The organism is Gillisella terrae (assembly GCF_004801395.1).
GTDB classification, from domain to species: domain Bacteria; phylum Pseudomonadota; class Alphaproteobacteria; order Rhizobiales; family Rhizobiaceae; genus Allorhizobium; species Allorhizobium terrae.
In genome coordinates, this window is the sequence record NZ_SSOA01000006.1 from 1 (window position 1) to 57,671 (window position 57,671).

The window sequence follows — 57,671 nt, forward strand, 5'->3', positions numbered from 1 at the left end:
ATTCCCTATCAGAGCCGTGGAAGACGACCACGTTGATAGGACGGGTGTGGAAGTGCAGCAATGCATGAAGCTTACCGTTACTAATAGCTCGATCGGCTTAATTGTTCTCATTGATTATGCTCATCAAAAATGAGCCATCTCTTCTGAAAACATCCAGAAGACAAAACGTGTTACAAAATCCAGCTTCTCATCAACATTGCCCTTAGCCGACCTGGTGGTCATGGCGGGGCGGCTGCACCCGTTCCCATTCCGAACACGGCCGTGAAACGCCCCTGCGCCAATGGTACTTCGTCTTAAGACGCGGGAGAGTAGGTCGCTGCCAGGTCTGCTAAAGGCAATGTTGATATCAAATCAATCAATCCTTCTCACACAAACATTGGCCTCGCCGAAAACTCAATGGGTCGCTCAAGCGGCCCTTTTGCATTCAAGCATAACGCGGGGTGGAGCAGCCCCGTCCGATCACAGGAAGCATCGCTTCCGAGAACGGACAAAACAAATAAACGACCGGGCTTCCGCCCAACGTCAGATAACAATAACGCGGGGTGGAGCAGCCCGGTAGCTCGTCAGGCTCATAACCTGAAGGCCGCAGGTTCAAATCCTGCCCCCGCAACCAAATATCACAAAAAACCCCGTAGCCAACCCTGCGGGGTTTTTCGATTCTTGGGCGACGGTACATACAGGCGGAGCGGCTTCGCACCGCAATACAACGCGAACGTGCACAATACAGCAATCCGACACGTCTTGAGCGAAGTCAAAACTGGATAAAACCTGCGGGCAAGGTCATGCCGAAGCATCATCTCAATCGGATGAAGGGTATGGGCGAATGAGTGCTTGTCAGTAAGCGTCGGTATTATCCGCAGATTCAGAGTGTTACAGCACCTTTTGTGCGCCATATTTGGTGAGAGACGCTTTAACATTGCCTGTATTTGTCACGTCGGCAGGACTGTCATCCAACCCGCCTGATCCTCACACATGCCACGTTGCACATCGCGAATATATTGGGAGAGACGGCCGGCCAGAGTTTGTCTGAAAGGCTCCTGCGGCAATACATACTCTGTTCCACGCCAGGAGAGGCTGGCCACAGGGGCGATGTGGGTGGCGGTTCCAGTCATAAACACCTCTGCAATGTCATCTTTTTCAATTGCTTTCACCAACGCTGAAATTGAGATTTCCTGCTCTTCAATATCCAACTTCCAGAGGCGGGCTTGCTGAAGCACAGCGTCGCGTGTGACCCCCGCAAGGATTCGGCCATTCAGCGGTGGCGTCAATAATGTTCCGGCTCGGGTCAGCACAAAAAAATTGGTAATTCCAGCCTCCTCAATCCAGTCCTGATGTACGGGATCGAGCCATAGAACATTATCGAAGCCAGCGGCGCGGGCTGCATCGAGAGCAAGGATGGTTCGGGCGTAATTACCAGCCGTTTTGGCGTCGCCTCCGCCTCGTTGAGAACTTCTGGAAAAATCCTCCGTCACGGTGAGGCGCATTCCCGGATTTCCGGGCTGGTAAAGATCATCCACCGGTGTGGCAATGGTGAAGAATAGATAGCTTGCCGAACGCCTGACACCGAAGGCAGCCTCATCACCGATCAGCACCGGACGGAGATAAAGGGAGCCCGTTTCGCTTTGCGGAATCAGATGCTTCTCCTTGAGGACAAGCTGGCTTATTGCATCGAGAAAAAGCGTGCACGGCATTTGGGCCATGGCCATGCGTGCCGCTGATGTGCGAAATCGCTCCGCGTTTTTCTCCGGTCGGAAAAGGCCAATCGAGCCATCTTTCCGGGCAAAAGCCTTCATACCTTCATAGATAGATTGCCCATAATGCAGCACGAGCGCGCAAGGGTCGAGTTGGAAGCTCTGATAGGGAATGATCTCTGGCGTGTCCCAACCATGCTCTGCATTGTAGCGGCACACAGCCATGTGGCCCGCGATATATTTTCCGAACCCGAGCGGAGCTGAAAGGCGAGGGTTCTGTTGACTGTCGAGGATGTTTATCATCAGGCGTTTTCCTCCACCTATGTCGTTTGAATGCTGTGCTCCGGTTCGCTCAAAAGCGTTTCAAGCAGGTCATCGACCAGGATTTTCGCGTCCTGTAACTGTGTTGAAGGCCGTCCGGGGCGTGGCAAAGCGTGGGTGTGGAAGCGCGCTCCCTCCGTGACATAGCCGATAGCCCAGGCATTCGGGCTTGGTGTGCCATTCTGTCTGAGCAGACGCAGACTTCTATTCACATCCAGTCCGTAGGGTTGATAATCGCCATTGCGAAAGGGCCGAGCGAGATCATGGGCGATCAGGCTGCGGGAGAAACCGCGTTTATCCTGCATGGGTCGGTGGCCCGATACACGGGCGATGATCAGCACATCTGCTTTTGTGCGCGTCAAACCTTTAGAAAATGGCGTGGAAATGGTGAAGCATCCGTGGGTTTCATCAAGCTCCACTTTGGCTCCGGGACCGCCAGCCCAATCGATAATACCGGCATCAATCAAGGCCAGCAGTTCGGCATTGCGGATCAGCGGAGGCCCAAAGGTGACACGATTGGTCATGGCAATGAATTGCTCGACCAGATAGGCGTGAGAATGTGGCAGCAATCCACCGAATTCGATTGCAGCACTCAGGCCAGCCCGTAGATCTCGGATGGTGTCCGTTGCCGCCTTGAGCGGCGACGACAGATTGCCTTTCAGCGCTTCCTTCAGATCCTCACGCATATGGGCGATGATGTCGCGGCGAAAGCTGGCAAGATCAGGTTTTTCCAGCAGATGTCGAGGAAACAGGATGCGGTCTATAATCGCATTTTCCTCATCTGTGGGCTGAAATCCATCCACGTCTGGCTCCATGCCAAGCTTTGCAGAACGGTAGCCGAAGGCCATATCCTTGCGCAGCAGCGGCATGATGTCCTGTTCGAAATCCAGCCTGGAATCTCCTGTTTCATTGCGCCGTTTATGCCGGGCGACCTCCACAGCTTGTTTGGTCAGGAACCGTGCCACATGGCCACCATCAACGCCCTTCTGGTTGATGCCGCGAGCATTGTAAGGCAGCGATTGCCGAGAAAAGAGCCGGATCTTGGGCTCCTGTCCGCAAGGGTGATAACGAAGGTCCGCTGCCGTTCCGGTGAAACGGCCGCCGCGCCCTAATGTCAGTTCCGTAATGACGTCATAGGCCGTCAGGCCAAGTCCCTGAAGGGCAACCGTTGTGCCGGGATCAATGGTGGCAAGCTGGCCTGTCGGGTAAACGCAGGGGAAATAGGCAAGTCTTGGATTTTTGTCGCGCTGCGTGTTCACAAAATCCAGACGCTTTTGATCCTCAATCCCCGGCATTGTCTCGCAATGGCCGGTGGCAACGATCAGACCATCGAAGGCAAGCTGGCTGCCATTTTCCAAAACAACGGCTTTGCCCCCCTTGGCGATCTCCATGGCCAGTTGCCGATGCTCCACCACTTTCAGTCTTGCAGGAGCCTGCTCGACAATCCGGCGAAAGGAGAACGCCAGATACTCTCCGAGCATGGCGCGTGGCAGATAATCCAGATCGCCTATGGGATCTCCTTCATCGGGGCCCGCCTTCTCATAGGACATGCCCATGCGGCGATAGCCTTGCGCCCGCGCCCATTCGGTAAAGGATGGGCCTGATGGGCCGGAGCGCGGATCCTCTGGATTGATGCTGGAAAAGCTGGTGACTTGCGATGCGAGCGTATTGGTCAGCAGCAACCGGGACTGGTCCGGCGGATGCGCGCCCGCCCCTGCCACGCCGGGATCAACAAGATGGACTGTGATTGCGGGCAGATGTGGATTTTCTTTGATTTTCCAGCAGAGACGCTCAATGACGTTAAGCGCGCGTGGCCCGGCACCAATGATGACGATGGACAGATTTCTCATGCACCCATTCCTAACAGAGGTTGGCCCATCAGAGGCTGGCTCTGGCCGTGCATGTCCGAGGCGGCGTCCGTCAGTTTTCGATAGTCTTCGTGAAAAAAGAACTCGTTTTCCGAGCCGGAAGGCTGGAGGTCATCCAACCAGCGGGCATTTTGCGAATATTTCGCCAGAAACGGGCGGTTGAGCCATTCCTTTTTGCGGGCCTGAAGGAAGGAAAGGACAAAGTGCTCGCTCCCGCCATGGGTCAGCCTGCCCAGCACATGCACCTTGCCGGGGCCAGCACTCATCACCGGGCCGCGGGCCGTTCTGCAAATGCCCGATACGGCGGCGTGAGCCTCCTGATAGATGGACAGGGCGCGATCAACGTCAATGCCGAAATAGTGGTGAGCGCCGGTATCGCGCTCCATGAAGGCGTAATAGGGAATGATGCCCATGGCCACTTGATCCTTCCACATCCGGCTCCAGATTGCGGCGTCATCATTGATATGGCGAAGAATGGGGCTTTGGCTGCGCAGAACAGCACCGGCCTTGCGCAATGCGGCAATGGCCTGCTGCACCGGCTCTGGCTGCAATTCCCGCCAATGATTGACATGAACCATAATCGCCACATGCTTGCCAGCGTTGGTGAGGCGCGTGATCAGGTCCAGCAGGGCAGGGGCGTCTTTGTCGTGCAGGAAACGATGCGGATGATAGGTCAGCGCCTTGGTTCCCAGCCGGATATTACGGATATGATCAAATTCAGGCGCAAGGAGCGGTTCCAGATAGACGCTCAGGCGTCGCGTGGTCATCACCATGGGGTCACCACCGGTCATCAGGATGTCGCTGATTTCGGGTTTGGCCCGCAGGTAGCTCAACATCTGGGCTGCCTCATCCGCTTCGAATTTCTCAGCACCTGTCTGCACGAATTGCGGCCAGCGGAAGCAAAAGGTGCAATAGGAATGACAGGTCTGACCCTGCTTGGCAAAAAACAGCGCGGTTTCGTGATATTTATGCTGGACCCCCTCCACATGCTGCCCCTCAAACATCGGAATATTGATGAGCTGGTTTGAGCTGTGCGGGTTCATGCTGTTGCGGATGCGCAGAACTTCAGCAGCTATGGCATCATCGTCGCCGCTGTTTTGCAAGCGGGTCAGGATAGCCAGATCATCCGGCAGCAACATGTCTGGATGGGGAAAAACCAGCCGGAACATCGGGTCGTTCTCGGCATTGTCCCAATCGATGAGGTGCTCCAGCACATAGCTATTGACCTTGAAAGGAAAAACCAGCGCGGCAAGACGAATGCCTGCCACCAGTTCCGGCGCAAGCCGTTCGAGTTGCGGTACATGATCGAGGCGGTGATTGGCGTAGTAGATGATTTTTCCGGCATCGCCAGCGCTTTTGATCGGCAGGGTCGGGGCTGCTGCAATTGGATTGCGGGCTGTGGTGTCCATGCTCGTCGCCTTTCATGATAAGGGTCGCCAGGCCCGATACGGCCAGCAACAGAATTTTTGAAACAGGATGGAATTGCGGTATTATATTACCGTATTTCTCGCATGAGCCCTTCTGCTGCCAGTTGCTCGGCCACAGAGTGAGCAAGGGCGAGGCAGCAGGTCATGCCGGGGCTTTCGATCCCAAAGAGATTGACCAATCCCTCCAGGCCATGGGTTGCCGCCGTCTGGATGATCCAGTCTTGCGGGTCGCCGGGCTTGCCGATCTTGCAACGAATGCCAGAATAAGCAGGCATCAGACGTCCCTCCTTCAGTCCGGGCCAGAATGTGCGAATGGAGGAGTAGAAGGCATCTGCCCGCTGGGGATCGACATCGTAGGAAATGCGATCCACCATTTCGACATCCGGGCCAAACTTGGCTTGGCCATCCAGATCCAGCGTCAGATGAACACCGAGGCCGATGGGTCCGGGCAGCGGATAGATCAGATGCGAGAATGGCGTGCCGCCCTGGCAGGTGAAGAAATTGCCCCGCGCCAGATAGCTTTCCGGGATCAGATTTGAGGGCATATCCTCAATCCGCGCCGCGAGTTGAGGTGCTTCGATGCCGGCGCTATTGATCAGCACGCGGCAGCCAAGGCGCGTCAGGCTTCCGCCGCTGTCCACCGTCAGCGACCAATGCCCCTTGTGTCTGGAAAGGTTAAGAACCCGGCTGGACAAGGCAAAGGTTGCACCATGCGAGGCGGCGTCAAGTTCCAGCGCCTGAAGCAGGGCCATCACATCAATGACACCCGTGGAGGGTGACCAGAGGCCTGCCGCACCGGTCAGCTCTGGCTCCATCCGGCGCAGTTCTGCTCCGGTGAGCATGTCAACATCCGTGATGCCGCAGGCCTGCGCGCGTGCCTGCATGGTTTGCAGTTTTGCTGTTTCACGGTCTTCGGTGGCGACAACGATCTTGCCGACGCGCTTGTGTGGAATATTGCGCTGCTCGGCAAAACGATAGAGTTGCTGCTTGCCCTCGTGGCATAGTTTGGCCTTGAGACTGTTTTCCGAATAATAGAAACCGGCATGTATCACACCGCTGTTGCGGCTGGATTGATGCTGTCCCGCTGCCTTTTCCTGATCCAGTACCAGCACATCAAGGCCCCGGCTGGCCAGTTCGCGGGCAATCGCCACGCCGATAACGCCAGCACCGACAATGACGGTGTCGATGAAATAATCGTCTCCGCTCATGCTGGAACCTTTCTCGCCGCAAATTGCTGGCGGATCAGCACAGCCGGATCGATGAGAGGTTCTTGGTGCAGCAGCGCAATACTCTCAAAATCGGCATGGGCTGGAAAAACCGACATGATCAATGGGTCATGTCCCGGAATGACATGGGCGAGGGATCCGCCCGCAAGCCGGTGGATGATATCGAAGGCCTCCAGCGCTTGCGGAAAGCTGTCGAGGATCGGAAACGGGCTTTTGTTTGCAAAATTTGCATAAAAATGGGCTGCATCCGAGGCCAAAACAATCTGGCCCCGTTGGGTGTTGATATTCACCGTCATGCTGCCGGGCGTATGTCCGCCCACCTTGCTGACGCTGATGCCGGGAAACAGGATGGCATCGCCCTTCAGCAAAGCCACGCGCCCTTCGAAAAGCGGCACCAGAAAGGCCTGAACATCTTCGCGGTTGTAGATTTTGCTCACGCCGCGGTGAAGCATGGCACGTCCCGTGCAAAAGGCCAATTCATCCGCCTGCACATGAAAGCGGGCATTGGGAAAAAGCCCGATATTGCCGGCATGATCCCAATGAAGATGGGTCATGATAACATCGGTTACATCTTCGGCCGCAATGCCAAGATCAGCCAGATGACGCTCCACAGGACGCAGCATCCTTCGGCCCCGACGCTCAGACGCCTCTTGATTGAAACAGGTATCCACCACGATAAGGCGGCCATTTCCCTCGATGATCCAGAAAATATAATCCTGAGGCATGGGCAGGTCCGCATCCGCGGGCATACTGTCAAAGAAAAAATTCGTGCCGACTGTGCGTTGCGGATCGGCTGCAACCCGCAACGAAAGCACCCTGTATTGAGGAGCGATCATATCCATCAAGCAATCCAGTAACGGGTGAGATGGCGGGCGGAATCGGCATAGTCACCGCGACCGTGGATCAGGCGGTGGTTGTTCCACACCATCATGCAACCATCGGGGATCAGCACCGGAGTGAGGTTGTTGGCAAACCACGCTTCGCCCTGCTCGGCGATGCGGGCAAGCGGTGCATCCTTGAGGCGATCGGCATTGGCCACATCCGTTGCGCTCGGATTGACGTTGCCGTAGCGGAAAAGATTGTAGCTGAACCTCATAACCGCCTGGCCGTTTTGCTCCTCCCGGATCTTGGCCGAAAACGTCTTGTGATCGCCCTCGCCAGGCTTTGAAGCCGCTACGAATTGAATCTGGTTTTCATCTGCCCAGATGCGCAGATCGGCATCGAGAACATGATCATAAAATCTAACGCCATCGGCCAGCAGGGTCTGCCCCTTGCCGCAGCGTGCCTGACGGTGGCAATAAAGGGCGAGATATTTCGGCGGAGGCTGGTAACCGGGAGCCTCCGTATGCGCACCCAAACCATTCATGCTCTGGCTGTAGGGGGCGTCATCAAAACCCGCCTTGTAGGTCACATCAAAGGTGAGCTGGCCATTATATTGCGGCAAAAGCTTTCCAAGTCGGCTCAACGTATCGGCAGGATCGTTGGCGATGGCATCTGGACGAAGGATGGACCAGCCACGCTCCTCCAACTCTGGAAGGAATGTCTCAAACGAGCGGATTTCAAAGTTCTGTTCAGCAATATTTGACATTTTTTCCCCGAAGCAAAGGCATGCGCAGCAAAGCGGATGGCGCGTTGCAATCACGACATGCGAAAAAAGATTGAGCCGGGATGAATTACAGCGATCACTCCCGGCAAATGATCGAGTGCGGTGTCTTTTACAAAACAAACAACCGGAAAGTGAAGATTTAATATTTTGAAATACTTGAATATATATTAGAAAATATATTATTTTTTCTTGTTTAATGTTATGAAGTACTTAAATTAACTTAAGGTGTTATGTTTGCAGAATAATTCTGGTTGCTCTTGGCGTGGCGCCCTCAGATCATGCCGAAGTGCTGGTTGCACCGCTTGTGATTTTGTGATGTCTTGCATCAGATTTATCTGAAAATCGGTTCCCACCTTCCGGTCCGATGCTCTAACACTATGGAAAAAGACGATAATCTTGACCGGTCGATAGGGGGCGGCTTGAGTGTCGCCACCTTGTTTGATGCATTTGAGATATTTGCAATGTCTTCAAGGTGAGGATGCTCTCGCATCTTCGAGCCTTGGTATTAGAAGCCGCAACAACACCTCTCAATATGCAGACTGGTCAATTTAAATACTGGAGATAATTGATGAGCCGTTTTGAAAACCTGACCCTTTGGTATTGGCCAACTGCCTGTTCGTTGGCTTGCCATATTGTGCTTGAAGAAACCGGCCTGCCCTATAAGGAAATCAAGGTGGACTTTGCCTCTGGTGCCCAGCGTCAGCCCGACTACCTCAGCATAAATCCAAAAGGGCGGGTTCCCGCATTACAGGTTGCTGACGGTATCCTCACTGAGACACCAGCCATTTTGACCTATCTGGCACCGGCTTTTCGCGCAGCTCTTGGTCAGGCCGAATCTGACGCTCTGCAATCCGCCCGCGAACTGGAGTTCATGTGCTGGCTCGCTTCCACCGTGCATGTCGCCTTTGCGCATATCAGCCGTGCAGAGCGATATGCGACATCTCCCGAGGCGCAGGCGGATGTGAAACGAAAAGGGGCTGAAAGTTGCAGGCCGCTTTGGCAAGAGATCGAGGCGAAATTGCAAGGTCGTGAGTGGGCCATGGGCGAGCGCTACAGCGTTCTCGATCCCTATTTGCAAGTGTTCTGGAACTGGGGCAAAGGCGAGCGGCTCGGCTATGACATGGAGGCAGACTTTCCGGTCTGGACTGCCCATGCGCGCCGCCTTTGCAGCCGCCCTGCCGTCAGCAGGGTCTATGCACGCGCAGGGCTTGTTGCCCCCTGATCCGCTGGCCTCTCTTTTGAGAGTTTGTCAGGGAAAAGTGGAATCCGGTTTTCCCGAATAGACCAACAAAAACAAGGGAATCTAGGGAAAAGCTGGTTTCTGGTGTGCGGCCACCGTGCTTAGACCCGCCGAATGCGGGAATGGCGACGGATTGGCCCCCGCCATAACCAGTTTCAACTGCATCTGGTGGATAAGCTCCGGTAGCCGGGCTTGCAAAGCTTCGTGTTGTTGCTGCAAGCGCAGGCTCGCTTCATCTCTGTCACCTTTCTGAAGGCATGAGCGAAGGTCAGCCAGAGATTTCGTCCATTCCGTGCGCCGTGCAGCATTTTCAAGATCGATTGATCGGATGCACCGCGTAAGGTCAAGATGGCGCGTAATCTCCGGCACCAGCAATATGTTGTGTGACATGGCGGCAATCGACAGATAGAGGCAATTGGCCTCAATCGTTATCGGATGGCAGGCCCTATCGTTTTGCGGTGCAGGGCCAGGCTCTTTCCAGCTCTGCGCACGAGGAGAGCTTTGCAAGGCGTGTTGCAGCAGCAGAAAAAGAAGGTCCAGCCTGCACCGAACTTCATCGACCGTGACATGCCGTGCGAAATACCCGCGGTTGGGAATATTATCGATCAGCCCTTCGCCCGCCAGCCGCGCCAACACTTCCCGTACTGGTGTGGTGCTGGCCGAAAAGCGTGTTGCTATCTCTTCTATGTTGAGTTGCTGAAAGGGCCAGAACCGATAAGTGAGGCACATTTCTCGCAGCGAGGGATATAATTTTTCACGTTTTTCAATGGGTCGGGCAAAAGTCAGAGACACTGGATCCTCTTGAAATTCATAGAGATAAAATCATGGGCGCGCATGGCGTGTCGGTGCGCCAAACATGACGCACAAAGGAGGCTGTAGCGCTTTAAATCGGCTGCATAATTCCCCAGATACATGCTGATTTAAGGACTTATGCAGGAGAGCCTGGTTCCACATTCAGTTCTTTTGCGTTCATTGTTAGCAGTGCTGATGGCGCTAATTCCTCCAGTTTTACTCAGTTAAGGGCTGAAGAAAAATCAAGTTGAATTTCAGTAAGTGCAAATTTTACTGCTTTCGTGCCGTATAATTTTTCTCATTTTTTAATTTATATTTTTATTGTTTGAATAAAAATTAAAAAATAATACTTTCTGTGATTTTAAAATTTCATAAAAATAAATATTTTATAACCATTTATAATTTTTATTATTAAATATAGTCATTATTCTTGGAATTATTTCGGAATCGGCAATATGTTTTTTCATCTCACAGATGACATGTCGGTGAGATTGGATTTCGGATATGCTACAGCAGGAGACAATGGGCTCTGTTCAATCGCCCAACACGCTGACGGCGGATTTGATGATATCCAATCCCTGACGGGCGCGATGGGATCCGATCTGTGAGAAAAGAACGATGTCGCGCTCAGGAAGCGCTGGCAATCCGAGGCTCTCGCCGACCTCGGTGAGATCCTCTTGCGTGGCACTGAAGCTGAGGGCCGCCACCCCAAAGCCGGCAAGAATAGCGGAGCGCAAACTGGCCGCAGAGACACCAATGAAAGATTCTCGCCAGGCAATATTGGCCTCATCCAGCGCCGCAATCGCCATGGCTCGCATGTTGCAGCCGGGTGGATGGGTAACAAGTGGAACTGGGCCGTCCGTGAGGCGTCGTAATTTCACATCACCAAACCAACCAAACCGTGCAGTGCCAATCGTCTCTCCATGGCGCCGTGTGGCGCTGTGCCGAAGCAGGAAAACGGCATCCAGGTCGCCTTCATCATAACGTGCCATCAGGCCTTGTGAGCCATCAATGCTAAGGCTTACGAGAAGTTCCGGGTCCTTGTGCGTGAGATGGCAGAGGATGTGTGAAACGTCCGGTCCGACCAGATGATGGCTGATGCCGACCTTCACATGGGGACGTTCCACTGAAAATACGGCTGTTGCCTTGTGGTGTGCCTCCAGAAAGTCGCGGGCGGGCTGTAGAAAAGCCTCTCCCGCCGATGACAACTTGATTGATCGGGTGGAGCGCTCAATCAACCGCGTTCCCAATTGCTCCTCCAATCTGCGAAGACGGGCACTGACCGCCGATTGGGTGCTGTTCAGAATGTAGGCAGCCTTCGTAAAACTCTTCTGTTCGCTAACAAGAACGAAGGTGAGGACTGCCTCGGTATCGAGAATGAGCATTGCCGTTTATTCCTGAATGACATCACTGAAATCAGCTGCAGCTGGTTTGCAAACCTCCGGCCACGTTGCAAGAAATACATATGTAACACAAGAGACGCTGACTTCCAGTACGGGCGAGGTCGGCAGAAGGCAGCACGTGACTGAAATTCTCAAAACCACACCTCTTCCTCAGGTTGGCGAATACGGTGCCAGCCGTAACATTCATCTGGTTGTTATTCGCGTCATCACCGCTGTCACATTGTTTGCGGTTCTGGGCGAGGCCAATGTCTGGCTCGACACGACAACCAACACAATTCTGGCTCTGGGCTATCGTTTCGGACTGGTCCTCTTGCCTCTTACCATGTCGCTTGTCGGTGCACGGTCGCTGGTTGTGGCGCTTGCCTTTATGGCGGCGGGTGCGGGCCTCTTGTCAACCAGCGGAGGTCTGGCCTCCTCAATCGCGGCCGCTTGCCTGTTTTCCTATGGCGCAGCGGTTAGTGGCTATCTTATCAAGAATGTTGCTGCCCAGTCAAAGAGGGGCGCTGCCAATAACCGAGTTGCCATGAATGTCGGATCGCTGGTCGCAGGCGTCGTGGTCATGCTGCCGTTTCTCACATCTGTCAGCTTCTTCTGGGGCGCGGCTGGGCTGGTGGCTATCTGTATGATGATTGCCGTGCCGCGCCCGGTGGACACCAGCACGGTCCATGTGAAGATTTTTCAAGGCCAGCATCCTGCTACACTCCTGGCCTGGGTTCTGGTGGGGACGGCGATGGGCATGATGCTGTTCAGCATTTTTTCTGTGCTGCCGCAAACCATCCTGAAGTCCGGGCAGGCGCTGCCCGCCTGGTACGGCTCAATGATCATTCTCAACAGTGTGGTTGTGGTGCTGATGCAGGTTCCAAGCCTCAAACTGATCGAAATGTTGGGACGTTATCGTATGCCCGGTATTTTTGCTTTCATTCTCATGGGCTTTACGCTGCTGGCATTTCCCGATCTTTTCTATGTGCATACAGTGATTGGAGCCACGATCTGGGTTGTGCTGGTGTCAATTGCGGAATGTGCCTTCGGCCATATTGATTATTATTCCGTGAAGCAGAAAACCATGTTCATCAAGGAAATCTGCATCGGCCTTGGAGCTGGCTTGACTGTTGTGCTCATGCGTACTGTTCCGTTCCCTTACAGCGCCATGGTTGTCGGTGCACTGGGAATTTCCTTCACTCTTTCGTGGTGGCTGCTGACCCATCGTCATCTGCGAGAATTCGATTGAGCGCGCCCATGAAAGTCTTCGTCGTTGTTGGATATAACAATACCCGCGTCTATGATGTGATACGTTTGCGCGACTTGGCAAGGCGTCACTATCAGGCGGGTCTGTTGCTGGTCGCGGAAGCGGCGAGCGCTCTGGACTCACAGGCGGCTGATGACATAATCATCACATCGCTGGCTGAAAGCATGTTGAATCAGAGCTTTCAACTGGTGACGGAACGTCTTTATCTCAAAAATTTCCATCCCATCGGGATATTGCCCTTTTCCGACCGAGGCATTCTTCTGGGTGCGCGTCTGGCCAACGCCTATGGATTGCCCGGTCCTTCGCCGAGGGAAGCGCGAATTGGCGTGGACAAAGAAGTCTTCCGCACGATCGATCGAATTGCCGAACATTCCTCCAATTATCGCTCCATCGGATTTCGCCGCATCAAGACCTATGACGAGTTTCTTGCTTGCACAGAGGAAATGGGAGGAAAGGCTTTCGTCAAGCCAGCAGGCGAAGGTGCCAGCCGAGGCTGCTTCGTTGTGGAGGATTTAGCCCATTGTGCGGAAATCTGGCCGCAAATCCAGCGCTATGCAAAGGATGGTCTGATTGTCGAGGAGCTGGTTCAGGACGCAAGAGAATATAGCTGGGACTATGTTGCCGGAACCTCATGGATTACCGAGAAAGAGACGACTCAAGATATTTATCGCGCAGAAATTCAGCAAATCGTGCCTGCCCGCCTTGATGCTGCGCAAGAAAAGGCAATCCATGAGGCGGGCTGCCACATGCGGCGGCTATCCGCCACCAATCACGGCGCGTTTCATAATGAGGTATTTCTTCGACAAGATGGCACAACAGCGGCCGTTGAGGTCAATATGCGACCTGGGGGCATGCATATCTGGGACTTGGCCTGTTTGTCCTTCGCCAGTTTCGACCCTTGGATTCTATGGCTGGAGTGGGCAAGTGGGAAACGCTGGATGGAGACAGAAGCCTGCACGCGCAAGCTCTACAGCGGAATCCGTATGCTCAAGGCTCCCAAAAGTGGAAAGGTTAGCGCGCTACCTGACATCAATCATTGTTTTGGTACAAGCACCGTCCACGAAATCTCTTTCTCCATCCAGGAAGGCTCAACTGTGAGCCACCATATCACCGATAATCACGCTTTTATCGGCCATATGATCTTCAGCAATTCCGATTATGACAGCCTCAAAACTGATCTGCGCGCGGCTGCGCAATATTTTGAAGACAAAATTGAGTTTGAAAAACAACAATCCTTTTCTCCGGAAAATGCTTGAGAGTGAGCCATGAACTATATTGATGGAACTGTGAGTAGCTACACGGCGATGAAAGTCAGCCTGACAAATATCATGCAGAAGTCGCCCAAGGTCTGGAGCGCTGACAGGCTTAATGTGCTGAAAGAAAACCTTCGTCATACCTCGGAAGATGCATTGGGCCTGACGCATGGATCAGCCAGTCATGATTCAGAGCTCTTCAATGGTATGGCGCTGGAATATCAATGGATTCGCAGTCGTGAAAGCATGGACATGCATTCACATGCCTGGTGGCACCTGTTCTTCGTGATTTCCGGTCAGGTCTTTCTTTTGCTCGAAAAAGAAGTCGAAAAGCTCTTGGGACCAGGAGATACCGCCTTCATTCCGCCAGGAGCGGCTCATGGATTTCGCAACGAGGACCCTGACAGCGATGTGGTGATGTATAGCCTGACCAACAAGGCCGAGCTGGCGCAGATAGGTCAATTTATAACGCCGAAAACGGTGACTGTGGAATGAGCCTTGCCCAGCGACAAACCTGCAATCGAGCACCTGTGAATAGCCGTAAGCCATACCAGCAACGCTTTGTGAAAAATGATAAAACCCGAAAATCATTGGAGGTCTTTATGATTTTCGCTGCGACAACAAATAGGCGGCCAAGCTTGGTTATGAGTGCGCCGACGCCATCAGTTGGATCGATGCACGATTGCGCCTCTCACCGTGTACCGCACAAAAAAACGGGCTGTAGATCGATAACTATGGTGCAATTTTCTAAAAGCCGATTCCGAGTTCAGAGAAAACGCCAAGGTTGAGTCATCACAAAAATGTATGTTGTTAATTGTGTAAATCCATGCTTAAATATATCTAGAGAATTAATATAGTAAATTATAAATATTGAATACGTATATCGACGTTGTGTAACGATTTAAATTACCTAGTTGTGTTGTATTTATATATAAACTGTTTCTATGACGTAATTATATTATTTTAATTTAAATTGTTTATATTTTATATGGAGAATCTTGCGCGGAGTATGAGATGCATCACGAAATTTTTGTAAAAGATGTTGTTGACAGATTTACAGCCAGAACTCTTGAATCGTCTACATTGTCTGATCTGAAAGAGATCCTTAATGATGTGATGGTCTCCTTGGGGTATCGCTTTTTTGGTTATTGTATTGTTGAACACACTGCCCTTTGCGGCGGGGCTGTCAAACAGCCTGCTCATGCTATCTGTAACTTTCCGACAGAGTGGTTAGAACAATATTACAGCAATAACTATTTTAAGGATGACAAGGTGTTTGAGCTTTGTCGTTCCAGAAAGACTCCATTTCATTGGCGTGCGGAACTTAAACGCTCAGAAATGACTGCGATACAACAACGTATCATGGATCATGCAACGCGTTCTGGACTCGTGGATGGATACACCATGCCACTCATTTCCCGAGATGGTGAGATTGCCATTATGACGGGGATTCCCGACCCTAAGAGGTATGATCCGGAGAGGCAAAGGTACAATGAAAGCCTATTGTACATTTTGGCCCATTTTTTTCATGCTCACGCGTTGCGTCTGGTGATGGAGGCGGAGTTGGCCAGCACGGTGGTTGGCCGTCGGCGCGCGTTTCTATCGGGCCGGGAGCGAGAGTCTGTCTTTTGGATTTCGCGCGGAAAATCCTCTTGGGAAGTTGCACAGATCTTGGGAATATCTGAAAAATCCGTCGAATGTTATATGGATTCCGTCAAGCGAAAGCTTGAGGCTTCGAACAGAACCCAAGCCGTCGTCAAAGCGCTTCTTTTGGGTCTGATTGATAGCAATCATGAAACATCGGGCTGTCATGAGCAAGGCGGTCCTTCCGTGGATATGCGTATGGAGTCTGCCGTTATTTCTTGATTGTCTTACGCGGGAAAATATTTTGACACGAGATCGACTGTATAATTCCTTAAATCGGCATCGGTTTAAGGAATTATACAGTGGCTTGCGATCCATAAATGGCCGGGATCGTTTCGTTTCCTTGCGCATTACACAGTATTGGGTCGAAAGCAGAATTGGTGTTCGACAGGACATTCTGCAAATGCCTCAACGGCTCCATAAAAATGAGCCTTCTTCACATTTTTCCGTAAGCTGATGCAGTAGATTTCGGCATAATTCCTTAAATCTGAATCGATTTGAGGAATTATGCAGCAGATTTAAAGTGCTACAGCGTCCTTTGTTCGCGATATTTGGTGAGAGGTGCCGCAGAGACTGTCTTTGCAAAAAGACGGACTCCAAACTTACCGTTTTGGTTGTGTTCAAGCTTATGACAATATTAGGCTGTATTAATAATTCGGTATTTCCCCTAGGTTGTATTTTTGAATGGTTCCCGCAAGATCGTCTCCAACGACTGAGCAGGGTTTGACCGGATAAATCGGTCTTGCCTGCATCGCGGCACAAGCGCCCTAAACGTGTATCGAGACAAAGGAGGTCCTTTTGAGGATCGTTGCCTTAAGCGAAGTTTTGCCCGGAGAGCCGGTGACCAATCGCGATCTTGCAGAGAAGTTTGGCCTGCACGAACAGTGGCTTGACAGTATGACTGGCAACAGAAGCCGCTATTTTTGCCGTCTGGATACGGCCCGGGATGTGCCGAAAAGCACGGGCGATCTGGCCTATGAGGCAGCACGAAAGGCAATGGCCGATGCAGGCGTTGAACCCGAGGATATCGAGTTTTTGATCCTGACCACGGCATCGCCGGATCACCTCATGCCCGCCACGGTCAACCTTGTTGCTGACCGGCTGGGCATCAACAATATCCCGACCTTACAATTGACTTCCGGTTGTGCCGGTGCCCTTCAAGGGCTGTTCACGGCAAAGGCATTGTTGGCAAGCGGTTATCGGCAGGGGCTGGTGATTGGTGCTGATACCTGCCTGAAAATGTGGCCCTCTGCCAAGGATTCACGGCAGATGAAGCCTGCCGAAATGGTGAATTTTGCCTTGTTTGGCGATGGCGGCGGCGCAGCTGTGGTCTCCGCCGACAAAGACGGCCCCGGACTTGTTGTCGAGCATCTGTTTTTGCGCGGCATCGGGCTTGGGCGCAAGCCTGCACAAATTGTCAAATGGTTCGGTGCCGAAGGAGCTATCGGCGGCGAAGCCATGGGTGAGGAGGATTACAAGGCGATCGAGCGCCATGTTCCAGACATCGCCCGTCAGATCCTTGATGAACTCGTCAAAACCCAAGCCTGGGAGCTGGCTGAGGTCGAACATGTCCTGACACCGCAGCTGAACGGTGTGATGACCGAAAAAATCCGTGAAGGCCTCGGCGTTCGCCCTGATCAGGCGGTCAATTGTGTGGCTGAGACAGGCAATAACGGCAATGCCTTGCCCTTCATTCAGCTCCGTCGACTGATGGAAAAGATCAAGGCCGGTTCCGGTCAAAAGGGCCGGGTGCTGGTCGCAACCGTTGAGTCATCGAAATGGATCATGGCCGGAATGGCATTGAGGCACGCATGACAAACGCAGCTGAAAAAACCATATACCGCAGTCCCATGGCTGAGCTGCGCGCTCTGAAGCGGCAGGACTTGGCAGGATCAATCGGCAGGGTGCGCGCCATTCTCGCGGGCTTTTCCGATCCTCTGGACCTTGATGCTGCTGGTGCGTTGCTGTCCGGGCAGCAGGAGCAGTCCACGCTGGCAGGCATTGCGGGTCTTCGCAGTCAGAGATTGGCGGTTTTGGGCAGTTCTACGCTCGATACCTTACCCAACCTCTTGGCAGCCCTGCTGCTACGGGATGGCGTCGTGGCGCAAACGCGCCTTGCGGGCTTCAACCAGTGGCGGTTCGAGGTCTTGTCGGGCGGAGCGCTTTTGCGCGATCACAAACCGCAAGTGACCCTCTGCCTTCTCGACGATGAAGCAGTGTTTGCCGATATTGGCGATGCCCTTGATATGAGTGAGGTTGAGGCGCGGCTTGCACGTTTTGCCGGCGAGCTGCGTGACTGGGCTTCGGCTTGCCGCTCTCTGAGCGGTGGCCGGGTGGTTTTAACCACCATTCCGCTGTCGCCCCTTCGTCTTGCACGGCTGATCGACTACCGTAACCGGGCGCGGCTGGCATCGGCATGGAGTGCGATGAATGCAGCCATTCTGGCGCTGTCTGCTGAGGAGGATGGGCCACTTGTGCTCTCATTGGCCGAAACGGTGTCGGTTGCGGGGGCAAGCCCATTCGCCAGTCACCGCCTGCATCATGTGGCAGGTCAGGCCTATTGCGCTGACTTTTTGAAATGTGTTGCGCAAGAGCTGGCAACCGTTGTGAAAGCCAATCTGGGGCTTGCCAAAAAGTGCCTTGTGCTTGATCTCGATAACACCCTGTGGGGCGGTGTCGTTGGCGATGTCGGCACCGCAGGTCTGGAGATTGGCGGCTCCTATCCCGGATCGGCGCATCTTGAGCTGCAAGCGCTGGCGCGGGACTATATGCGGCAGGGCGTATTGCTAACCGTTTGTTCGAAAAACGATGATGCCAACGCCCGTGATGCTTTGGCCAACCACCCAGAAATGCTGTTGCGACCAGATGATTTTACCGTCGTGACCGCCAATTGGCAGCCGAAGGCCGAAAACATCCGCACTCAGGCCAAGACCATCAACATCGGGCTCGATGCCATGGTGTTTGTCGATGATCACCCGCTCGAGCGCGATGCCGTTCAATCCTTCTTGCCTGACGTGACTGTGGTCGATGTGCCTGACGATCCGGCAGGCTATGCGGCCACACTTGCCGCTGGCAACTATTTCAATCTGCTGGAACTGACAGAAGAAGATCGGCAACGGGTGGCCATGTATCGCGCAGAAGCCGCGCGCACGGAGCTGCAATCCGAGAGCCTGTCCATGGACAGCTATCTCGCTGGCTTGCAGTCGCGATTGACGATTGAACCCCTGAATGAGCTGAACAAAGGCCGCATCGTTCAGCTGTTTGCCAAAACCAACCAGTTCAACCTGACGGGCCGACGCTTTACCGCTGATGACATTATTGCCGCAGAACTCTCTGTGTTCGCAGCAAGACTGTCGGATCGGTTTGGAGACAGCGGGCTGATTGCGGCGCTGGCAATTTCCAAGGCTGAGGACGGCAGCGCCATCGTTGAAAACGCCGTCATGAGCTGCCGGGTTTTTTCACGCGGGGTTGAGACGCTGCTCTTCGCCCTGCTTTTGAAAGCGGCGCGGGCCCAAGGCCTGCCTTCTGTGACCGGGCGCTTCGTCAAAACCGCGAAGAACAGCCAATTTGCCGAATTCTATTCAAACCTGGGTTTCACAGCAGAGGGCGAGGACGGCTTCCGTCATTTGCTCCAGAGCCTGCCGGAGACACCAGACTATCTTGAAATCACCGAAGGTGCGGAGGTGTTCCATGGCATATGAAGCCGTAGTTGTCGGCGTTATCGCCGAATTGCTGGATCTGGATGAGGATCAACTGGGGCCAGACACGGTGCTTGCGGGGGTCGAGGGCTGGGATTCCGTCAATGCCCTGCGGGTGTTGGTTTTTTTGGAGCGCGAAACCGCTCAGCCTGTTGATTATCAACTGTTCATGGCCGCTGAAAAGGTTGCGGACATCGTGAAGGCCATCAAAACGCCAGCGGTGACATGATGAATGCAATCATCCATCATTTCCCCAAAGAACGCGGGCACACTTACGCCTTCCTCAAGGACGCGCGAAACACCGCCCATATCTACCTTCTGGCGGATGTGGATGCCAGCGCAATAAAAGCCGCCCGGCTGGCTATAGACGGCGTGAATGGTAGCAAAATCAGCTACGTCAGCTTTATCATCAAGGCCGCAGCGCAGGTGATTGCCACCACAAAAGAAGCGCGCATGGTGCTGAAGGACGGACTTTCTCCAAAGCTTGTGACCACGCCAAATGTCACCGCCAAGGTCTTGTTCGACAAACACATCGGTCACACCCGATGCGTGGTTTCAGGCACGGTCAATGATCCCGATCTTGCCAGTTTGCGCGAAATTCAGGCCTCCGTTGATCTTCATAAGGCCGCCTCGGTGGGACCATCAGGGCCATTTGCTGCCCTGTCCAAACTGCATCGGCTGCCATTGCCGCTGATGCGGCTGGCCTACAATCTCGTGCTTGGCAAGCCGCTGAAACGGGCAGCACTTCAAGGCAATTTCTCTGTGACCTCGGTGGGGCAGGAAGAGGTGAGCGCCATCCTGCCGATGATTGCCGGCACGATCGGCCTGGGTGTCGGACGGATTACTGAGAAGCCGGTTGTTGTTGATGGCCAAATCGTTGTGCGGCCTCAGTTCACACTGTCACTGACCTTTGATCACAGGGTGCTTGATGGCGCTCTGGCCGCCGAAATTCTCGGAAGCATCAAGAAACGTCTTGAAAACTGGGAGATAGAACAATGAGCGATAGATATGAAACCGATGTTCTCGTGGTGGGGTCGGGGCCAGCCGGTGCGTTGATTGCCAATCTTCTGGTGCGGCGTGGTGTGAATGTTCTGCTGGCCGAAAAGGGCAGCGATATCGAGCGTAACTTTCGTGGCGAAACCATTGCCGCCCGTTCGGTGTTGACCTTGAGGGAGTTGGGCTTTGGGCCGAAGCTTGCCAGCCACGGCTTTGTCGAGCTGGAAGGAATTTCCTTCTGGGAAAAGGGCAAGAACATCATGTCGATGGATTATCGCAGATTTCCGATCGATGCCTTGCCCATTGATATCCCGCAGCCCGCCATGATTGGCGCGTTCAATGACAGTTCTGCGGCCTACCCCAATTTCAAACTGTTGATGGGATATCAGTTCACGTCCCTGATTGAAGAGGGTGACGCGATCAAGGGCGCAAGACTGGAAGGTCCGGATGGTCAGATCCTTGAGGTTCGCTCGCGGTTGGTGATTGCGGCGGATGGCCGGTTTTCATTGGTGCGAAAAGCCTCTGGCCTCAAGGTGAAAATCACCCCGATGGAGCGGGATTTCGTCTGGTTCAAGTTTCCGCGCCCGTCCGGCTGGGCGCATGAATCGCAGCTTGTGGTCAAGAAGGACCGCCATCTTGTGATTCTGCCGACCTTCCCCGATCTTTTGCGCATTGGCTATAATTTGCCCAAGAAGGGCTTTGGCGATGCGCGCAAACAGGGGATCGCAGCCTTCCGGGACAGTATTTCTGATCTGGATCCGCGCCTCAAGGATCTTGTCAATCAACATATCCAGTCGTGGAATGATACTTCGTTTCTGGAAATCTTCACCGCCGAGGTTGATCAATGGTCACGCGATGGCTTGCTGCTGATTGGTGATGCCTCTCACACGGCCACACCCATTCTCGGGCAGGGGGTCAATCTTGCCCTTCAGGATACCATCTATTTTGCGCCAGTTATCGAGGAGGCGTTGAAAAACAGCACAGGTCCGCTTCCCTCCACGGCGCTGGAGCCGACCGCAAATGTGCGGCGTGCCCATAAGGCCATGGTGACCAAATTCCAGCGGCTTCAGGAGGCCAATCTTGCTCAGAGCTCGGCCCTTGGCACGATGATGCGCCGGGCGCGGATGCGGCTTCTCAATCTGAACCCCGCAAAATATCGGTTGATGGATAAGGTCATGAATGCCCCTCACAACATGCCAATGGAGGCCCTCCATGGCAGAGTTGCCTGAAGCCAAACAGTTTGTTGGTCTGCACGCCCGGCATATGGGCTTTACGCCAGCCTTTATCGATGATGTGCTTGGGCGCATCAAGACCCTGGATGGGGAAGGCGCTGGATCATGGGTCGATGAATGGTCGGCCAAGGCGAAGGCCGAGGCTGATGCGGGCGAGCACCTCAAGGCGGCCAACCTCTATAATCTCGCCCGGTTTCCGGCTGCTGATAATGATGCCAAGCGCCTGGCTGGCAAAGCGTGCAGCGAAAATTTTGCGGTCTGGATGAAAGCTGCAAATGTCGGCGAGCGCCGCAAGATCAACGTTGGCAATGCCGCCCTGACAATTCTGTTTTCCCCCGCAAAGAAAAAGCAGGCACCTCTGGTGATCCTGATGGGCGGAATTGTTTCGCTCAAGGAGCAGTGGGGCAGCTTTCTCAAACTTGGCCGTAAAATCGGGGCCGCCGTTGCCATCGCGGATTTTCCCGGCATGGGCGAAAATACCCTCACCTATGATCGATCCGCAGCCGATCTCTATGGGGCCATCATGGCGGCGGTTGCGGGTGAATGCGATATTTCGCGCACGCTGGTGGTGGCACCAAGCTTTGGTGGCTATCTGGCGGTATTACACAGTCTGAAGAACCCACGCATTCAGGGTGTTGTTACGGTTGGCGCGCCGCTGCGCAGTTTCTTTCTCGATCCGGTGGCAAAGGCAGGTATGCCCGCCATTTCACGGTTTGCTCTGTCCATCGCTCTCGGCTGTGAGAAAGAGAAGGTCGATGATGCCTTGTCGGCACTGGCCTTGAGCACCGGCGAATTGAAGTCGGTTTCTGTTCCGCTGCACTACGTTGCGGCCCTTGAAGATGAAATTATCCCATCGTCCGAGTGGACCGATGCGCAGCAACTGGTTCCGCAATTTCATCTGCATGCTTTCAAGGATGTGCATGGCGCGCCCAATCATTTGATCGAGACCCGTCTTCTCATCCTGTCCATCCTGCTCCAGCACACGGGGCGGGCGATTTTAAGCCGTTTCATCACACAGATTTTGCGGTTCCGGTTGCGCTTTGCCGCCCCCCGCCTTCGTCCTTCCTGAGGTCTATCATGAAACAGTCTGCTTCCTCTTCAAACAATGCCCGCCAAGTACAACCCCGTCTGGCCGTTGTTGGCATGTCTGGCCGGTTTCCCGGTGCACCCAGCATGGATGACCTCTGGCAGCTGATGCTGCAACGGCGTGATGCGATCCGCCCGGTCCCTGCCGAAAAATGGGACGCAAACCAACAGCTTGATCCGCAAAAAAGCGTGCAGGCCGTGGGTGGTTTTCTCGAAGGCGTCGATCAGTTTGACCCAACCTTTTTTGGTATTTCGCCCAGAGAAGCCGAGGATATGGACCCCCAGCAGCGTTTGATGCTGGAAGCAAGCTGGACGGCCCTTGAAGATGGCGGACAACGACCCGAAGTGCTGGCTGGAAAGCGCATCGGGGTTTATGTCGGCGCGTCCTGGCATGATTATGAAATTCTGCGCAAAGAAAATGGCGCACCAACAACCCAGCACAGCATTGTCGGCAACGCGCTGGATGTGGTTTCTGCGCGTGTCTCCTATTTCTATGGTTTCAAGGGACCGAGCCTCACGGTTGAAACCGGCTGTTCATCGGGCATGGTTGCCCTGCACATCGCCGCGCAGGCGCTTGCCTCCGGCGAAATTGAAGGCGCACTTGTTGGCGGCGTGAATTTGGTGATGGCACCGGATGTCTCCATCGGGCTTACGCATTTTGGTGGTTTATCGGCTGTTGGTCGTTGTCAGGCCTTTTCGGCCAGTGCCGATGGCTTTGTGCGCGGCGAGGGCATTGTTGCCTTTTATCTCAAACGTCTTGACGATGCCGTGGCCGATGGCGACCGCATCCATGCGGTGATTGTGGCGTCTGCCGTCAACAATGATGGTGGCGGCGATAGCTTGGTCACGCCAAGCCCTGCCGGACAGGAAGATCTTCTCTCCACTATTTACAGCAAAGCCGGAATTCCGCTGGAAGATGTTCTGTACATCGAAGCCCACGGAACGGGCACTGCGGTTGGTGATCCGATTGAAGCGGGGGCCATTGGCCGCGTTCTTGGTCGCAAGCGCGCAGAAAAGGGATTGGAGCCGATCATTCTCGGTTCGGTCAAAACCAACATTGGCCATCTTGAAGCGGCGGCTGGCCTTGCGGGCCTGTCCAAGGCCATCATGGCGGTTGAAAAACGTCAGGTGCCTGCAAACCTGCATAGTGACGTGCTCAATCCATCGATTGATTTTGCCGCATTGGGCCTGAAGGTCGCAAAAGAGCCAACACCGCTTCCAGCCGACAAGCCTTTCTATGTTGGCGTCAACTCCTTCGGCTGGGGTGGCACAAACGCCCATATTGTTTTGACTCAAGCCCCTGAGCGCAAGGTCGAGGCCGCGCAAACCACGGATGCGCCTGTGCTTCTTGCCCTGTCTGGCCATAGCGAGGCGGCGCTGAAAGAAAGAGCGCGGCAGTTGATGGATGTGTTGGCAAGTGGTCAGCAAGACCTGCGTGACATTGCTGGCACGCTGGCGTGGCGGCGCGGCCATCTGATGCGGCGCGTGGCCTTGGTGGGCAATGATGCGGCCACATTGGCGGCTGATCTTGAGCAGTGGTTGGCAACCAATGACGAGGCGGAGTTTACCGTGAATGGGACTGCGCGCAAATCTGGAAAGGTTGCCTTCGTGTTTCCCGGCCAGGGGTCGCAATGGGCTGACATGGGTGTTCACCTCTTAAAGGAAAGCCCGGCTTTTGCCTCGACAATGGAGCACTGTGCTGCGGCTTTGAAACCGCTTGTGGATTGGGATCTGATTGAGGTGATCTCCGGTGCGGCCGGAACCGATTGGCTTGATCGTGTCGATATCGTCCAGCCAGTGCTTTGGGCCATGATGGTGTCTTTGGCGGCGCTGTGGCGTGAGGCTGGCATTGTGCCGGATGTGGTGGTTGGTCACAGTCAGGGTGAAGTGGCGGCGGCCACGGTTGCCGGTATCTTGAGTTTCGAAGATGCGGCGCGTGTTGTGTCCAAGCGCTCATCCATCATTCGTGGCAAGGCTGGCCGGGGTCTGATGCTGGCCGTGGACCTTGATCTTGCTGGTGCCAGGGCCGCGCTGGAAGGATTTGAAGATCAGATTTCCATCGCCGTCAGCAATGGGCCGCGCTCCACGGTGTTGTCCGGTGACGCCGAGGCCGTGATGACGCTCAAGGAATTGCTGGATGCGGAAGAGACCTTCAACCGCCTGATCAAGGTCGATTATGCCTCGCATAGTCACCACATGGATGAATTCAAGGAAGAGTTGCACGCAGCCCTCACGGATATCCAGCCTATGGCGGGTGATATTCGGCTGGTTTCGACCGTGGATATCCGGGACATGCAGGGCGCGGAACTCGATGCCACCTATTGGGTGCGCAACCTGCGTGAGCCTGTGATGTTTGCCGACGTGATGACCGGGTTGTTTGCCGAGGGCGTGACCCACGTTATCGAGGTTGCACCGCATAAGGGCCTCGCTCCGGCCATCGAACAATTGGCCGCGGATCAGCCTGATCCGCCCATTGCACTCTCAACCATGCTGCGTGACATGGGTTCCCTCAAGGATGTGGTGCTGTTTCATGCGCGGGCCTATGCCGCCGGGCTTTCGCCCTTCGGCCTGTTGCCAAAAGCCGATGTTGCGCTGCCCGCCTATCCTTGGCAACGCAGCCGTTATTGGATCGGTGCGCCGCGTCGTAAAGGCTCTGGCCGCAGCGGGCTTGAGGTTGAACTCTTGCCATCCTCGAAGGAACCGGATGCTTGGGAAGGCGTGCTGGAGATTGGCGTAGAGGATAATCCATGGCTGGTGGATCACAAGGTCCATGAAGCTGTGGTCTTTCCCGGCGCTGGCATGATGGCGCTGGCGCTGGCGGCTGCACGTGCGCGCACCGGCGTCATGCCTGCCCAATTGAGCGCCGTGAAATTCATGGGTGATCTGACCATTGCCGATGAGCCGGTCCGCGCCAGCCTGACCGTGCAGGACACCATCACCGATGGTGGCACTGTGACCCTGCGGTCCCTGCCAAGGGGAAGCAGTACATGGACCGACAATGCCACAGCCCGCTTTCACAATCGCTTGTCGCCGACCGAGACACGCCCGTTCCCCGAGTATCTGTTAGGCGCAGAAGCCCTCTCCATTGAAGACTTCTACAGCAAGACAGCGGCGCGCGGCATCCATTATGGACCGGCGTTCCAGGGAATACGGCAGCTTTTCCAAAACGAGGCCGACGTGCTTGCCGAGATTGCCTTGCCAAAGGTGGCGCGGGCCAGTGCCCGCCCTCATGGCCTGCATCCGGCGCTTTGGGATGCGGCTTTGCAAAGCGCGCTGGCGCTGTTTCCGGGCGATGCCACGGTGGTGCCGGTTGCGGTTGCCAAAGTGGCCTTCTTCACGGACCCGCAGGAGCCAGTGACCGAGGTTTATGCCCATGCGACCGTCCGAAATACCGATAGCGACACGCAACACTATGACATTTTCCTCTACAATGGCGACAAGAGCATTCTCGCCAGCATGGAAGGCATAGCACTGCATGTGCTTGACCAGCGTCATGACGATGGTGAGGAAGCAGGCCGGAGTTTCAGACTAAGCTTTGTTCCGGCACCGCGTCAGAAGCAGGCCTCTCCTGCCAGCTGGATCATCTATGGTCGTGACGAAGACGGAGCCGATGCGCTTGCCGATGCGCTGACCCATGCAGGCGGCAAGGCCCTGCGCGTGCAATCCGGGCCGCTGCCAGACAAGACCGATGCCGCTGGCGTGGTTTATATGGCACCTTGCGCACGTTCCGGTATTGAGGCCCAGAAGCGCGGATTGTTTGAGCTGTCCCAATTGGTCAAAGCCGCAGGTTCTTTGCCCTCGCTTCCGCAGCTCGCCATTGTCACGGCAAACGCTCGCACTGTCGAAGGGGATAGTCTGGCAGATGCAGGTGCCGGGTTATATTGGGGCTTCCTGCGCGTCTTGCGGCGAGAACATCCCGAATTACAGGGCATTGTCCTTGATATTGATCCCTCGGCACCCTCATGGGCCGATGAGAGCGCGGCAGAACTTCTCTCCCAAACCGGAGAGGATCAGGTTGTGCTGCGTCAGGAAAAGCGCTGGGTAGGACGCCTAAGCCAGACCAAGCCGCAGGAAGAGCCTGCGAGCACGGCATGGAAGACTCCGGCGCAACCTTTCCGTTTGGTGTCGGCACGGCCCGGTTTCTGGGACGGTCTGGAGTACCGACCGCTGGCGCGCACCGCGCCCGGCAAGGGAGAGGTTGAGGTTGCCGTCAAGGCCGCAGCACTCAATTTCATCGATGTGATGAAAGCCATGGGAACCTATCCGGGTCTTGATGAAAAATCCTCTCGGCTTGGCGGTGAATGCGCGGGCGAAGTGGTTGCCCTTGGCGAAGGTGTCACCGAATTTGCGGTGGGGGATCGTGTGGTGGCCTGCACCTTCGGCTCATTCGCGTCCCATGTGACAGTGGATGTGCGCCATGCCCGGCGCATTCCGGCCCATGTGTCGGATGCCGATGCAGCCGCTCTGCCACTGGTGATGGCGACCGCCTGGTATGGACTGATTGACCTTGCCGATCTGGAAGCGGGCGAAACCGTTCTGATCCACTCGGCCACCGGCGGGCTTGGTCTGGCGGCCATTCAGATTGCCCGTATGCGCGGGGCGCAGGTGATTGCCACCGCAGGCAGTGAGGACAAGCGGCAGATTCTGCGGGACATGGGAATTGACCATGTGTTTGACTCCCGCAGCCTTGATTGGGTCGATGCCGTTAAATCCGTCACCGAGGGCAGGGGGGTTGATGTTGTTTTGAACTCCCTGACCGGTGCCGCCATTCCGCTGGGGCTTGAAAGTCTGGCGGAGGACGGTCGCTTTATCGAAGTCGGCAAAAAAGACATTTACGGCGGTCGCTCGATCAACCTTGGGGTCTTCAAGGGTCGCATATCGATCTCAGCCGTCGACCTCGCGGGCCTGATGGAGCGCCGCCCCAAGCGGTTCGCACGCCTGATGCATGATGTCTGGCAGGCCGTGGATGCTGGAAAGCTGAGCGTGCTGCCGGTGATGACTTACAGTTTTGCGGATGCCGCAGAAGCCTTGCGCACCATGGCAAAGGGCAATCACGTTGGCAAATTCGTACTGACCACACCGGAATCGGTTGCCCACGTTGCGCCAGAGCCTTTGCGGGCTGGCCGATACCGCAGCGATGCCACCTATGTGCTGAGTGGCGGTCTCGGCGCGCTGGGCCTGTCTCTGGCAAGCCATCTGGTTGAGCATGGCGCGGGTGCCATCGCCTTGCTCGGGCGCTCTGCTCCCACCATCGATGCTTCTTCGGCCATAGAAGCGCTGCGGGCCAAGGGGGCGGATGTCCGAAGTTTTGCCGTTGATGTGGGCGACGCAGTGGGGCTGGAGAGCGTGCTGCACTCTATCCGCACCGATATGAAGCCAATTCGTGGTGTTGTTCATGCAGCGGGCCTGCTGGATGATGCATTGATTGTCAATCTGACCCCGGAACAGGTGGAGCGGGTTCTGCGCCCTAAAGTGGATGGTGCCATCCACCTTGATCGACTGACGCGCACTGATCCGCTTGATCTGTTTGTACTTTTCTCCTCGGCCGCATCGCTGTTTGGCAATGCCGGTCAGGCGGTCTATGCCTCTGGCAACGCCTTTCTCGATACGCTTGCGGAAGTCCGACGCCTTGAAGGGTTGCCAGCCCTTGCCGTGCAATGGGGGCCATTTGCCGAAATTGGCCTTGCCGCAAAGGATGACATTCGCGGTGCCCGTCTGGAAGAACGCGGGATGGGCAGTTTTACCGCACAAGAAGGCTGGAATGCGCTGACACGCTATCTTCTGGAGGGTGAGGTGCAGGTGGGCTATGTGCCGCTCAATCTGCGTCAGTGGTTTGAAGCCTATCCCGATACGGCGGCCCAGAGCAGTTGGCAGCTTTTGCTGGAGGCTTCCAAGAGCGGAGGTCAGGCAACCACCGGGCAGGACTTCAAACTGCATCTGGAGGCAGCCCCGGAAGGCGAAAGACTGAGCCTTGCGGAAGACAAGGTGCGAGAGCTTGCAGGCCGGGTCCTGCGGCTTGATCCAGCAAGCTTTGATTCCGATGTGCCGTTCAAGTCTCTGGGGCTGGACTCGCTGATGGGACTGGAGTTGCGAAACCGGCTGGAGGCCTCCTTCGGGCTGAAACTCTCACCGACGCTGCTTTGGACCTATGGCAACACCAAGGCGCTTTCGACGGTGCTCTGCCAGCGTGTGTTCGCCGAAGCTGCGTGAGCTTTCAATCTGCAAGATCACAAGCGCACCTGAGCAAAAGGGTCTCGTGATCAGACGTGCTACCTGACCGAAAGGGATAGACGAGATGGAAACCAAAACTCCTGCCACACCGCTGACGCGGGCACTCGATACGATCCGCAAACTCAAGGCGGAACTGGATGCCAAGGGCACGCATCAGCCGCTGGCCGTGATTGGCCTTGGAATGCGCTTTCCCGGCGGCATCAGCGATCTTGAGAGCTATTGGCAGGCTCTGGCAGAAGGCCGGGATCTGGTGGCCCGCATGCCCGAGGCCAGACGCGCCCGCTTTGCCGATGAATGGGAAACACTACCGCACAAAGGCGGTTTTCTGGAGGATGTCACCGGCTTTGACGCTTCGTTCTTTGGCATCAGCCCACGGGAAGCGCGCGCCCTTGACCCCCAGCACCGTCTGTTGATGGAGACCAGCTATGAGGCGCTTGACGATGCGGGCCTGCCAGCCGATCGGCTGAAGGATCTGACCACCGGCGTGTTCATCGGCATCACCGGTCAGGACTATCGGGACTGGCAGGAAGAGGACAAGGACGCCTATTGGGCAACGGGCAATGGCCATTGTTTCGCTGCCGGTCGCATCTCCTACACCCTTGGCCTGACGGGGCCGGCCATGGCGGTGGATACTGCCTGCTCGTCCTCTCTGGTGGCGGTGCATCTGGCGGCGCAGGCGATCCGGCGTGGCGAATGCGATCTGGCCCTGGCTGGCGGTGTCAACCTCATCCTGTCACCAAGGTCAACGCGGCTGGTGCGCGAAACGCGGTCACTGTCACCGGATGGCTTGTGCAAGTCGTTTGACGCGCGCGCCAATGGGTTCACGCGCGGTGAAGGCGGTGGCATGCTGGTGCTGAAGCGGCTGGATCAGGCCATAAACGACGGCGACCGGGTGCTGGCTGTTTTGCACGGCTCGGCCATCAATCAGGATGGCCGCTCAAGCGGCTTTACGGCCCCGAATGTTCTTGCCCAAGCCAATTTGCTGGAAGCGGCCATTGCCGATGCACGGTTGACGGCTGCCGATATTGGCTATCTTGAAACCCACGGCACTGGCACATCCCTTGGTGATCCCATCGAGATGGAGGCCATCATCGCCGCCCTCGCCAGCAAAAACGGTGGTGCGCCCTTGCACATCGGGGCCGTCAAGAGCAATATCGGCCATCTTGAGGCGGCCGCAGGGGTTGCAGGCTTGATCAAGGCCATCGCCTGTCTGCGTCACGGTGCGGTTGCGCCCATCGTGCATTTCGAAACGCTGAACCCTCGCATTGACATATCCGGCACGGGTCTTGATTTCCCCAAAACCGTTACCCCCTGGGGTGCGGCCGGGCGCTATGCGGGTGTCAGTTCGTTCGGCATGAGCGGCACCAATGCCCATATTATTCTTGGTCCTGCTGAGGCGGTGCCGCCTATTGCAACCGCGGTTGCCGGTTTTGAGGTATCTGCCCGGAGCCAGGAACAGCTTCAGACGCTGGCAAAAGCCTATCATGCAAGTCTCGAAGAGCTCAATGACGGCGCTTATCCCGCTTTTGCCTATACGGTGCATTTTGGCAGAGCCCGCCAGCCTGAGCGGGTGTTCATCAAGGCTGAAACCCGCGCCCAGGCGCTGGAGGCTTTATCGCTGCTGGCGGAGGGAAAAAGCAGCACGGCCATTGTGTCCGGTGCTGATCTAGCAGCATGGGATGCAGGAACTCTCCCACGACAGGTTGTCAGTCTGCCAAGCTATCCGTTTGAGCGGCAGAGGTATGAGCCCGAGAGAGCCGCCAAGGCGGATGCAGAGCAACCACTTGCAGTGCCTGCCGTCGCTCAGGAAACACCTGCGGCCAAGGCACCCGCTTTGCACGTTATCGACTGGCAGCCTGCGGATATGAAGGTTTCCAACACAGCGTCCACTGTCGTTCTGGCAGGCGATGATGAGACCGCGCTGGCACCGCTGGCCTTGGCTGCCAATGGGGCTGGCCGACAGGTGGTGCGCCTTGCCAGTGCGTCACTGCCAAAAGACAATCAGGGTTGGGTTGATGCTCTATCGGGTCTTGATGCCCCCGTGCTTTTGCTGGGCCTGAACCCCAGCGCTCTGCCGAGTGCGCTGGATCAAACCGACATTGCCGCCGATGGAGCGGCCCTGTGCGTCCGTGTTGTGGAAGCGCTGCGCGCAGCCGATAAGGCGAATGGAAGGGTGTTTGTGCTGACAAAGGCGCAGCATGTCGTGGCAGACGGTGATCAGGTGATTGCCTCCCATCATGCGCTGCTGCACGGCTTGGCACCTGTGCTGGGTCTGGAATATCCCAAGGCTTGGGGCGGGGTGATTGATCTTGCCTCTGAAACGCTTTCTACGGCTGATGCCACCACCACGCTTTCCATCGCCCTGTCGGACGGATCAGAAGACGTGACGGCTGTTCGTCAAGGCAAAGCCTTTGCGGCGCGTCTGGCTGCTGTTGCTGCCAATTATCGCCCTACTCTGTCGGTGCGTGCGGATGCGACCTATCTTTTGAGCGGTGGACTTGGCGCGATTGGCCGGGAAATGGCGCTGCATCTTGCTGATCTGGGCGCAAAGCAATTGCTGTTTACCGGCCGCACGCCTGAGGCTGGGCTGTCGCCGGAGGCGCGGGCCAGTCTTGTGGCGCTGGCCAGCAAGGGCGTTGATGCGCGCTACATTGCTGTTGATTGTGATCAGGGCGAGGATTTGAAGATTGCGGTTTCCGCTGCCCTCGCATCCGGCTTGCCGCCGCTGGGCGGGATTATCCATGCCGCAGGCAGCCTTGCACCGTGTGCGGTGGAAACTCTTGATCGTGCCGGATTTGAAGCGGCCCTGCGCGGCAAATATTCCGGTGGCTGGTGGCTGCATCTGTTGGCCCGTCAACACAAGCCCGACTTCTTCATCTCCCTCTCGTCGGTGACGGCCATTTGGGGCACGGAGGGCTATGCGGCCTATGGTGCCGCCAATAGCGGGCTGATGGCAACAATTGCCGCCGAGCAAGCCGCTGGCCGCGCCGCAGCCGCCATTGCCTATGGCCCCTGGGCGCTGGATGGCATGGCCGACGCCGCCTCGCGCAGCAATTTTGAACGGTTAGGGGTGTCCGCACTCAGCCCCGCCGCAGGCGTTGCCGCGCTGACGGCCCATGCTCCGAAGGGCGCAAGCGCACTCATTGCCTGTGACGTCAATTGGAAGCGGTTCAGCGACGTGGTTGGTGCCCGTCGCAAGCGCGGCCTTTTCGCCAATCTTGGGGGCGCTGTACAAGACGAACCATTAAAAACCAGCGGTGACACCTCGGTGGCTTCCACCATCCTCGCCTTGCCGCAGCGGGCAAGAGCCGGGGCTATCCGCGAAAAACTGCGCACCATTGTGGCGACGATTTTGGGGTTCACCGATAGCAAGGCGGTGCAAAATGAGGTCGGTCTGTTCGATCTTGGCCTCGATTCAATCATGGCGGTGGATCTGGCAGGTGAAGTGAGCGCCACTTTCGGCGTCGAGGTTTCCGCCGCGGCTATCCTTGACAATGCTTCTGTTACAGCTCTCGCCGCCTTCGTATCTGATCTGCTGATCGGTGCATCGACGAGCACCAGCAGCACAATCTCTGAGCCAATCCAGCCCCCAGCGCTTCCTGAGTTGGTTGCCGTGTCGGACGCCGCACCACTTGCGCCACCACAGCCGAAGATCGAGCACAGTCCTTCCCGGCCGACAGGCGAAGCCTCCTCAGAGCCAATTGCCATCATCGGCATGGCGGGGCGTTTTCCGGGAGCCGATACGCTCGACGAATTCTGGCAAGTTCTGAAGGAAGGGCGCGATACGGTTGGGCGTGTGCCAGCGGAACGTTTCGACATCGCAGCTCTGCATGATGCCGATCCGTTGTCGCGTGGAAAAATTACCACGGATCAGGGTGGCTTCCTCTCGGATCTTTCGCGTTTTGATGCGCAGTTCTTCAATATGCCAGCGCGTGAGGCCGAGAGCCTCGATCCGCAGCAACGCCTCTTGCTGGAGACCGTCTGGCATGCACTGGAACACGCCAATATCAATCCGCGAAGCCTGAAAGGAACGGCAACCGGCGTGTTCCTGGGCGTTTCGAACTCCGATTACGCGCGGCTTCTGGAAGACGGCGGGCTGGATGAGCTGGATGCTTATTTCGGCACAGGCACCGCTCTCAACGCCAATGCAGGCCGGATTTCCTACATCCTTGGTCTCAATGGCCCAGCTCTTGCAGTGGATACGGCCTGCTCGTCGTCGCTGGTGGCTTTGCATCTTGCGGTGCGGTCTCTGCGCAGCGGTGAGAGCAATTGTGTTCTCGCAGGTGGTGTGAATGTCATCACTGCGGCCTCCTGCTCGGTGGCGGTCAGCCGCGCGCACATGCTCTCACCAGAGGGACGTTGCAAGACGTTTTCGGCCGATGCAAACGGCTTTGTGCGGGCTGAAGGTGTCGGCATGTTGGTGCTGAAACGCCTGTCGGATGCCAAGCGCGACGGCGATCAGGTGCTTGCCGTGGTGCGCGGCACGGCTGTGAACCATGATGGTGCCTCGTCTGGTTTGACCGTGCCAAGCGGAAAAGCCCAGCAGGCGGTGATTGCCACGGCGCTGGCGGATGCAGGGCTTGCACCTGCACGGGTCAGTTATCTTGAAGCCCATGGCACAGGAACATCTCTGGGTGATCCGATTGAAGTGGATGCCGCCTATGCGGTTCTGAGCGAAGGCCGGGCGGCAGATCAGCCGCTGCGCCTTGGATCGGTCAAGAGCAATATCGGCCATGGTGAATCGGCATCCGGCATGGCATCGGTGATCAAAACGGTGCTTGCCCTGCGCAACAAGGCCTTGCCAGCCAGCCTGCACAGCGAGGTGCTCAATCCGCATATCCGCTGGTCTGATCGGCATCTCGATGTTGTGCGTGCCTTTACGCCTTGGGACAGCAAGGAAACCCGCGTAGCCGGTGTTTCAGGTTTTGGCTTCAGCGGCACCAATGCCCATGTGCTGCTGGAGGAGTATCGCGATGTTGACGCCCTCCCAAGGCTTGCCGCAAAAGGCCCCTATCTGCTGCCGCTCTCAGCCCCCGATGGGGCGGGCGTGGACCGTCTGACAAAAGTCTGGGCCACGGCTCTCAAGGATGCCAATGATGATACGGCTGCATCGCTGGTGGCCACGGCGGGTTCCGGTCGCGCGCATTTTTCGCAGCGTCGTGCGATCTTTGGCAAAACCCGTGAGGAGCTGATCACCGCTTTGCAACAGCCAAAGGCCGCCGTGCAAGGCAGTGAAGACCCAAAGATTGCCTTTTTGTTTTCCGGTCAGGGTAGTCAGTATTTTGGCATGGGGCGGGAGCTTTATGAAAGCGAACCCGTCTTCCGGGCCGTGATTGATGATTGCGACCGCATCCTTGCGCCGCATTTTTCCGGACGGTCTTTGCGCGAGTTTATCCTGTTTGGGGCCGATAAGGAGGCGATCAACCAGACATGGATCACCCAGCCAGCCATGGTGGCGCTTGAACTGGCTTTGGCCGAACTCTGGACATCCTATGGGGTCAATGCGTCGATTGTGCTCGGCCATAGCGTTGGTGAGATTTCGGCTGCCATTTATGCGGGGGTTATGGACCGCGCATCAGGGCTTGCGCTGATTGCCACCCGTGCCCGCTTGATGCAAAGCGCCGAGAAAGGCGCAATGCTGGCGGTGGCCGCGCCGGTGGACGTTGTTGAGACGTTCATCACCGGCACCACGCTTGATATTGCCGTGATCAACGGGCCTGAGGCAACGGTTGTGGCTGGCCGACAAGACGAGATCGATGCGCTTGCCGAGCGGCTGAAGGCCGAAAAAGTCATCGCCAGACCACTCACGGTCTCCCACGCTTTCCACTCCCGCATGATGGAGCCGATCCTCAACGATCTTGAAGCGCGCATTTCTGGCTTTGTTTATCGTGCGCCAGAGGTGCCAATCATCTCGAATGTCACGGGCAAACTCGCAGGCGCTGGAGATTACACCGCAGCCTATTGGTGCCGCCATGTGCGTCAGGCCGTGCGCTTCCATGATGGTTTGAAGACGCTCGCCGACTTCGGGGTCGATCTCTGCCTGGAAATCGGACCGGACAAGACCCTTGCGCATCTGACAACGGCGGCTGGTCTTGCGCCTGCCCGTGGTGCGACCCACTCCCTGAAACGCGGCGTGAGTGATCGTCAGACGCTGCTTGCCGCCGTAAAGACAGTGTATGAAGCCGGGCAGGAGTTGAATTTCAAAGCGGTCAACGCCTATCTCTATGCGTCCCCGGCCTCCGCACCACTCTATCCGTTTGCAGAGACCCGTTACTGGACAAAAGTTCGGGCAAAATCACAGGCTGTGGCTGTCGGGCCACGCCGCCATTGGGGTCGTGAGGTGCGCTCACCAGCCATTCAGGGCCGCATGTTCAGCTTTGAGCGCGATAGCCATTTCCCGGCTTACCTGACCGATCACCGTCTCTATGGCACGGTTGTCACGCCCGTGGCCTCGCATCTGGGCACAGTGTTTTCAGCCCTCGCATCGGGTGGCAAACAGGTGGTGATTGAAGACATGGTTTGCCCGCGGGCGCTGGTCATTCTGGATGGTGAGCAATATGAGACGCAGATCATTATTGGGAACGGCGCAGGCAAACAGATTTCGGTTGAGAGCCTGATTGATCCGGCCCATGGTGTCTGGCAGGAACATCTGATTGGCCGTCTTGCCGACAGCGCACCGCGTGAGGGCCTGCCTGTGGACCGCGCCGCTTTCATTGCCAAGGCCGAACGCCATATTTCCGGCGATGATTTCTATGCCCACTTCCGGTCTTTGGGCTATACGCTTGGCCCATCGTTTCGCTGGATTGCGGATGTATGGATCAGCGGTGAGGAAGCGGTTGTGCGCTATGCCCAACCGGACTTGCCGGATCAGCGCAACGAATATGAAATCTATCCGGGCCTGATTGATAGTCTGTTTCAGTCCATCGCAGGCTTCATGGTCGATGATGACGGCGAAGAAGCGCCATCACTCGCCATTCCATTTGCAGCACAACGATTGTCCTTTCATCGGGCAGCGCCCGAGGGCAGTGAGCTGTGGGGCTTCGTGCGGGTTGCCAAGGCCGAGCCGCTGCCGAATGGTCGCTTGCGCGTCGAGACGGCTGATCTCCATCTCTTTGATGAGACCGGGCAATCCTACCTCGCGGTGGATGAGTTCCGGGTGCGTCATGCGCCGCGGGAATTGCTGCAACGCAGCCTGAAGCGTGGTGTTGATCATGCCTATCAATTTGTCTGGAAAAAGCACGATCTGATCACCAATGAGCCGAGGTCGCAAGCGGTGCAGCGTCTTGCCGTGCTTGGTACGCTGGATGGTGTTGTCGGCCTTGCCGACACACTTACGGCGAGGGGTGTCGCGCTTGCTGCTGGTTTGGAAACCGCAGAACGGATTGTGGATCTGCGTTTTGCCGCTCTCACCTCGGCCTCGGCTGAGGATGCAGAGCGCGCCGTGGTGATGCTGGCTGACAGCATCAAATCTGCTCCGCGCGACACACCTTATGTTGTCGTCGTTGATGGAGATACAAAAGCATCACCTCTGCGTCAGGCTTTGTGGGGCATGTTGACAGCGCTTGAGGCAGAGGCGGCAGACCGTCGCTTGGTCCGCATCGCGTTTGCGCCGGGAGCAAATGTCGATCAGCTTGTGTCCGTCATTGTTGGAGACATTGTGGAAACCCGCCTGTCTGTTGATGGCGATGGTTTGCAAGTGGCCCGCCTGGCACCCATTGAGGAGCAGGCTCCGGTCTGGCAGTTGAACGGCAGTGTGTTGATTACCGGCGGTCTTGGCGCGCTGGGCCTGAGCGTGGCTGCTATTGCGGCACGCAATGGTGCAAAGGGAATTGTTCTGATGGGACGTTCCCAGCCAGATGAGGTCACGCGCCGGGTGATCAGGGAACTGGAGGCGGATGGAACGCCTGTGGTGACAATTGCAGGCGACATTACCAATCCAGTTGATTGCACCCGCGCCATCGATGCCGCCCGTGTTATCGCGCCGCTGGAAAGTATTTTCCATTTGGCAGGCGTCACCGATGATCAGGCGTTTGAGCGAATTACCCCGCAATCTTTCGCCCATGTCTTCGCAGCAAAGGTCAAGGGTGCCGATGTGCTGCTCAAAGCCGCAGAAGGCGAGGCAGCGGCCAAAATTGTCTTCTTCTCATCGGTTTCCGCAAGTTTGGGCTCGGCAGGACAGGCAAGCTATGCAGCCGCCAACGGCTATCTTGATGGTTTGGCCCAAAGCCTTCGGGCGCGTGGTGTGAATGCCACAAGCATTGCCTGGGGGCCATGGGTTCCGACGGCAAAAGGCGGGCTTGCGGCAGCAGGGGCGGCGGCGAGGGCCGCAGAACGGCTCGGTGTGCACAGTCTGTGTGATGCTGAGGCCGAGCCGCTTCTGGCAATGGCGGCGTCAGGCCAACAAACGCATATCGTTGCGGTATCCGCCAATTTTCAGGCTTTTGCAGCCCATATTGGCGCTCATCCGCGATCGGCCATCGTCGAAATGCTGGCGGGTGGAGCATCGGGGCAGGGTGCGGGCATTGTTGCACCAACAAAGCCAAAAGGCTGGCTGGTACAGGAGCTTTCTGGTCTCGAGGCGGATGAGCGGGCCGAGCGGCTACGGGATGTGTTGATTGAGGTGATTGGTGACGCCATCGGTGATCACGGTGCTGTCACGGATGATGTCGGATTTGCAGATATTGGCCTCGATTCCATCATGGCCATCGACCTGCGGGCGCGCTTGGCTCAGGCACTGGCTGCTGATTTGCCAGCAACAATTGCCATTGATTATCCCAACCTGCCAGCGCTGACCGGCTTCCTGTTGCAATTGCTGCCAAGGGTCGCTGCCAGCGCTTTGGATCGGCCAAAGCCAGTTGCCGCTCCTTTAGAGCGCCCGGTGCCGCAACCAGAACCATCGGAACTGTCGCTTGAAGATCTTTTGCGGGCAGTGAGGGATGATCTGGCAAATTTCTGACATTTGAGCGGGAAAGCTGCCCTGCTTTCCCGCTCAAACACACAAAAAGACATTGTTTCATCACGTCGGCGCCGTGGATTCCCAAGGTCACCGTGCCAGCATCTTTGCAGGAAAGTTATCGCCATGAATGAGCAAGACCTGAGAAAAATCATAGAGGACCAACTTGCCCTGTCCCGTCGTTTGAAAGCAAAAATTGAGGCGATGGAAGCCGAACAGCATGCGCCGATTGCTATTGTTGGCATGGGGTTTCGCTTGCCGGGCGGGATTGACAGCCCGAATGCCTATTGGGACTTTTTGCAAGGCGAGGGCGATGCACTCAGCGATATTCCAGATAATCGGCCCAGCCTGAAGGCGGTATTTGATCCTATCACCGATCAACTGGGAAAATCCTACGTCAATCGCGCCGGGTTTCTGGCCGATGTCGAGCATTTCGATGCCAAATTCTTCGGCATTTCCGCCCGCGAGGCCGAAGCGCTTGATCCACAACAGCGGCTTTTGCTGGAAACCTCCTGGGAGGCCATGGAGCGCGCAGGCATTGCGGTGCGGCGAAATGAGCGGCTGAATGCGGGTGTCTTTGTGGGCATCATGGCTTCGGAATATCCAGAGCGGCGTCTGGGCCTCAAGGATAAAACGACAATTGATCCTTACTTCGGCACGGGGGGCGGTCATTGTTTTGCTGCCGGTCGGATCAGCTATGCCATGGGCTTTTCCGGCCCGGCGATGAGTGTTGATACCGCCTGTTCCTCCTCTTTGGTTGCCTTGCATCTGGCCGCCCGCAGTCTGCGCAATGGTGAATGCCGTTACGCGCTGGTGGGCGGAACCAACCTGATTTTCTCGGCCGATCTGATGGTGTCTCTCTGCCAGAGTAAAGCACTGGCGCCGGATGGCCGCTCCAAGACCTTCACTAGTGAAGCCGATGGCTATGGGCGTGGCGAAGGCATCGGCACGCTCGTGCTGATGCCGCTTGCCGATGCGAAACGCGAGGGAAGACCCATTCTGGCGCTGTTGCGCGGCACGGCTGTCAATCACGATGGAGCCTCCTCCGGGTTGACGGTGCCAAGCGGCCCGGCCCAGCAGGAGGTGATTGCCGCAGCCCTGAAGGATGCAAGATGTGATCCAGCCGATATTGCCTATGTCGAGGCGCATGGCACCGGAACATCACTGGGTGATCCCATCGAAATTCAGGCGCTCGATGCCACTCTTGGCTCCGCCATAGAGGCGCGCGCGGTGCCGCTTCGGATCGGCAATGTCAAATCGCGCATTGGTCATCTTGAGGCGGCCTCCGGCATTGCCGGGGTTGTGAAGGTGGTTCTGTCTCTGCGCAATGGGGTGATTCCGCCATCCTTAAGCCGCCGCGATGCGGGCCTAAGCCCGATGATTGATTGGAAAAACATGAATGTCGAGGTGCCAAGGCAGGCAACATCCTGGCCACAAGCCTATCAACGCAGGCTGGCTGGCGTCAGTTCATTTGGCTTGAGCGGCACCAACGCCCACGCCATCTTTGAAGCGTGGCAGGCCGTTGATACCTCTGAAGAGCCTGCACCTGCAGAGGAACTGGTGCTTGTTTCTGCACGCGACGCAGCAGCATTGCGGGATCTTGCGCTTGGCTACGCTGCCGAACTGAAAGGAAAAGCCACAGCCGCAGTTGCAAGCCTCGCCCATACAAGCCGTGTGGGGCGCAGCATCTTCCCGTTTCGCCTTGCTGTCACCGGCGAGAGCGGTTCGGCGCTGGCTGCCGCTTTGGAGCAGGCGGCGAAATCCGCAGCAAGGCTTGAGGCCGTCAAGCCGGTCAAGCCGATCTATCGCCCCGCCACCGCGCAGGCAGCTTTGCTGCTGCTGAGCCATCTTGATGCTGAATTTCCACATATTGCCACGATGGTGCCGGAGTTGACCGCTGAGGAACGGCTTGATGCCGTGTTGAAAGCACTCGGTATCCGGTCTCAAAAAGACGGATTGGCCACGGATCATCCGGCGCTGGTGATGGCGGGTCAGGTTCTGCCGCTGCTTGGCAAAACCAGTGCGGAGAGCAGGAGCCTCTTCTTGAAAGCGCTGGCGACACTGTTCAGCCATGGGCTGGACTTAAGGCTGGACGCATTGAAGGCTGCGGGGTGCACCATTTCACCAGACCTGCCGGTCTACGCCTTCCAACGGCAGCGGTTCTGGATTGAAGAGCCGCGCCATCAAATGGATTCTTTGCCGCTACAAAATGTAGAGGCGGCGGTTCTGATCGATGATGCTGTTTCGCCAGAACGGCTCGAGCTGTTGCAGTTTGTGGAGCGGGAGTTGCAAGAATTGCTCCGCACCGACGATGCCCTGGACGCCAGCATGACCTTTCTTGAGGTGGGCGGGGATTCGTTCATTGCCATGCTGCTGAAGAAAACCGTTGAGCAGCGCTATGACATCGATCTTCCCTTGGATGCGCTGGCAACCGATGTGCCGCTTGAGATCGTCTATGGGCGCATTGCCGATCACATTCTCAGTTCCGCTGGCAATAGAGTGGGCGTGGCCGCCGAATGAGTGTGTTTGTTCGTCCCCGCCAACTTGCAGAACCTGACGTCCGGCTGGTTGTTTTTCATCATGCAGCCGGATCGTCGAGCACATATTTTGGTCTTGGCCGTCATATGCCGCCGGGATGTGAGCTTTTGCTGCTCGATTTGCCGGGCCGTGGCAAGCGCCATCGTGACCCGCCGTACAACAGTATGCAGGACATCGTGGCATCTGCGGTTCGTGATATCGAACCCTTTCTGGATCGGCCCTTGGCGCTCTTTGGCCACAGCCTGGGTGCCGTCATCGCGTTTGAGACGGCCCATGTGCTTCAGGCGCGCGGGTGCGCACCCTTTTGGCTCGGCGTTTCCGCACGGCAAGGACCGGGACTGGTCACGCCGCAACGCAAGCTTCAGGAAATGTCAGATCAAGCCTTGCTGGATGAATTGGCGGGACTTGGCGGCATGCCTGCACGTTTTCTGGACGCGCCAGATTTTCTGGAAATCGTGCTGCGCAATGCCCGAGCTGATTTCACCGCGATTGATACCTATTGCGCACGGCCAGAACGTCCACGGCTTGACGTGGCATTGACCGGCTATGCCGGACGTCAAGACCCTTGGGCACCGCCCGCGATGATGGAATGCTGGGCTGATGAGACACTTTGCGACTTTACATTGCAGCAGTTTGAGGGTGGTCACTTCTATTTTCTGGGCCCGACATTGGCAATGCTGGCACGTGATATCGGCCATCAGATCGAAACGAGAGCATGAATGCCCGCAGTTCTGCTGCGTGCATCGAATTGGACGGTTTGATTTTTGGAGCAGATTATGGCCCGTACCCTTGAAATGGCGATTGAAATCAATGCACCGGCGCAGGATGTCTGGCGTGTGCTCACCGATTTTCCATCCTTTGCAGATTGGAGCCGCTTTATTCTCTCCGCCGAAGGCAAGCCTGCACAGGGCGAACGTTTGATGCTGAAAATGAACGACGGCGGCGGCATCATGACGTTTACGCCGCAGGTGGTGGTCTGCACGCCAGCGCGCGAATTTGGTTGGCGCGGTGTGGTCGGGGCCGGCTTTATCTTTGCCGGTGAGCATCGGTTTATTCTTCAGGAGCGTGCGCAGGGTATCACGCATCTCATTCAGCGCGAGACATTTTCCGGCCTGTTGGTGCCGCTGCTTTGGAAGAAACTCAACACGCGCACGCGGGCCGCATTCGCAGACTTCAATATGGCCTTAAAGACCAGAGTTGAAGCGGGGAAGTGCTCTTAAGCGACCGCGTCAAAGCATTCAGCCACGTTTCGCACCGATTGATCCTTGAGAGTGCCATGGGAAAATTGAAGGTTGCTATTTCTGAAGACATCAAGAGCAAACGCGCAAATCCCGGATTCGCGGTGAAGACTGCTAAACGGTTGTGGCAGCTGGTGCGGCCCTCGTCTGGCAGGCCCGAGGCGGTTTCAAAGCCGACGGTTGGCTTTCTGTATGGGAGTCAGACTGGAAATGCTGAAAACCTTGCACGGGACGCCGCGGCCCTCGCCGAAAGCTTTGGGATCAAGGTCTTGTTGGCAGCCATGGACGAGATTGATGTTGAGGATTTGCTCGGTCTCTCGGAGGTGGTTTTCTTCCTCTCCACCTATGGGGAAGGCGACATGCCGGATAATGCCCAGCTCTTCTGGGAGGCCCTTTCGGGAGCCGAAGCACCGAGGTTTGACGGACTTCACTTTGGCGTCCTTGCGCTTGGCAACACGAGTTATCGCGATTTTTGCCGTGCTGGCAAGCAGCTGGATGCGCGGCTTGAAGCCCTTGGTGCGACACGCCTGCTCGCAAGACTGGATTGCGACGTTGATTTTGAAGAACCCGCAGCCGGATGGACCCGTCAGGTTCTTGCGATGATTGCCGGTGAAAATTCTGTTGTGGTTCATCCCGGCGAAGCCGCATTCATCGGGCATGCCAGCACCCGGCATCAATTTTTCAATGCCCGGCTTGTGGAGCGCTACCGTCTATCTGGCCCGCATTCGGAAAAAGACATTCATCATCTTGAGTTTGATCTCAAAGAGAGCGGTATGACCTATGCCGCAGGCGATGCGGTTGGCGTAAAGCCTGTCAATGATCCAGACTTGGTTGATACCATCATCACATGGCTTGGCGTAAAGCCGGATAGGCTCATCAATGGAAAGCCGTTGGAGTTTGTTCTGGCGCGTGAACGTGAGCTTCGAAATCCTACTGCCGAGCTGGTTCAAGCGGTTGCAGAGCGAGCACGCGATGACGATTTACGAAGGGTGTGGCAGAGCGGCGATGCGCAGGCGCTCGGTGATTTTCTCCATGGTTTTGATGTTGTTGATGTTTTGTCATACGCGCCTTCCGCCAGTCTGTCAGTTGATGATCTGTTGCCGCTGCTGAAACCTTTGACCCATCGCTGCTATTCAATTGCCTCAAGCCCTCTGGTGGTGCCACAAAAGGTCCATCTGACGATTGGCAGCCTGCGATATATGCGGGGCAATCGCAAATATCATGGAACCTGTTCGTCCTTCCTGACCAACCGCCTTGTCGATGGCACAGTGGCCGATATGTTTGTGCTGCCAAACAACCATTTCCGCTTGCCGTCCGATCCGTCAACACCGATCATTATGGTGGGTCCGGGAACCGGGATTGCGCCGTTTCGTGCTTTTTTACAAGAGCGGCGGGCCATTGGGGCAAAAGGTCGAAACTGGCTGTTTTTTGGAGACCGGAACTACCATGGTGATTTCATTTACCGCGACGAAGTCCTCGGCCACGTGCGGGATGGCATTCTGACACGGCTTGACCTGGCTTTCTCACGTGATCAATCAGAGAAAATCTACGTTCAAACCCGGATGCAGGACAAGGGTGCCGATCTCTACGACTGGTTGGAGCAAGGGGCCTCTTTCTACGTCTGTGGAGATGCCAGCCGCATGGCACGCGACGTGGAAAAAACGCTGATCGAGATCGTTGCCCGGCATGGTGGCATGTCGGCCCCCATGGCGCAGGATTATGTGGCAAGGATGAAACGAGAGAAGCGCTATTTGCGCGATGTCTATTGAGGATGGGGCAGACCCGAAATTTGCTGTGGGGCAGGTACGAAACCTTCGTTTTTCATTATTTACAATTCAACCATTTGGGGTGTCCAAGCATGGCTAACCACTTCCCAATCAAGTCAGAGAGACATTTCTCGCAGAGGGAGGTCCGACCATGACCAAGAAAACCATTGAAGATTGGCAGGCTCTGGCCGAGAAAGAGCTGAAAGCGTCGCCGGAAACGCTGACATGGCTGACGCCGGAAGGCATTGCCGTCAAGCCGCTGTATACGGCGGATGACTTGGCAGACGTGGGGCATCTGGAAAGCCTCCCCGGTTTTGCACCCTTCACCCGTGGCCCCCGCGCCACCATGTATGCCGGGCGGCCATGGACCATCCGCCAATATGCAGGGTTCTCCACCGCTGAAGCTTCTAACGCCTTTTACAAACGCAATCTGGCCGCTGGCCAAAAAGGCCTGTCGGTGGCTTTCGATCTTGCCACCCATCGCGGTTACGATAGCGACCATCCGCGTGTTGAGGGCGATGTGGGCAAGGCGGGTGTGGCGATTGATAGTGTGGAGGATATGAAAATCCTCTTTGATGCCATTCCGCTCGATCAGATGTCGGTATCCATGACCATGAACGGCGCGGTGATCCCGATTCTGGCCAATTTCATTGTCGCCGGTGAAGAGCAGGGCGTGTCGCGCGATAAACTGTCTGGCACCATCCAGAACGATATTCTCAAAGAGTTCATGGTGCGCAACACCTATATCTACCCGCCAGAACCTTCGATGCGGATTGTTGCGGACATTATCGAATATACCGCCAAGGAAATGCCGAAGTTCAATTCGATTTCCATATCCGGCTATCATATGCAGGAGGCGGGTGCCACACTGGTGCAGGAACTGGCATTCACCTTGGCCGATGGGCGCGAATATGTCCGCGCCGCCCTTGCCAAGGGGCTGGATGTTGATGAATTTGCAGGCAGATTGTCGTTCTTCTTTGCCATTGGCATGAATTTCTTCATGGAAGCCGCGAAATTGCGGGCGGCGCGGCTGTTGTGGACGCGGATCATGCAGGAGTTTTCGCCGAAAAAGCCATCGAGCCTGATGCTGCGCACCCACTGTCAGACCTCTGGCGTGTCGCTTGCCGAGCAAGACCCCTATAACAACATCATCCGCACCGCTTTTGAAGCGATGTCGGCTGTGCTGGGCGGCACGCAATCGCTGCACACCAATTCCTTTGATGAGGCGATAGCGCTGCCCACCGAGTTTTCCGCCCGCATTGCTCGTAACACGCAGCTGATCTTGCAGCATGAAACCGGCGTGACCAAGGTAGTCGATCCCTTGGCAGGCTCTTATTATGTCGAAAGCCTGACAAAGGAATTGGCAGATGCCGCCTGGGCGCTGATTGAAGAGGTGGAAAGCCTCGGCGGCATGACCAAAGCGGTGGATGAAGGTCTGCCGAAACGCCTGATCGAGGAAGCCGCCACCCGTCGCCAAGCGGCTGTGGATCGCGGCGAAGAGGTGATCGTTGGCGTCAACAAATACCGGCTGGAAACCGAAGACGAGATCGATATTCTCGATATTGATAACACTGCGGTGCGTCTCAGCCAGATCAAGCGGTTGGAAGAGACCAAACGCCGCCGGGATGCCAAGGCTGTTGAGACCACACTGGCGGAACTCACCCGTGTTGCCCAAACGGGAGAGGGTAATCTGCTGGCGGCTGCTGTCGAGGCTGCCCGCGCCCGTGCAACGGTCGGCGAAATATCAGATGCCATGCGGGCTGTGTTTGGCGACCATTCGGCGGAGCCAAAGGTGGTATCGAAAGTTTATGGCGACAGCTATCACGATGATCCCGAATATCAGATGATTGTCAGCCGGCTCTCCGAGTTCAAAACCGCGCTTGGCGCGAAGCCGAAAATCATGGTGGCCAAGCTGGGGCAGGACGGTCACGATCGTGGTGCCAAGGTGATTTCGTCAGCCTTTGGTGATCTTGGGTTTGAAGTGCTGGCTGGGCCACTGTTTCAGACGCCGGAAGAAGCGGCTGATCTGGCGATTTCGCAAAAGGTGCATGTGGTTGGCATGTCGTCGCTGGCGGCAGGCCATAAAACGCTGGCTCCGCAATTGGTGGAAGCGCTGAAAGCCAAGGGTGCCGACAACATTATCGTTGTGGTCGGCGGGGTTATTCCAAGGCAGGATTATCAATACCTGCTCGACCACGGCGTCGCCGCCGTCTTTGGCCCCGGCACCAATGTGTTAGAGGCCGCCCGCGCTGTGATGGATTTGATGCAAGGCCGCTTGCGCAATGGGTGAGCAACGATCAGGAGCGTGTCAGAAATTTTGACGCTTAACGTTATACTTGGCGTGCCGAGACGAAAGTGTCTGATATGTGAGAATGCCAAAAAGCTTTTCTGAGGAAGGCTCAATAGAGGGCTTGGCGTGTTTGATAGTTGATTAAAGCCTGTCGCAGTAAATAGGACGGACTGCGCCAGGCCTTACAGCACCATGCGCCCTATATGGCGCACAAAGGATGCTGTAAGCCTGTGAATATACTGCATAATTTCACCTGAAATCGATTCCGATTTAAGGAATTATGCAGTAATTTCTTGTGTCGCATTGACGTTATCGTTTTATTGCGGACCATAAAACGCGACATACTTTAACAGACCCTGTGGATTGCAAAATTACCGCCCGGTGATGCCTGGGAAAGCGATGAGTAATCCAACCGCCAGCATTTGCAGCAGAATGAACGGAACCAGGGCGCGGAAGATGATGCCAAGGGTTATATCGGGTGGAGCCACGGATTTCAGGTAAAAGGCGGCCGGTCCAAAGGGCGGTGAGAGAAACGAGATCTGCATGTTCATGCAAAAGAGCACGCCGAACCAGACCGGGTCCATTCCGAGAGATTTAATCACCGGCACAAAAATCGGCATGGTCAGCAGCGCAATCCCGACCCAGTCCAAAAATGCTCCAAGCACAAACAGAATAAGCATCATCACCAGAACAATCACGGTGGGATTGTCTGACAGGCCTGAGATAAGTTGCGAGACGAATTTCACCCCACCCATCAGATTGTAGACGCCAACAATTGCTGTTGCGCCAATGCCGATCCACACAATCATGCCCACGGTGGCAAGGGTTTGCAAGGCGGCCCCTCTGAGCAGGCTGTAAGAGAATTCGCCACGCAAAATGGTGGACAGGAGAACGCCCGCAACCCCAATGGCCGAGGCTTCGGTCACCGAGGCAATGCCACCGTAGATACAGCCAAGCACCAGCGCCACTACAAGAATTGGCAGAGCCAATCCCTTCAGGAGACGGATTTTTTCCGACCTTGGGATGGGCGTTGAATCGGGTTTGGGCACAACATGCGGGGTCAGATAGGCTCTGGCCAGAATATAGATCACGTAGAACATGGCCAGCATGAAGCCGGGGAGAAAGGACGCGGTGAAGAGATCACCAATCGAAACATTGGCGGTCAGCCCGTAGATGATCAGCACGATAGAGGGTGGGATCATTGTGCCAAGCGAGCCACCGGCGCAGACAACACCAATCGCGAGGTTTTTGTCATAGCCCTGCCGCAGCATCTGGGGCAACGCGATGAGGCCAAGAAGCACAATCTCTCCGCCAATAATCCCGCTCATGGCGGCCAGAATGACCGAGACAAACACCGTTTGTACCGCGACGCCGCCACGGATACGGCCCGCAAACAGCTTCATGGCGTCAAACAAATCCCGTGCAATGCCGGAGCGATCCAATATGGCCGCCATCAAAACAAACATCGGCACAGAGACGAATACGAAGTTCATCACAAACGAATAGACCCGGCTGGTGATCAGCGGGATCGACATGGGGCCAAACCAGGCCAGCGCAAAAACAAGCGCAACAAGCAATGTCACAAAAGCAAGGGGCATGCCGGTCAGCAACAAACTGACCATCATGAGGAACATGATGATCGTTCCCCAGCCAATACCAAGGCTGCTGATGTTAAAGCTGAAATCCAGAAATTCGGTCATGTCTTAGTCCTTCGCGCCGCGCCGGGCGTAGTTCCACGCCAAAATCACAAATTGAACCACCAGAAGAACCATGGTTATAAACACGAAGATCTTGATCAGGGCCGGGGTAGGAGGGCTCCATGCACTGCCGGTGGTTTCCAGACGGATTGCGCCAGAGGGCGCAAACACGGCGCGGGAGACCATGTGAAAAGCGGCATAGGCAAAAAAGCCACTTGCCAGAGCGCTGACGAGTGAGATCAGCACATCTGCGATCCGGCGGATGCGTGGGGGAAAAAGATCATAGAGCAGGACCACACGGATATGCGTGTTGCGGCAGGTGCAAAAAAGACCACCAAACACAAAGGCGGAGCCACATAAAAACACTGTGGTTTCGTGAGCCCAGATGGTTGGCCGGTTCAACGCATAGCGCAAAAATACCTCAAGCAGCAAAATGCCTGCCGCGAGAACAATACCTGCGGCAAAAACATAGCTGACCTTATCGACAATGCGCCCCATCAATCCGGCTTCGGGTACGGCGCATTTTTCGCTGTCGATGTCTGGCAATGGCGCTGTGTGGATGTCCTGTGTCATGTCTCTCCCCTCACCACAAGAAAGGCGGTCGCTACTCCATGCGACCGCCGCGCTGCATCAAAGCAGGTCTTTGTTTTTCAGATAGGTCGTGAGCGTATCGAACACTTTTTGCGACATTGGCGATTTGGTTGCCAGGCGGCTCCATTCGGCAACGGCGATCTTGCGGAATTTCGCGCGCTCTTCTGGCGGCCAGTTGTGAATGGTGATCGCGCCGCTGGCCTTGGCTTCTTCAACTGCTGCCAGATCAGCCTTTTTCAGCCCGTTAATCTGGGCTTGCTGAAACTCCTTGACCGTTTCTTGCAGCATGGATTTCACATCATCCGGCAAAGCCTCCCATTTTTCCTTGTTCATCGAAACCTCGACAAGTGGCAAGGAGTGGAAACCGGGATAGACCGGATGCGGTGCGATCTTGTTCAGACCCAGCTGTTGATTGACCGAAAACACCGAATAGTCGGCAGCATCGACAACGCCCTTGTCGAGAGAGGTGTATACTTCAGAGGCCGGAAGGTTCACGGGCGACGCACCGGCTGCTGCAAAGACATTGGCAATCGGACCTTCTGGAGAGCGAATTTTAACCCCCTTGAGGTCGGCAACCCCGTTGAGCGGCACGCGCGACACAAAGGCTTCCAGACCGGGCGTGGTGACGCCAATAAAATGCAACCCATAGGAGCCAAGCAGCTCCTGCATGATTTCTTTGCCGCCACCATTTTCAACAAAATCAATCATTTGTGCCGGATCAGACCAGGCACCCACCGGATTGGAAATCAAGCCGAAGGCAGGATCTTTGCCCGCCCAATAGGATGAATCGCAAATTTGCCCATCCAGAATGCCACCGGCAACGGCATCCAGTGTTTCGTTATATTCGACAACCGTTCCGACGGGGAGAAGCTCGATCTTGACCTTACCATCAGAGCGTTTTGCGACCAGATCGGTCCAGTCCTTCTGGTATTGAAAATTGGGACTACCGGCCGGATCGGATGACTGGAACCGGAACGAGAGTTCCTGCGCCAGTGCGGCAGTTGTCAGCCCAAATACGGTCACCAGCGTTGCTGCTGTGTTGAATAGAAAATGTCTCATCATCTTTCCTCCCTTTGATGATTGATATGGATGCATTTGGCGCGGCCCCCACGCCAATTGGCTCTTTCGCGCTCGCGCTCATGAAAGCGGTTAGCGCAGGTGTTTTGGGATTGGCGAAAAGAACTGCGGAAGATGCCCGCTTAAGTTCGGATGTGATGTCGCCAATCGGCAGCTCAATCCCTTGGTTGGCTGCAAAGCGGCTCGATGCTGACATCCAGCAGGCTCGGATCAATCTTCGCCTCCAGATCGTCAAACATGTCATCGACAAAAGCGATCAGCGCATCGGATGCTTGCAAGGCGGCGTCCACATGGCGGTTGGCCACGGCATCCAGCACGCTGAGATGCACATCAATGGTTGCCTTCAAATCCGCACTGCCGGGCATCTGCCGATGATAAAGCCAGCCGGTGCGGCGAAAGATGGTGTGGAGAGGGCGCAATGTGTGTTCGACAAAAGGCTCACCGGCAGCAATCAGCATCAATTGGTCGATCCGCCGGTCGATCTCATTGAATTCATTGATGTCCATCACCTCGCGCCGCTCGCGCAGGATACGGTTGAGATGCAGCATCTGATTGCGGTGTGATGCGCCGGAGCGCTGGGCGGCGAGCTCTATGACAAAGCGCTCAATATCCTTGCGAAGACTGAGAAGCAGTCGCTCGCGGGATAGATCAATCGGTGCAATGCGCAAGCCGTGACGGGGGCGAACAATGATCAGCGTATCCAGCGCAAGACGGTTTACCGCATGGTGGATGGGTGTGCGGCCAAGCCCGATCAGATCCTGAAGATCCTGCATCGACAATTCGCTGCCAGGCTTGAGCTCACATTTCACAATCAGGTTTTCGATGCGCTCATAGGCCAATTCGAAATGATTGACGCGATTGGTGCGGGCCGGGCGCTTCTGTTTGGTGCCTGAATCTGAGGTCTCTTCCTCAGTCCCCACAACGCGCAAACCACGTCCGCCTCCATTTGATGGATTTTTTGCCATCGCTCACCTCCCGATTGCGATCACTCAACAATCAAGCAATAAACATGTTGTGACATTTTACAAACTGAATTATGTGTTGCAACACTGAAATCGTCAGAGAGGACTGACGACAGCATATGAGGTCTTGCTGGCACCATTTGCGCGCCCGAGACAATCATTCCGGGGAGGAACGATGAAAATCACAGCAATAAAGACCTTCCGTCTCGAAGAGTTCGCAAATGTCCTTTGGGTTCATGTCGAGACGGATGCAGGCTTTGTCGGCTTAGGCGAAACATTCTATGGTGCGGGTTCGGTGGAAGCGCATATTCATGATGTTTTGGCCGGACGGCTTTTGGGCAAAGACCCGCTGCGCATCGAAGCGCATTCGCGCGAAATGGTCAATTTGCCCATGGCGCAAGCCTCAACAGGCGCGGAATATCGCGCGGCATCGGCGATTGACCTCGCCCTTTGGGATATTTTCGGCAAAGTTTGCGGCCAGCCGGTGCATCAAATGCTGGGCGGCCTTTGCCACGACCGGGTGCCGGTCTATAACACCTGCGCGGGCTATGGCTATGTGCGGTCCAACAAGATCAAGCCCGTCGATACATGGAATTTTGGTGCCGCCGCCGGGCCTTATGAAGACCTGAACGGGTTTATGACTGATGCCGGTGCCGTGGCCGAGAGCCTTTTGGAACAAGGCATTACCGGCATGAAAATCTGGCCGTTTGACCCCGCCGCCATCGAAAATGATGGACGGTTTATCACGCCTGAGCAAATGCGGCGGGCAGTGGAGCCGTTTGAGAAAATCCGCAAGGCTGTTGGCGATAAAATGCAGATTATGGTGGAGTTCCATTGTCTGTGGAATCTGCCAACCATCAAGCGCATTGCTCGCGAGCTGGAGGCCTATGACCCGACCTGGTATGAAGACCCGATCCGCATGAACTCGGTCTCGGCACTCAAGGAGCTGGCAGGTTTCACCTCGGTGCCGATCTGCGCGTCAGAAACCCTTGGTTCGCGCTTTCCCTATAAGGACATGCTCGAAGCCGGTGCTATTGGCGTGGTGATGACGGACCTTGTCTGGACCGGCGGCTTGACCGAGGGGCGCAAAATTGCGGCTTTGGCAGACACCTATCACCGCCCCTATGCGCCGCATGATTGCACCGGGCCTGTTGCCTATGTCGCCGCCGTTCACTCGGCATTGTCGCAGCCCAATACGCTGATTCAGGAATCCGTTCGCGCCTTCTATACCGGCTGGTACAAGGAGCTGGTGACGGAGTTGCCGCGCATTGTGAATGGCCATGTTTTGCCGATGGAGGGGGTAGGGCTCGGGACCGAGCTTTTGCCAACGGTCTTCACTCGGCCTGATTTTTCCGCCCGCGTGTCCACGCTTTGAACCGAGATATGATATGACAAATCCCTTTGATCTTTCCGGGCGCACTGCCCTTGTCACCGGCTCGTCGCGCGGGCTTGGCCGCGCCATTGCTGAAGGACTGGCCAAGGCCGGAGCCCGCATCGTGCTGAACGGTGTGGATGAAACGCGGCTTGAGCATGCGGCAAGCGATATGCATGAAGCCGGTTTTGATGTCTTGACTGCTGCCTTTGACGTCACCAACGAGACGGCCATACAGGCGAGCTTTGACCATTTTGATCAAGCTGGCATCGACATTGACATTCTCATTAACAATGCGGGGATGCAGTTTCGCAAGCCGATGATTGAGCTGGCAACCACGGACTGGCAGCGGGTAATTGATACCAATCTCACCAGCGCTTTTGTGATTGGCCGCGAAGCCGCACGGCGCATGATCCCGCGCGGTCATGGGAAAATTATCAACATCGGCTCGCTGACAAGCGAGTTGGCGCGGGCCACAGTTGCGCCTTACACGGTTGCCAAAGGCGGCATCAAAATGCTGACCAAGGCCATGGCCGCCGAATGGGGTGAACACGGCATTCAAGCCAATGCCATTGGTCCCGGCTATATGATCACAGACATGAACGAGGCGCTGATTTCCAACCCGCAATTCGATGCCTGGGTCAAGGCGCGCACACCTGCACGGCGGTGGGGCAAGCCGGACGAGCTGGCGGGCACCGCTGTCTATCTGGCTTCATCTGCAGCCGATTACGTCAATGGTCAAATCATCTATGTCGATGGCGGGATGATCTCGGTTCTTTGAACTGGATTTGTTATCACGCGCATTGAATTTTTGCGAAGAGGGAGATCTCTATGCCTGCTGTCATGATTTATAAAGCGGGCGACCTGAGGGTTGAGCCATCCACGCGCACCGCACCACTGGCAGGGCAGGTTGAGGTTGCCATTGGTGCTGGCGGCATCTGTGGTTCTGATCTGCATTATTATCGGCATGGCGGCTTTGGCACCATTCGCCTGCAGGAACCTATGGCTTTGGGGCACGAAATCGCAGGCACGGTCTCGGCACTGGGGGAGGGCGTATCAGGTCTGGCCATTGGTATGCGCGTTGCCGTTAACCCCAGTCTGCCCTGTGGCACCTGCCTTTATTGTCGGCGCGGCATGCGCAATGAATGCCTTGATATGCGGTTCATGGGCAGCGCCATGCGCGTTCCGCATGTGCAAGGCGGCTTTCGCAGCCACGTGGTTGTCGATGCCGAGCAGGCGATTCCGATTGCCGATACGCTCTCGCTGGGCGAGGCGGCCATGGCCGAGCCTTTGGCTGTATGTTTGCATGCTGCTGCCCGCGCCGGGTCATTGATGGGCAAGCGCGTTCTGATCACCGGCTGCGGTCCGATTGGGGCCTTGATGATTTTGGCTGCGCGTTATGCCGGGGCAAGTGATGTTGTGGTCACGGATATTGCGCCATTCCCGTTGCAGAAAGCCCTCGAAATCGGCGCGACCCGAGCGATCAACACCCTGTCAGAGCCTGCTGCCTTTGAGCGCGAAAAGGCAGACAAAGGCTGGTTCGATATCGTATTTGAGGCGTCAGGTGTAGAAGCGGCGGCGCGCAGCGCTATAGAAACTCTTCGAGCGGGCGGCACCTTTGTGCAGCTTGGTTTGGGCGGAGACATGAACCTGCCTGTCAATCTGCTTGTCACCAAGGAGATTGTTTATACGGGGAGTTTCCGGTTTGACACAGAATTTGCTCTGGCGGTGGAACTGCTTGGTAAAGGATTGATAAATGTCAGGCCGCTTATTTCAGCAACATTACCTGTCAAGCAGGGTGTGGAGGCTTTTGAGCGCGCGGGCGATCGCTCGCGCTCCATGAAAGTCCAGCTTTCTTTCTAGAGTCTGTCAGGTTCAAATTGAACCAGACAGACTCTCGATTCCCTTGTTTTCGTTTGTCTATTCGGGAAAACCGGATTCCACTTTTCCCTGACAAACTCTAGCCTTTGTTTGGCTTAGGCTTTAAGCCCTGCCTCAAAGATAAAGCCCCGATGGCTGTCCCAATCGGGGCATTTTTTGACTTAACGAGCGGCCCAACTGGCTCCGCGTCGAAAAATTGTTCGCATCTCAGGAACATCGAATTCCTTGGCGATGTGGCCGAGGGAGGAGTAGAAGACCCGACCCTTACCATACATCCGTTTCCACACGACCGGCATGACCACACCGTTGATCCAGAAGGCGTGGTCGCCCGTGAATGTTGTGGTTGCCAGCACCTCGTTGGACGGATCAACATGCATGTAATATTGCTCCGAATGGTAGGCGAAATCGGAGATTCCATGCATCAGCGGATCATCAGGGCGGGTGATGTTGACTGTGTAATCAATGATATTGCCGGGGTGGGCAACCCATTGGCCACCAATGATAAATTGATAATCCACCGACTCGCGAAAGGCGTCTCCTGCGCCGCCATGGTAGCCGGCAATGCCGACGCCGCTTTCAATCGCGGCCGCGAGATTTTTGACCTCTTCCTTTTCGATTTTGGACATGGTTACAATCGGAACGATCAGGCTCAGATCGTGGATCGAAGGATCGGCCAAAGCTTCGGTGCCTTGTTCGACATAGACCTTGAAATCGTCTTCCTCCAGCATGGTCTTGATAACCTCGGCGCATTCCTGAGGTTCGTGGCCGCTCCAGCCGCCCCAGACAATAAGTGCCTCGCGCATGATCTGTTCTCCTCCGCAGTTGTTCAGTGTGCGATAACGCCGCCGGATAGCGACGTGATGAGCGGCTCCGGCCGCTCTACGGTGGTTGTGATGGTCACGGTTTTTCCGTTTGCCGCCGCCGTATGGAATGCTTCCATGACCTCAAGAACATGCAGCGCAAGATCGCCATTGGCGCGGTGCGGGCGGTTCGAGCGGATGGCGTGGGCCATGTCGGCAATGCCGAGTGAACGGAAATTGCCATCGGCATAAGGTTGCGTGACTGGCTGGTCCTCGAACCCTCCACCTTTCTTTAAAAGCTCGACCGGGCCGGCAAAATGGTTTGGATCAGGGACAATCAAGGTTCCTTCCGTACCATAAACTTCAATCGGTACATGTTTGTGGCCAGCCACGTCAAAACTCATGCTCACCTGAACAATGGCGCCATTTGCAAAGGACATCACCCCCGCCACATGGGTTGGGACTTCCACCGGAATATGCTCGCCGTTGCGTGGTTCACTGGTGATCACTCGTTCTTTGCGGAGCTTGGTTGCAAAGCCTGCCACCTGTGTGACCGGGCCAAGCAGGTTAACGAGGTCGGTGATGTAATATGGTCCCATGTCGAGCATGGGGCCGCCACCAATTTCGTAATAGAAGCCGGGATTGGGGTGCCAGCGCTCGTGACCCGGGCACATGAAGCTTGCACTTCCGCCCACCGGAATGCCGATCACGCCCCGATCAATCAGGGCGCGGGCGGTCTGATGGCCACCACCGAGAAATGTGTCTGGGGCCGAGCCAATCCGCAGACCTGCTGCTTTGGCCGCATCAGCCAATTTTTTCCCGTCCGCGAAATTAATGCCAAGAGGCTTTTCACTATAGGTGTGTTTGCCCGCCGCCAGCGCCTTCAATCCCACTTCAACATGGGCTTTGGGAACCGTTAGGTTGACGATGATCTCGATTTGAGGGTCGGCGAACAAATCCTCGATTGTTCGTGCTTGCAGACCAAATTCCTCGGCGCGGGCTTTGGCCGCATCGTGATTGAGGTCGGCGACACCACGGATATCGAGGATCGGAAACCCGGCCATTGCTTTGAGATAGGCTGCGGAGATATTGCCACAACCAATAATGCCGATACCGACTTTTTCCATTGAATTCCTCCCAAGGTAAAATGATTGCGTCAATGTGCTGGCCCGGTTGTTGTCCAGGTTGATTCATAAAGGCCGAAAAGGGCAACGGCTGCGGCACCTCGCGCCCAAAAATCATCGGTGGCGTCGTCGAACACCAGTTCGGTCACGCCCTTGAGGGAGGGCGGAATGGACAGATCGTAGGCGCTTTGCAAACTGTTTAAAAACGGCTCGCCCAGCGCCAGCGATGTGCCGACAAGAATGACGCGAGGGGGCGCAAAAATGGTGACAATATTGGCAATCGTCAGGCCAGCAGCGCGGCCAGCGCGGACGGCGGCCCGCAGGAGGCCTTCGTCTTTGGCGGCAATCAGATTGCGGGCATGGTCCATGCCGCGGCCAAGCCTGAGCGCTTCAGCGAAGCGTTCGTCCGACAGGTGATTGCTGAAAATTGCGGCTTCGCCCGCCTGCCCGGACAGGCGCTGAACACCGTGCTCGTCAAGCCCCAAAACCAGATCGCCGAGATTGTGGCTCAGCCCGCCTGCGCCGCGAAACAGCCGGTCGCCGTGCAACACGCCGAGGCCAAGGGTTTGCTCCAATGAAATCAGGACCATGTCCGACAGATCGCGCGCCCGGCCAAACCAATGGTGCCCAAGAGCGATTGCGTGGGAATCGCTCTCAACAATGGTCTGGATGCCCAGTCTCTGCGTCATTTCTGTTGAGAAATCCACGTTGACCTCACGAAAGATGGGACAGGAGCGCACGATACCGGTGCGATGTTCGATCACGCCGGGCAACCCAAGGCAGACACTCTTGATGTCTGACATCGACAGATTAGCGTCTATGACGCAGCGACGGACGCCATCCTCTATCAAGTCGGCAATGACGCTGATGGGCTGCCGATCAATACGGATCGGCAAAGTCAGGTTGGATAAAACATTGCCGCTGAAATCGGTGACCGCAAACACCAGCCGATTGGCGGTGATTTTGGCCCCCACCACGCGTGCCGCATTGGGGTTGACCTCGAGCATGACGCGGGGACGCCCTCGGCTGGTCTCATTGCGAATGTCGCCGAGATGGCGCGTGAGAATCAGGCCATCGTCCAGCAGGGATGCTGTGATGGCCGACACAGTGGTGGTCGAAAGTTCGGTGCTCTCGCTGATTTCCACGCGAGAAATCGGGCCGTTGCGCCGAATTGTGTTCAGCACATTCAGGCGATTGTTGGCACGCATCAGTTCTGGATCTGCAGTTTTCATCGGTACCAGCTTGTCAGTCTCGCGTGGGAACGAATGTTAAATTAATCCGACACCCAAATTAAAATCATCATTGTCTAGGGCTGTTTTAAGGCCGAATGCAAGTCGAAATTTGAATTTTGACTTAAAAAACGGCATTTTGCCTCGCTGAGGTCATGCGCTATTGACAGGGCGGGTAATGTGCTGGATGATTTAATCCGGGTATAGAAATAAAAGACAATCGGGAGGAGCGTCTGTATGTCTATTATCGGAAAGCAGGGATTGCGGTTTGCTGTAGCGGCGAGCGTGGCAATCACAAGTTTTGGCCTATCAGGCGAGGCGGCATTTGCCGATGCGACCATTCGCTGGCTTCATGTGGAAAATGTGCCGGGTACTGTGGAGATCTGGAGCAAACTGGCGGCTGAGTTTGAGGCAAGCCACCCCGGCGTCAAGGTGGATTTGCAGTTTTTGGATAATCAGGCCTTCAAGGCAAAGCTTCCGACACTGTTGCAATCCAAAGACGCGCCAAGTTTCTTTTATACCTGGGGCGGGGGTGTGTTGAAAGCCCAATCCGAAACCGGCATGTTGCGGCCCGTGGACAAGGCGCTTGACGCCGATAATGGTGCGTGGCGCAACTCACTCAGCGCCTCGGCAGTTCATGGCATGAGTTTTGATGGCAAAGTCTGGGCAGCGCCCTCCAAGGTTGGTCTGGTTTCTTTCTTCTACAATAAAGAACTTTTCAAAAAGGCCGGTGTTGATGCCTCGGCCATTAAAACCTGGGATGATTTCCTCGCGGCGGTGAAAGCCCTCAAGCAAGCCGATATTACGCCCATCGCAGGCGGCGGCGGCGACAAATGGCCGATTCATTTTTACTGGGGCTATCTTGCCATGCGTGAAGCGGGCCAGGACGGTTTCAAAAAGGCAAAGGCGGGCGAAGGTGACGGGTTTGCCTCGGAGGCTTTCATAAAAGCTGGGCAGCATCTCGCCGATCTTGGCAAGCTTAAGCCTTTCCAGAACGGTTATCAGGGCGCAACCTGGAATGACGCGCTTGCCACTTTTGGCGACGGACGCGCAGCCATGTTGCTTGGTTTTGAAAATACCAGCGACAGCGCCAAGAATGCCTCAACCAGCCGCAAGGGCTTGGCTGATGACAACCTTGGGCGCTTTCCATTCCCTGTGATCAAAGGTGCTCCGGGCCTTGTGACCGACAATCT

Annotated in this window: 37 protein-coding genes, 1 tRNA gene and 2 rRNA genes (1 of these 40 running past the window's edge); 25 read left to right on the forward strand and 15 right to left on the reverse strand. The window is 55.9% G+C overall.

Features of this window, described 5'->3' with window-relative positions:
• From E6C51_RS12510 to E6C51_RS12520, 3 genes are all read left to right on the forward strand, one after another.
• Window positions 1-105, forward strand: a 23S ribosomal RNA gene (locus E6C51_RS12510); the annotation flags it as partial.
• Between the two features lie 105 nt (window positions 106-210).
• Window positions 211-325: ribosomal RNA gene (rrf, locus tag E6C51_RS12515) — 5S ribosomal RNA — on the forward strand.
• Between the two features lie 211 nt (window positions 326-536).
• A tRNA-Met gene (locus E6C51_RS12520) sits at window positions 537-613 on the forward strand.
• 316 nt (window positions 614-929) lie between these two features.
• Here E6C51_RS12520 and E6C51_RS12525 read toward each other — a convergent pair.
• The 6 genes from E6C51_RS12525 to E6C51_RS12550 all read right to left on the reverse strand — a co-directional run bounded on the left by E6C51_RS12525 (window position 930) and on the right by E6C51_RS12550 (window position 8,121).
• Entirely contained in the window at window positions 930-1,994 is a 1,065-nt protein-coding gene (locus E6C51_RS12525) for a branched-chain amino acid aminotransferase (RefSeq protein WP_190236202.1), read from the reverse strand.
• A gap of 17 nt (window positions 1,995-2,011) precedes the next feature.
• Window positions 2,012-3,862 (reverse strand): FAD/NAD(P)-binding protein, encoded by a 1,851-nt coding sequence (locus tag E6C51_RS12530; RefSeq protein ID WP_190236203.1) that lies wholly within the window; start codon window positions 3,860-3,862, stop codon window positions 2,012-2,014.
• Window positions 3,859-5,289: a KamA family radical SAM protein gene (locus E6C51_RS12535; RefSeq protein ID WP_190236204.1), complete on the reverse strand. Its 1,431-nt coding sequence runs from the start codon at window positions 5,287-5,289 to the stop codon at window positions 3,859-3,861. The genes E6C51_RS12530 and E6C51_RS12535 overlap by 4 nt, the downstream gene beginning before the upstream one ends.
• Before the next feature lie 86 nt (window positions 5,290-5,375).
• Entirely contained in the window at window positions 5,376-6,515 is a 1,140-nt protein-coding gene (locus E6C51_RS12540) for an NAD(P)/FAD-dependent oxidoreductase (RefSeq protein WP_190236205.1), read from the reverse strand.
• Entirely contained in the window at window positions 6,512-7,375 is an 864-nt protein-coding gene (locus E6C51_RS12545) for an N-acyl homoserine lactonase family protein (protein ID WP_190236206.1), read from the reverse strand. Before E6C51_RS12545 ends, E6C51_RS12540 begins: the two co-directional genes overlap by 4 nt.
• Window positions 7,375-8,121 (reverse strand): TauD/TfdA family dioxygenase, encoded by a 747-nt coding sequence (locus E6C51_RS12550; RefSeq protein ID WP_190236207.1) that lies wholly within the window; start codon window positions 8,119-8,121, stop codon window positions 7,375-7,377. Before E6C51_RS12550 ends, E6C51_RS12545 begins: the two co-directional genes overlap by 1 nt.
• A 586-nt stretch (window positions 8,122-8,707) precedes the next feature.
• On the opposite strand from E6C51_RS12550, the gene E6C51_RS12555 reads away from it, so the two are divergent.
• Window positions 8,708-9,361: a glutathione S-transferase family protein gene (locus E6C51_RS12555; RefSeq protein ID WP_146937951.1), complete on the forward strand. Its 654-nt coding sequence runs from the start codon at window positions 8,708-8,710 to the stop codon at window positions 9,359-9,361.
• A gap of 81 nt (window positions 9,362-9,442) precedes the next feature.
• Here E6C51_RS12555 and E6C51_RS12560 read toward each other — a convergent pair whose 3' ends face one another.
• Window positions 9,443-10,171: a GntR family transcriptional regulator gene (locus E6C51_RS12560; RefSeq protein WP_146937953.1), complete on the reverse strand. Its 729-nt coding sequence runs from the start codon at window positions 10,169-10,171 to the stop codon at window positions 9,443-9,445.
• 533 nt (window positions 10,172-10,704) lie between these two features.
• Complete coding sequence (locus E6C51_RS12565) at window positions 10,705-11,556, reverse strand: LysR family transcriptional regulator (RefSeq protein ID WP_146937955.1); 852 nt, start codon at window positions 11,554-11,556, stop codon at window positions 10,705-10,707.
• 136 nt (window positions 11,557-11,692) lie between these two features.
• Between E6C51_RS12565 and E6C51_RS12570 the strand changes: the two genes are divergently transcribed.
• From E6C51_RS12570 to scpA, 17 genes are all read left to right on the forward strand, one after another.
• The gene (locus E6C51_RS12570; protein ID WP_210235001.1) at window positions 11,693-12,802 is read left to right on the forward strand and encodes an MFS transporter; all 1,110 of its coding nucleotides are present in this window, start codon (window positions 11,693-11,695) and stop codon (window positions 12,800-12,802) included.
• An 8-nt stretch (window positions 12,803-12,810) separates the two neighbouring features.
• On the forward strand, window positions 12,811-14,076 hold the full coding sequence (locus E6C51_RS12575) for an ATP-grasp domain-containing protein (RefSeq protein ID WP_190236208.1): 1,266 nt from the start codon (window positions 12,811-12,813) through the stop codon (window positions 14,074-14,076).
• A gap of 9 nt (window positions 14,077-14,085) precedes the next feature.
• The gene (locus E6C51_RS12580; protein ID WP_146937959.1) at window positions 14,086-14,568 is read left to right on the forward strand and encodes a cupin domain-containing protein; all 483 of its coding nucleotides are present in this window, start codon (window positions 14,086-14,088) and stop codon (window positions 14,566-14,568) included.
• A 519-nt stretch (window positions 14,569-15,087) separates the two neighbouring features.
• Window positions 15,088-15,939: a helix-turn-helix transcriptional regulator gene (locus E6C51_RS12585; protein ID WP_190236209.1), complete on the forward strand. Its 852-nt coding sequence runs from the start codon at window positions 15,088-15,090 to the stop codon at window positions 15,937-15,939.
• A gap of 576 nt (window positions 15,940-16,515) precedes the next feature.
• A complete protein-coding gene (locus E6C51_RS12590; RefSeq protein ID WP_190236210.1) occupies window positions 16,516-17,532 on the forward strand; it encodes a 3-oxoacyl-ACP synthase III family protein in 1,017 nt (338 codons plus the stop codon).
• Window positions 17,529-19,418 carry an HAD-IIIC family phosphatase gene (locus E6C51_RS12595; protein WP_190236211.1) on the forward strand — a complete coding sequence of 630 codons (1,890 nt, stop codon included), beginning with the start codon at window positions 17,529-17,531 and terminating at the stop codon, window positions 19,416-19,418. Before E6C51_RS12590 ends, E6C51_RS12595 begins: the two co-directional genes overlap by 4 nt.
• Entirely contained in the window at window positions 19,408-19,644 is a 237-nt protein-coding gene (locus E6C51_RS12600; protein WP_146937967.1) for an acyl carrier protein, read from the forward strand. Before E6C51_RS12595 ends, E6C51_RS12600 begins: the two co-directional genes overlap by 11 nt.
• Window positions 19,641-20,414 (forward strand): 2-oxo acid dehydrogenase subunit E2, encoded by a 774-nt coding sequence (locus tag E6C51_RS12605; protein WP_230987262.1) that lies wholly within the window; start codon window positions 19,641-19,643, stop codon window positions 20,412-20,414. Before E6C51_RS12600 ends, E6C51_RS12605 begins: the two co-directional genes overlap by 4 nt.
• Entirely contained in the window at window positions 20,411-21,640 is a 1,230-nt protein-coding gene (locus E6C51_RS12610; RefSeq protein ID WP_190236212.1) for an FAD-dependent monooxygenase, read from the forward strand. The genes E6C51_RS12605 and E6C51_RS12610 overlap by 4 nt, the downstream gene beginning before the upstream one ends.
• Window positions 21,624-22,712 carry an alpha/beta hydrolase gene (locus tag E6C51_RS12615; protein ID WP_190236213.1) on the forward strand — a complete coding sequence of 363 codons (1,089 nt, stop codon included), beginning with the start codon at window positions 21,624-21,626 and terminating at the stop codon, window positions 22,710-22,712. Before E6C51_RS12610 ends, E6C51_RS12615 begins: the two co-directional genes overlap by 17 nt.
• An 8-nt stretch (window positions 22,713-22,720) precedes the next feature.
• Complete coding sequence (locus E6C51_RS12620; RefSeq protein ID WP_190236214.1) at window positions 22,721-28,939, forward strand: type I polyketide synthase; 6,219 nt, start codon at window positions 22,721-22,723, stop codon at window positions 28,937-28,939.
• Between the two features lie 85 nt (window positions 28,940-29,024).
• Window positions 29,025-37,916: a type I polyketide synthase gene (locus E6C51_RS12625; RefSeq protein WP_190236215.1), complete on the forward strand. Its 8,892-nt coding sequence runs from the start codon at window positions 29,025-29,027 to the stop codon at window positions 37,914-37,916.
• 123 nt (window positions 37,917-38,039) lie between these two features.
• Window positions 38,040-40,433 carry a type I polyketide synthase gene (locus E6C51_RS12630; RefSeq protein ID WP_190236216.1) on the forward strand — a complete coding sequence of 798 codons (2,394 nt, stop codon included), beginning with the start codon at window positions 38,040-38,042 and terminating at the stop codon, window positions 40,431-40,433.
• The gene (locus E6C51_RS12635) at window positions 40,430-41,170 is read left to right on the forward strand and encodes a thioesterase II family protein (protein ID WP_190236217.1); all 741 of its coding nucleotides are present in this window, start codon (window positions 40,430-40,432) and stop codon (window positions 41,168-41,170) included. The genes E6C51_RS12630 and E6C51_RS12635 overlap by 4 nt, the downstream gene beginning before the upstream one ends.
• 57 nt (window positions 41,171-41,227) lie before the next feature.
• On the forward strand, window positions 41,228-41,671 hold the full coding sequence (locus E6C51_RS12640; RefSeq protein WP_146937983.1) for an SRPBCC domain-containing protein: 444 nt from the start codon (window positions 41,228-41,230) through the stop codon (window positions 41,669-41,671).
• A gap of 56 nt (window positions 41,672-41,727) precedes the next feature.
• Window positions 41,728-43,458 carry a diflavin oxidoreductase gene (locus E6C51_RS12645; protein ID WP_190236218.1) on the forward strand — a complete coding sequence of 577 codons (1,731 nt, stop codon included), beginning with the start codon at window positions 41,728-41,730 and terminating at the stop codon, window positions 43,456-43,458.
• 148 nt (window positions 43,459-43,606) lie between these two features.
• A complete protein-coding gene (gene scpA, locus E6C51_RS12650) occupies window positions 43,607-45,745 on the forward strand; it encodes a methylmalonyl-CoA mutase (RefSeq protein ID WP_190236219.1) in 2,139 nt (712 codons plus the stop codon).
• Window positions 45,746-46,116: 371 nt separating this feature from the next.
• Here scpA and E6C51_RS12655 read toward each other — a convergent pair whose 3' ends face one another.
• The 4 genes from E6C51_RS12655 to E6C51_RS12670 all read right to left on the reverse strand — a co-directional run bounded on the left by E6C51_RS12655 (window position 46,117) and on the right by E6C51_RS12670 (window position 50,075).
• Complete coding sequence (locus tag E6C51_RS12655) at window positions 46,117-47,445, reverse strand: TRAP transporter large permease (RefSeq protein ID WP_186827790.1); 1,329 nt, start codon at window positions 47,443-47,445, stop codon at window positions 46,117-46,119.
• A gap of 3 nt (window positions 47,446-47,448) precedes the next feature.
• The gene (locus E6C51_RS12660) at window positions 47,449-48,015 is read right to left on the reverse strand and encodes a TRAP transporter small permease subunit (RefSeq protein ID WP_190236220.1); all 567 of its coding nucleotides are present in this window, start codon (window positions 48,013-48,015) and stop codon (window positions 47,449-47,451) included.
• 57 nt (window positions 48,016-48,072) lie between these two features.
• Window positions 48,073-49,092: a TRAP transporter substrate-binding protein gene (locus E6C51_RS12665; RefSeq protein ID WP_190236221.1), complete on the reverse strand. Its 1,020-nt coding sequence runs from the start codon at window positions 49,090-49,092 to the stop codon at window positions 48,073-48,075.
• A gap of 173 nt (window positions 49,093-49,265) precedes the next feature.
• Window positions 49,266-50,075 (reverse strand): GntR family transcriptional regulator, encoded by an 810-nt coding sequence (locus E6C51_RS12670; protein WP_190236222.1) that lies wholly within the window; start codon window positions 50,073-50,075, stop codon window positions 49,266-49,268.
• Window positions 50,076-50,247: 172 nt separating this feature from the next.
• On the opposite strand from E6C51_RS12670, the gene E6C51_RS12675 reads away from it, so the two are divergent.
• Genes E6C51_RS12675 through E6C51_RS12685 form a run of 3 tightly spaced genes read left to right on the forward strand, consistent with a single transcriptional unit; the run spans window position 50,248 to window position 53,307 of the window.
• A complete protein-coding gene (locus tag E6C51_RS12675; RefSeq protein ID WP_190236223.1) occupies window positions 50,248-51,447 on the forward strand; it encodes a mandelate racemase/muconate lactonizing enzyme family protein in 1,200 nt (399 codons plus the stop codon).
• A gap of 13 nt (window positions 51,448-51,460) precedes the next feature.
• Window positions 51,461-52,225 (forward strand): SDR family oxidoreductase, encoded by a 765-nt coding sequence (locus E6C51_RS12680; RefSeq protein ID WP_190236224.1) that lies wholly within the window; start codon window positions 51,461-51,463, stop codon window positions 52,223-52,225.
• A gap of 50 nt (window positions 52,226-52,275) precedes the next feature.
• The gene (locus tag E6C51_RS12685; RefSeq protein ID WP_190236225.1) at window positions 52,276-53,307 is read left to right on the forward strand and encodes an L-idonate 5-dehydrogenase; all 1,032 of its coding nucleotides are present in this window, start codon (window positions 52,276-52,278) and stop codon (window positions 53,305-53,307) included.
• A gap of 179 nt (window positions 53,308-53,486) precedes the next feature.
• On the opposite strand, the gene E6C51_RS12690 is transcribed toward E6C51_RS12685, so the two are convergent.
• Genes E6C51_RS12690 through E6C51_RS12700 form a run of 3 tightly spaced genes read right to left on the reverse strand, consistent with a single transcriptional unit; the run spans window position 53,487 to window position 56,481 of the window.
• Window positions 53,487-54,128, reverse strand: a complete 642-nt coding sequence (locus E6C51_RS12690; RefSeq protein WP_146936049.1) for a ThuA domain-containing protein — start codon at window positions 54,126-54,128, stop codon at window positions 53,487-53,489.
• A gap of 23 nt (window positions 54,129-54,151) precedes the next feature.
• Window positions 54,152-55,252: a Gfo/Idh/MocA family protein gene (locus E6C51_RS12695; protein ID WP_190236226.1), complete on the reverse strand. Its 1,101-nt coding sequence runs from the start codon at window positions 55,250-55,252 to the stop codon at window positions 54,152-54,154.
• Between the two features lie 29 nt (window positions 55,253-55,281).
• Complete coding sequence (locus E6C51_RS12700; RefSeq protein ID WP_190236227.1) at window positions 55,282-56,481, reverse strand: ROK family transcriptional regulator; 1,200 nt, start codon at window positions 56,479-56,481, stop codon at window positions 55,282-55,284.
• Window positions 56,482-56,715: 234 nt separating this feature from the next.
• Between E6C51_RS12700 and E6C51_RS12705 the strand changes: the two genes are divergently transcribed.
• A protein-coding gene (locus E6C51_RS12705) for an extracellular solute-binding protein (protein WP_190236228.1) crosses the window boundary here: on the forward strand, window positions 56,716-57,671 show its 5' portion. 343 nt of this gene lie beyond the right edge of the window; only the first 956 of its 1,299 coding nucleotides appear in the window; the start codon lies at window positions 56,716-56,718; its stop codon lies off the right edge, out of view.

What these genes read in the sequence shown, in the direction of transcription:
- E6C51_RS12610 (WP_190236212.1), top strand. Translation starts at nt 20,411, where the DNA reads ATGAGCGATAGATATGAAACCGATGTTCTCGTGGTGGGGTCGGGGCCA.
- E6C51_RS12700 (WP_190236227.1), bottom strand. Translation starts at nt 56,481, where the DNA reads ATGAAAACTGCAGATCCAGAACTGATGCGTGCCAACAATCGCCTGAAT.
- E6C51_RS12640 (WP_146937983.1), top strand. Translation starts at nt 41,228, where the DNA reads ATGGCCCGTACCCTTGAAATGGCGATTGAAATCAATGCACCGGCGCAG.
- E6C51_RS12555 (WP_146937951.1), top strand. Translation starts at nt 8,708, where the DNA reads ATGAGCCGTTTTGAAAACCTGACCCTTTGGTATTGGCCAACTGCCTGT.
- E6C51_RS12685 (WP_190236225.1), top strand. Translation starts at nt 52,276, where the DNA reads ATGCCTGCTGTCATGATTTATAAAGCGGGCGACCTGAGGGTTGAGCCA.
- E6C51_RS12615 (WP_190236213.1), top strand. Translation starts at nt 21,624, where the DNA reads ATGGCAGAGTTGCCTGAAGCCAAACAGTTTGTTGGTCTGCACGCCCGG.
- E6C51_RS12695 (WP_190236226.1), bottom strand. Translation starts at nt 55,252, where the DNA reads ATGGAAAAAGTCGGTATCGGCATTATTGGTTGTGGCAATATCTCCGCA.
- E6C51_RS12675 (WP_190236223.1), top strand. Translation starts at nt 50,248, where the DNA reads ATGAAAATCACAGCAATAAAGACCTTCCGTCTCGAAGAGTTCGCAAAT.
- E6C51_RS12630 (WP_190236216.1), top strand. Translation starts at nt 38,040, where the DNA reads ATGAATGAGCAAGACCTGAGAAAAATCATAGAGGACCAACTTGCCCTG.
- E6C51_RS12680 (WP_190236224.1), top strand. Translation starts at nt 51,461, where the DNA reads ATGACAAATCCCTTTGATCTTTCCGGGCGCACTGCCCTTGTCACCGGC.
- E6C51_RS12690 (WP_146936049.1), bottom strand. Translation starts at nt 54,128, where the DNA reads ATGCGCGAGGCACTTATTGTCTGGGGCGGCTGGAGCGGCCACGAACCT.
- E6C51_RS12595 (WP_190236211.1), top strand. Translation starts at nt 17,529, where the DNA reads ATGACAAACGCAGCTGAAAAAACCATATACCGCAGTCCCATGGCTGAG.
- E6C51_RS12600 (WP_146937967.1), top strand. Translation starts at nt 19,408, where the DNA reads ATGGCATATGAAGCCGTAGTTGTCGGCGTTATCGCCGAATTGCTGGAT.
- E6C51_RS12580 (WP_146937959.1), top strand. Translation starts at nt 14,086, where the DNA reads ATGAACTATATTGATGGAACTGTGAGTAGCTACACGGCGATGAAAGTC.
- E6C51_RS12660 (WP_190236220.1), bottom strand. Translation starts at nt 48,015, where the DNA reads ATGACACAGGACATCCACACAGCGCCATTGCCAGACATCGACAGCGAA.
- E6C51_RS12605 (WP_230987262.1), top strand. Translation starts at nt 19,641, where the DNA reads ATGATGAATGCAATCATCCATCATTTCCCCAAAGAACGCGGGCACACT.
- E6C51_RS12525 (WP_190236202.1), bottom strand. Translation starts at nt 1,994, where the DNA reads ATGATAAACATCCTCGACAGTCAACAGAACCCTCGCCTTTCAGCTCCG.
- E6C51_RS12635 (WP_190236217.1), top strand. Translation starts at nt 40,430, where the DNA reads ATGAGTGTGTTTGTTCGTCCCCGCCAACTTGCAGAACCTGACGTCCGG.
- E6C51_RS12545 (WP_190236206.1), bottom strand. Translation starts at nt 7,375, where the DNA reads ATGGATATGATCGCTCCTCAATACAGGGTGCTTTCGTTGCGGGTTGCA.
- E6C51_RS12535 (WP_190236204.1), bottom strand. Translation starts at nt 5,289, where the DNA reads ATGGACACCACAGCCCGCAATCCAATTGCAGCAGCCCCGACCCTGCCG.
- E6C51_RS12655 (WP_186827790.1), bottom strand. Translation starts at nt 47,445, where the DNA reads ATGACCGAATTTCTGGATTTCAGCTTTAACATCAGCAGCCTTGGTATT.
- E6C51_RS12550 (WP_190236207.1), bottom strand. Translation starts at nt 8,121, where the DNA reads ATGTCAAATATTGCTGAACAGAACTTTGAAATCCGCTCGTTTGAGACA.
- E6C51_RS12575 (WP_190236208.1), top strand. Translation starts at nt 12,811, where the DNA reads ATGAAAGTCTTCGTCGTTGTTGGATATAACAATACCCGCGTCTATGAT.
- E6C51_RS12540 (WP_190236205.1), bottom strand. Translation starts at nt 6,515, where the DNA reads ATGAGCGGAGACGATTATTTCATCGACACCGTCATTGTCGGTGCTGGC.
- E6C51_RS12665 (WP_190236221.1), bottom strand. Translation starts at nt 49,092, where the DNA reads ATGAGACATTTTCTATTCAACACAGCAGCAACGCTGGTGACCGTATTT.
- E6C51_RS12670 (WP_190236222.1), bottom strand. Translation starts at nt 50,075, where the DNA reads ATGGCAAAAAATCCATCAAATGGAGGCGGACGTGGTTTGCGCGTTGTG.
- E6C51_RS12645 (WP_190236218.1), top strand. Translation starts at nt 41,728, where the DNA reads ATGGGAAAATTGAAGGTTGCTATTTCTGAAGACATCAAGAGCAAACGC.
- E6C51_RS12620 (WP_190236214.1), top strand. Translation starts at nt 22,721, where the DNA reads ATGAAACAGTCTGCTTCCTCTTCAAACAATGCCCGCCAAGTACAACCC.
- E6C51_RS12625 (WP_190236215.1), top strand. Translation starts at nt 29,025, where the DNA reads ATGGAAACCAAAACTCCTGCCACACCGCTGACGCGGGCACTCGATACG.
- E6C51_RS12530 (WP_190236203.1), bottom strand. Translation starts at nt 3,862, where the DNA reads ATGAGAAATCTGTCCATCGTCATCATTGGTGCCGGGCCACGCGCGCTT.
- E6C51_RS12585 (WP_190236209.1), top strand. Translation starts at nt 15,088, where the DNA reads ATGCATCACGAAATTTTTGTAAAAGATGTTGTTGACAGATTTACAGCC.
- E6C51_RS12565 (WP_146937955.1), bottom strand. Translation starts at nt 11,556, where the DNA reads ATGCTCATTCTCGATACCGAGGCAGTCCTCACCTTCGTTCTTGTTAGC.
- scpA (WP_190236219.1), top strand. Translation starts at nt 43,607, where the DNA reads ATGACCAAGAAAACCATTGAAGATTGGCAGGCTCTGGCCGAGAAAGAG.